The sequence below is a fragment of the Mycobacterium sp. IDUB_37 genome (assembly GCF_055419245.1).
In genome coordinates this window covers 854,964-912,634 of the sequence record NZ_JBVAXG010000002.1, presented here as the reverse complement: position 1 = coordinate 912,634, position 57,671 = coordinate 854,964, and the positions used below count along the sequence as shown (strand labels likewise).

The window sequence follows — 57,671 nt, the reverse complement described above, 5'->3', positions numbered from 1 at the left end:
AAAAAAACCAAGATCCGCCAACGGCACCCCGATCGGGCTGCCATGACCCTCGACATCAGCGGCGACGATCTCCCGGAACGACGCATGCACCGTCGTCTCGGTAATGCCATACATATTGATCAGACGCGGCGAACCCGGATGATGATCCAGCCACTCCCGAAGCCGCTGCGGCTCCAACGCTTCCCCACCGAACACCACCACCTCAAGCGCCAACTGCCGCTCACGGCGCAACGCATCAACCGATTGCAACGCATAAAACGCCGACGGCGTCCGGCTCAACACCGTGACCCGCTCCGCGGCCAACAGATCGTGGAAGTCCTCCGGAGAACGCGCCACCGACTCCGAGACCACCACCAACCGCCCGCCACTGCACAGCGCACCGAAGATCTCCCACACCGAAAAGTCGAACGCCAACGAATGGCAGTGCGACCACACGCCCGCCGCCGGCATCTCCGCATCCAGCGACGCCAGCAACCGCGTCACGTTGCGGTGCGCGACCGCCACACCCTTGGGCAAACCGGTGGTACCCGAGGTGTAGATCAGATAGGCGACCGCTTCGGCATCTGGGGCCCCCGGCTTCGGCAACGCCGTGCTCGGTTGGCCGGCAACCAAAGGATCGTCGACATCGATGACCACCAGCCCGTGTCCATCGAGGCGCCCCGCCAACTCCGCCGTACTCACCGCAACGATCGGCCTCGCGTCGGCCAGCATGAAACCGATTCGGTCCGCCGGTACCGCAGGATCGATCGGCAGATACGCCGCCCCCGTCTTCAGCACCGCCAGAATCGCCGCGACCGCCTCAGCCGAGCGCGAAAACAGCAGTGCCACAGACTGTCGCGGACCCGCACCACGTCCGGCCAGCACGTGGGCCAACCGGTTGGCCGCCTCATCCAGCTCCCGATAGGTCACCGAGCGGCCCTCGAACGTCACCGCCACCGACTCCGGCGAGCGTGCCACCTGCGCGGCGAACAACACCGGAATCGAAACCGGCACGCCCGACGCCCGAGCCAACACCGCCCGGTTACCGATCTCATTCAGCCGCGCGTGCTCACCTTCATCCAGCAGATCCACCGACGACAGCCGCCGCCCGGCATCGGTGGTCATCACCACCAACACCCGCTCCAACCGCCCGATCAAAGCCGCGACACTGTCGGCATCGAAGACGTCGGTGCGGTATTCCACGCTGCCGCCGATACCGGCGGGCTCACCGGCTTCGGTCCATTGCTGACCCAGGTGGAACACCAGGTCCATCCGGGCGGTCTGGGTGTTCGCCGGCAGCCCACTGACCTGCAGATCACCCAGGACCGATCCGCCAGTGGGGTCGTCGCTGTTGCCAGGAAAGTTCTGCCAGGCCAGCATCACCTGGATCAGCGGGTGATGGGTCAGGCTCCGGGTGGGATTGAGCCGTTCCACCAGCACCTCGAAGGGCACGTCCTGGTGTTCATAGGCGGCCAGGCTGCGCTGCTGCACCTGGGCCAGCAGCTCGGCGACGGTGGGATCACCGGCCAGATCGAACCGCAGCACCAAGGTGTTGACGAAGAAGCCGACCAGCTCGTCGAGCGCGGGGTCGCGCCGCCCGGCGATCGGGAATCCCACCGCAACGTCGTTGCTGGCGCTGACCTTGGCCAGCAGCACCGCCAGGGCGGCCTGCAACACCATGAAGGTGGTCGCGTTGTGCTCGTGAGCCAACGACCGAATCCGCTGCTGCAACTCGGTCGGCCATTCGATCGGCACGCTGCCGCCGCGGTAATCGGCGACCGGCGGATAGGGCCGATCGGTGGGCAGGTCGAGGCGCTCCGGCATCCCGGCGAGGGCATCCTGCCAGTAGCTCAGCTGCGCGGAAATCGGGCTGTCGGCGTCCTCCAGGTCGCCCAGCTGGGCGCGCTGCCACAGTGTGTAATCGACGTACTGCACCGCCAGCGGCGTCCACTCCGGGGCTCTGCCGTCGCGCCGCGCGCGATACGCCTCGCCCACGTCGCGGACCATCGGCGCCCGCGACCACCCATCGAAAGCGATGTGGTGCACCACGATTGCGACCACATGCTCGGGTCCCACCGCGAAGATCTGCGCGCGAATCGGGATCTCCGCCGACAGGTCGAACTCGTACCGCGCCAGCGTCATCAATGCGCCGGCGACATCCTGCTCCGGCAGCGACACCACGGGCGCTCCCCCGCGCCACCACATCCCGGCCCGGGCCGGCAACACCTGCTGGGACGCCACACCGTCGATGGCGGGAAATATGGTGCGCAGCGATTCGTGGCGGGCGATGACGTCGTCGAGGGCGGCACTCAACGCCTCGACGTCCAGTTCTCTGCCGATCCGGAATGCGGTGGGCATGTTGTAGGTCGCAGCCCCACCCTCGAACCGGTTGAGGAACCACAACCTGGATTGGGCGAACGACAATGGGATCACCGTGGGCCGCTCAACGGCGACCAACGGCTTACGCCCATCCGCATCCTTGCCGATGCGGGGCTCCAGCAGGGCGATCGTCGGCGCCTCGAACAAGGTGCGTACCGCAAGGTTGGCATCGAGGGCGGTGTTGATCGCCGCGACCACCCGCATCGCCGACAGCGAATCCCCGCCCAGGTCGAAGAACGAATCGTCGATTCCCACGCGATCGAGCTCAAGCACCTCGGCGTAGATGCCGCTCAGGATCTCCTCGGTGGGTGTGGCCGGGGCGCGGTAACGATCGCCGCCCCGATATTCCGGTGCCGGCAGCGCGCGGGTGTCGAGCTTGCCGTTGACCGTCATCGGCAATGCGTCGATCACCACCACCGCGGCGGGAACCATGTATGCCGGTAGCCGCTGTGCCAGCTCAGCACGGAGCTGGGCCGGGTCGGCGGTCCCGGTGACGTAACCAACCAGGCGCTTGTCTCCGGGACGGTCCTCCCGGGCGAGCACCACTGCCTGCTGCACGTCATCCAACCCAGCCAGCGCTGCGCGCACCTCGCCGAGTTCGATGCGATAGCCGCGGATCTTTACCTGCTCATCGGCGCGCCCGACATACAACAACTGCCCATCAGCATCCCAGCGCACCAGATCGCCGGTGCGATACATGCGCGCACCCGGCACCCCGAACGGACACGCCACAAACCGCGACGCACTCAACCCACCCCGACCCACATACCCGAGGGCCACCCCGGCACCGGCCACATACAACTCCCCGACCACACCAGCCGGCACCGCCCGCAACCACCCATCCAGCACAAAAAAACCAAGATCCGCCAACGGCACCCCGATCGGGCTGCCATGACCCTCGACATCAGCGGCGACGATCTCCCGGAACGACGCATGCACCGTCGTCTCGGTAATGCCATACATATTGATCAGACGCGGCGAACCCGGATGATGATCCAGCCACTCCCGAAGCCGCTGCGGCTCCAACGCTTCCCCACCGAACACCACCACCTCAAGCGCCAACTGCTGCTCACGGCGCAACGCATCAACCGATTGCAACGCATAAAACGCCGACGGCGTCCGGCTCAACACCGTGACCCGCTCCGCGGCCAACAGATCGTGGAAGTCCTCCGGAGAACGCGCCACCGACTCCGAGACCACCACCAACCGCCCGCCACTGCACAGCGCACCGAAGATCTCCCACACCGAAAAGTCGAACGCCAACGAATGGCAGTGCGACCACACGCCCGCCGCCGGTGCCTCGGCGACCTCCAGCAACCGGCTGACACTGCGATGCGCGACGGCCACGCCTTTGGGCACGCCGGTGGTACCCGAGGTGTAGATCAGATAGGCGATGTCGTCGGGGTCCGGCGCTGACGGCGCTGTGCTGACCCGGCTGTCCAGCACAACGGGATCGTCCACATCGAGGACCACCAGGCCATAACCGTCGAACCGGCCCGCCAAATCAGCGGTCGTAACCGCCGCGACCGGCGCGGCGTCGGCCAGCATGAACTCCATTCGTGTTGCCGGCGCCGCGGGATCGATCGGCAGATAGGCCGCCCCGGTCTTGAGCACCGCGAGCATCGCCGCGATGGCCTCCGCCGACCGATCGATCAGCAGCGCCACGCACGCGCCCCGGCGCACACCATGGCTGGCCAGCGAACGCGCCAACCGATCGGCAGCTTCATCAAGCTCCCGGTACGTCACCGAGCGGGCCCCGCAGGTCACCGCCACCGACATCGGCGTACGCGCCACCTGCTCGGCGAACAACGCCGGAAGCGGCGGTGTTGCTAGTGCCGGCGCAGCCGGCACCCGGGTCAACGCCGAACGATTGCCGATCTCATCCAGCCGCGCGTGCTCATCGTGATCAAGCAAATCCACTGACGACAACCGCCGGTCCGGCTCAGCAGTCATCACCTCGAGCACCCGTTCCAACCGGCCGATCAAAGACGCGACCGCAGCCGCGTCGAACACGTCGGTGTCGTACTCCACCCGAATCCCCAGTTCCTGGCCGGGCAGGGCTTGGAACGTCAACGGGTAGTGGTTGGACTCGCGGCTGCTGATCTCGCTGATGGACAATTCGTGGTCGCCCGACACGGTGGCGGTGTCGACCGGGTAGTTCTGGTACACGAACAAGGTGTCGAACAACTGGTCGTGGCCGGCGGCGCGGTGGATCTCGTTGAGCGCCAGATGCTGGTGTTCGAGAGTGTCGTTGTGGGCGCTTTGCAGTTGGTCGATCAGCTGCTTGGTGGTGGTCGCCGGTGAGATGTCGGCCCGCACCGGCACCGTGTTGATGAACAGCCCCACCATCGATTCGGCACCGGCCAGTTCGGCCGGCCTACCCGAGACCGTGGTGCCGAACACGACGTCCTGCTGGCCGGTGAGCCAGCACAGCAGCTGCGCGAAGGCACCCTGGAGCACGGTGCTGACGGTCGACTGGTGTGAGCGGGCCAGCTCGCCGAGCGCGCGGGTGGTCGCGCCGGGCACCGTGAACGATGCAACGCCGCGCGGTCCCGGCGCCGACCGATCCAGCGAGCCGACCAGGGTGGGGGTGTCGAAGCCGGCCAGCATCTGCCGCCAGGCCGTCCGCGCGACTTCGAGGTCCCGATCGGCCAGCCAAGTCACAAAGCTGCGGTACGCCCCGGCCGGCCCGAGCCGCTGCCCGTAGTAGCCGGCGAAGATCTCGTTCAGCAAGATCGGTAGCGACCAGCCGTCCACCACGATGTGGTGGCTGGTCAGCACGCACCGGTGCCGGTCTGGTGCCGTGCGGATGAGCGCGACGCCGAAGGCCGGCTTGTCGGCCAGGTCGCAGACCGCGTCTCGTTCGGCGGCGCACACCTGCCGGATCTGCGCATCGATATCCGCAGGGCCGTCGGCATCGCCGCCGTCGAGGGCGCCGTTTTGAAGGTCGATGTAGCGCCACCCCGCCACCGGATTGGCCGGGATGATCTGCACCGGCTCGTCGAACCGGTCCGAGAATCGGGCCACCAGATGCGGATGCCGAGCCACCAGCGCGTGCACCGCATCGCGCAGCCGCGGGGGATCCAGCGGGCCGGTAACGGTGATGCCGAGTTGCACCACATACATCTCGTCGTCGCTGCGGGTGGTGGTGCTGGAGTGAAAGAGCAGGCCCCGCTGCAGCGGGGTCAACGGCAAGATATCGGCGATCTCGTAGCGCTGGTCCAGCTCGTCGATCTGGTGCTGACTCAGCCGCGCCGGCACGATGTCCGACGGGGTCAGCCCGCCCCCGCCGTGACGCACGAGCGCGCAGATTCCTGCCAAGGACTCGAACCACAACCGGCTCAACCCGTCGACCGCCGCATGGTCCAGCGCTGACGGCGCCCACGCCCAGTTCGCGTGCAGCTGCGGGCCGGCGTCAGCGTCGACGGTGACGGCATTGAGCTCCACGGTGTGCGATAGCGGCATCGGCACCGCGGTGCTGGCGCCGGTCAGCGCCAGGCCGTCCTCGCTGATCCGCCACAGCTCAGCCGACAGCTCACCCGATCCGCCCACGCGTCCCAGATAGTTGAAACCGATCGCAGGGTCGGATTCGTCGAGCTCAACATCGCTGTTCAGGTACCGCAGCACCCCGTAGGTCAACGGATCCGGCAGAGCCCTGAGCTGCTCCTTGGCGTCCTTGATCAGCGCCTCGAGCCCCGCGTCACCGGCGATCACCTGCGCCCAGGACAACCCGCCCACCGTCAGAGACACCGGGTACTTGGTGGTGAACCAGCCCACGGTGCGCGTCAGGTCAACTTCTGTGTCGCCCAGATCCTCGACGCGGCCGTGACCCTCCACCCCGATGCCGATCGGTGCGCCGCGGTCGTTGCCCGAGCGCCCCAGAAACTCGGCCCACGCCAGCCCGAATGCGATCAACAAAATCTCGTGGATCCCGGCGTGAAACGCCGCAGGCATTTCGCCGAGCAGCATCCGGGTGGTCTCGACGTCCAGCGAAGCGGTCAGACGCCCGGCGCTCACATAGGTGTCCACCGCCGGTTGCACCGCCGGCAGTGCCGGCGGGGTCGCTGCCACCTGCCGCCACGTGTCGGCGAACCCGACGACTTCTGGGCGACTCGCATAGTCAGCGAGCAGCTCGGCCCAGCGGGCGAACGACGTGCCCGCCGCCGGTAATGCGATGGGCTGTCCGCTGCGATGTTGGGCCCAGGCGATGTTGAGGTCTTCCAACAGAATCCGCCACGACACGCCGTCGACAGCCAGGTGATGAACGATCATCACCAGTTGCCCCACCGGGGCTACCCATACGGCGCTGAGCATGACTCCGGCGGCCGGGTCCAACCTTGACCGCGCCGCTACCAGCGCCTCATTGCTCAACGCGTCTACCGACTGCAGGCCGTAGCGGGCATCCACCGCACCCGCCTCGGGCACCGCCAACGACCAGTCCCCGGCTCCGGGCACGCCGAGGCCGTCGACGCACAGCCGCAGCATCGCGTGCCGGTCCAGCAGCGCCTGCAGCACGGCCACCACGTCGGCCTCCGTCACGCCTGCCGGGGCCTGCGTCACCAACGTCTGGTTGAACTGCCCGACCGGGCCGCCGGCCCTCTCCACGTCGAGCAGCCAGCGCATGATCGGCGTGGCCGGCAGCGGCCCGGTGCCCTCGTCGACCGGGCCATCGTCGCCATCGGCAACCCCGGCAACCCGGGCCAGCCGGGCCACGGTCTGCTCCACGAAGATGTCGCGCGGCTTGAAGACGACGCCGGCTGCCCGGGCCCGGGCCACCACCTGCATCGACAGGATGCTGTCACCACCCAGCTCGAAGAACGAGTCGTCCACCCCGACCCGGTCCAGTCCGAGAACCTGGGCATAGACGCCGGCCAGGATCTCCTCGGTGGCGCTGCCTGCGGCGCGGTAACGGTCGGTGGAGGCGTACTCGGGCGCAGGCAGGGCGCGGGTGTCGAGCTTGCCGTTGACCGTGAGCGGCAACGCGTCGATCGACACCACCGCCGCCGGCACCATATAGCTCGGGAGCCGCTCGGCCAGCGCGGCCCGGGCTGCGGCGGGGTCGGCGGTGCCGGTGACGTAGCCGACGAGGCGATTGTCACCGGGGCGGTCCTCGCGGGCGATCACCACCGCCTGCTCCACGCCGGGGCTCGCCGCCAGCACCGCTTGGACTTCACCGAGTTCGATGCGATAGCCGCGGATCTTGACCTGCTCGTCGGCACGACCCAGGTAACGCAGCTGCCCGTCGGGGCCCCAACTCACCAGGTCGCCGGTGCGATACATGCGTTGTCCAGCCGCCCCAAAAGGGCACGCCACAAAACGCGACGCCGTCAGCCCCGACCGCCGCACGTACCCCGCCGCCACCCCGCGACCGGCCACGTACAGCTCGCCGACCACCCCGGCCGGCACCGGCCGCAACCACTGATCCAGCACGAAGAGCGCGGCGCCCGGCACCGGCAAACCGATCGGCGGCACACCTGACCCCGCGGTCAGGGGCGCGCTGATCGTTGCGTACACCGTCGTCTCGGTCGGGCCGTAGGCGTTGATCATCGTCCGACCGGGCGCCCAGCGATCCACCACTTCGACCGGGCAGGCCTCAGCGGCGATTACCAACGCCGCCGATTCCAGACCCTCGGGCGACAACGCTCCTACCGCCGACGGGGTTTGGCTCAATACGGTGACCTGTTCGGCAACCAATAAGGCGTGCAAGTCCTCGGGCGAGCGCGTCACCGACTCGGGCACCACGACCAGCCGCCCGCCGTGCAGCAACGCACCCCAGATCTCCCACACCGAGTAGTCGAAGGCGTAGGAGTGGCACTGCGCCCACACTTGTCCCGGCTCGAAGCTCAGGCCGACCTCGAGTGAGTCGAACAGCCGGGTGACGTTGTGGTGGGTGACCGCCACGCCTTTGGGGACACCGGTGGTACCCGAGGTGTAGATGATGTGCGCGACATCCTCGGGTGCCGGCGCCGGCAATTCTGTGGCGGGGCAGGCCGGGATTCGCGGGTCATTTATGTCGATGACCTGCAGGTCGTACTCGTCCAGCCGGTCGGCCAGCCCGGAGGTGGTGAGGGCGGCGATCGGCGCGGCGTCGGCGACCATGAACCCGATCCGAGCCGCCGGCAGCGCCGGGTCGATCGGCAGATACGCCGCGCCGGTCTTGAGCACACCCAGCAGCGCCACAATCGCCTCAGCCGAACGCGAGAACAGCAGCGCCACACGTTGTCCCGGTCCCGCACCGTGGCCGGCCAACAGGTGCGCCAACCGGTTGGCAGCCTCCTCGAGTTTCCGGTAACTCATTGAGCGGTCCCCGCAGGTCAGCGCCGCCGCGTCGGGGGTGCGGGCCACCTGCGCGGCGAACGACGCCGGGATCGACACGGGGGCGGGGGCGGGCTGATTAAGAACCGCCCGATTTCCCCACCCGTCCAACCGCGCCTGTTCGCCGGCGTCGAGCACATCGATCGACGACAGTCGCCGGGTGGGGTCGGCCGTCATCCCCATCAGCACCCGCTCGAACCGCCCGATCAGCGCCTCGATGGTGTCCGCGTCGAACACGTCGGTGCGGAACTCCACCGCACCGGCAAGGCCGGCGGGTTCGCCGGACTCGGTGAAGCGTTCAGCGAGAGAAAACGTCAGATCCATGCGGGCGGTGCGGGTGCTGACCGGCAGTTGAGTAGCCGCGAGATCACCCAAGACCGGCCCGGCCGCCGAGTTGTTGTCGCCGGCGAAGTTCTGCCAGGCCAACAACACCTGCACCAGCGGGTGATGGGTCAGGCTCCGGGTCGGGTTGATGCGCTCCACCAGCAGCTCAAAGGGCACGTCCTGGTGCTCGAACGCGGCCAGACTGCGCGCCCGCACCTGGGCCAGCAACTCGACCGCAGTGGGATCCCCGGCCAGGTCGACCCGCAATACCAAGGTGTTGACGAAGAACCCCACCAGCTCGTCGAGCGCGGGATCGCTGCGCCCGGCGATAGGGAACCCCACCGCCACGTCGCTGCTGGCGCTGATCTTGGCCAGCAGCACCGCCAGGGCGGCCTGGATAACCATGAAACTGGTCGCGTTGTGCTCGCGGGCCACCCGACGGACCTGCTGCTGCAGATCGGCGGGCCAGTCGATCGACACCTGGGCGCCGCGGTGATCGGCGACCTGCGGGTAGGGCCGGTCGGTGGGCAACTGCAGCCGCTCGGGCAGCCCGGCCAGGGCTTCTTGCCAGTGCGCCAGCTGGGCGGTGATCGGGCTGCCGGCGTCGGCCAGATCTCCCAGCACGCTGCGCTGCCAGAGCGTGTAATCGGCGTACTGCACCGCCAGCGGCGCCCAGCCAGGAGGTTGTTCGGCGCACCGGCTGGCATATGCCACACCTAGATCACGTACCAGCGGGTTGATCGACAGGCCGTCGGCAGCGATGTGGTGTACCACCACCACCAACACGTGCTCATCCTCGGCGAGGCGGAAAAGCGTTGCGCACAAGGGAATCTCGGTAGACAGATCGAACGCATGGCGCGCCGTGCCGTCCGCGGCCTCGTCCAGCTGGGCCGCCGACCAGCCGGTCGCGTCGACAATCTGCCAGCCGAAGTCGGCCCGTTCGGGCGGTATCACCAGCTGCTGAGGAATCCCCTCGGATGCCGCGTACAGGGTGCGCAGGCTCTCATGGCGACCCACCACATCCGCCAAGGCCGCGCTGAACGCCACCGCATCCAGGCGTCCGGTCAACCGGAACCCCGCCGCCATGTTGTAGACCGGCGAGGGTCCCTGCAACTGGTCCAGGAACCACAACCGCTGCTGGGCGAACGACAGTGGAACCACCGCCGGACGTTCACCGGCCCGCAACGGCTCCGACCGGCCCGCACTGATCCGCGGCGCCAGCTGCGCAACTGTGGGCGTTTCGAATACGGCGCGCACCGAAAGATCGGCATCCAGGCCGGAGTTGATCGCGGCGACCAGGCGCATCGCCAGCAGCGAATCTCCGCCCAGGTCGAAGAAAGAGTCGTCGACCCCGACCCGGTCTACACCGAGCACCCGGGCGTAGATGCCGGCCAGGATGTCCTCGACGACGCCGGTCGGAGCGCGGTAATGATCGGAGTCGGCGTATTCGGGTGCCGGAAGGGCGCGCCTGTCGAGTTTGTTGTTGGGTGTCAGCGGCAGCGCTTCGATCGCTACGACGACCGCCGGGACCATGTAGGCCGGGATGCGCTCGGCCAGCTGGGTGCGTATCTCGGCCAGATCTGCGGTGCCGGTGACGTAGCCGACCAGGCGCTTGTCGCCGGGACGGTCCTCGCGGACGATGACGACCGACTGGTCCACGCCATCGAGCCGGGCCAAGGCCGATCGGACCTCACCGAGCTCGATGCGATAACCGCGGATCTTGACCTGATCATCGACGCGGCCCTGATACCGCAGCTGCCCGTCGTCACCCCACCACACCAGATCTCCGGTGCGATACATGCGTTGGCCCGGCGTACCCGCGCCGACGAACGGGCACGCCACAAACCGCGACCCGGTCAACCCGGCCCGGCGCCAGTATCCGACGCCGACGCCGGCACCGGCCACATACAACTCGCCGACCACGCCCACCGGCACCGGACGCAACCACCCGTCCAGCACGAAAAACGCCGCTCCCGCCACCGGCAAGCCGATCGGCGGCGGCGCACCGAATCCCGGTGACCCCGCCGGCACCGCCGTTAAAGGCACGCTGATCGCGGCATTCACCGTGGTCTCGGTCGGGCCGTACTCGTTGATCATCACCCGACCCGGTGCCCACCGGTCCACCACATCGACTGGGCAGGCCTCGGCGCCCAGGACCAGCGTCACCGAATCAAGACCCTCCGGTGACAACGCACTCACCGCCGACGGCGTCTGACTGAGCACCCTGACCTGTTCAGCGATCAGCAAGGCTTTCAACTCGTCCGGCGACAGAGCCACCGACTCAGGCACCACCACCATCCGGCCGCCGTGGAACAGCGCACCCCAGATCTCACGGACGGAGGCGTCGAACGCGTGCGGGTGCCACTGCGTCGACACTTTTGGCGGCCCCGGCGGTTCGAGGGCGGCATCCAGTGATCCGAACAGCTGAGTGACGTTGTGGTGGGTGATGGCAACGCCTTTGGGGACGCCGGTGGTCCCCGAGGTGTAGATCATGTAAGCGATATCGCTGGGGGCCGGAGCGGTTGGAGCGGTCGCAAGCGCGGTGGCGGGTTGAGCGGCGAGGGCGGGGTCGTGCACATCGATGACGGGCAGGCCATGCCCGTCCAGCAGGTCGGCCAGATCGGCCGTCGTGACCGCTACGGTCGGCGCGGCATCGGCAAGCATGAATGCGATGCGTTCCTCCGGCAGCGCCGGATCGATCGGCAGATAGGCCGCTCCGGTTTTCAGCACCGCCACAATCGCCGTGATCGCCTCGGCCGAGCGCGCTGACGCCAGCGCCACGTATTGCCCCGGGCCCACACCGTGACCGGCCAGCAGGTGCGCCAACCGGTTGGCGGCCTCGTCGAGTTCCCGATACGTCATCGAGCGGCCCTCGAACGTCAGTGCCTGCGCCTCGGGAGTACGCGCCACCTGCTCGGCGAACAACGCCGGAATCGACACCTGCGGCGGCGCGGAGCGCGTGAGCACGGTGCGGTTACTGAACTCATCCAGGCGGGCGTGCTCAGCGGCATCAAGCAGATCCAGCGACGACAAAGACCGCTGCGGATCGGTGGTCATCGCGACCAACACCCGCTCCAGCCGCTCGATCAGGGCCAGGACGCCGACCCGGTCGAATATCGCGCTGTCGTATTCGACGCGCAGGCCCAGCTCGGGGCCCGGCTGGGCCACCACTGTCAGCGGGTAGTGGGTGAATTCGCGACCGGCGAACCCAGTGATGGCCAATTCGTTGCCACCCAACAACGCGGCGGCGTCGACCGGGTAGTTCTGGTACACGAACAGGGTGTCGAACAGCTGGTCGTGGCCGGTGACACGGTGAATCTCGCTGAGCGCCAGGTGCTGGTGCTCGAGGGTGTCGTTGTGAGCTGTTTGCAGCTGGTTGATCAGGTCCGCGGTGCTGGTGGTCGCGGTGATGTCGGCCCGTACCGGCACTGTGTTGATGAACAGGCCGACCATGGCTTCCATCCCGGCCACCTCGGCCGGTCGCCCCGAGACCGTGGTACCGAAAACGACGTCGTGTTGGCCGGTGAGCCAGCACAGCAACTGGGCGAAGGCGCTCTGCAGCACCGTGTTGACGGTGGCGTGGTGTGAGCGGGCCAGCGCACCGAGCGCTTGGGTGGTGGCAGCCGGAAAACGATGCGATTCGACGTCTCGGGTGCCCAGCCCAAATCCCTGCGGCGGACCGACCAGGGTGGGGTTGTCAAAACCGGCGAGCACTTTGCGCCACGCCGCGGCGCCGACGGCACGGTCTCGATCGGCCAGCCAGCTGACAAATCTGCGATACGAGACCGGCGCGGGCAGATGCTGCCCGTTGTAGACGGCGAAGATCTCGCCGAGCAGGATCGGCAACGACCAGCCATCCATGACGATGTGATGGTTGGTCAGCACCAACCGGTGCCGGTCTTCGCCGGTGCGGATCAACGCCACCCGACACGGCGGCTGGTCGGCCAGATCACAGACTGCGGCACGTTCGGCGGCGCACAGCTGCCGGACGTACTCCTCGATATCGGCGCCGTCGGCGTGGTCGGCGTAGCTCCACCCGGCCACCGGATCGGCGGGCAGGATCTGCACCGGGTCGTCGAATTCTGGATAGAAGCGCGCCGCCAGATGCGGATGGCGGTTCATCACCGTTTGCACCGCATCGCGCAGGCGATGCTGATCGAGCGCACCGCTCAACGAGATATCCAGCTGCACCGCGTACACGTCGTCGCTGGCCGCAGCGGTGCTCGCGTGAAACAGCAGGCCCTGCTGCAGCGGGGTCAGCGGCAGAATGTCCGCGATCTCATGGTGCTGATGAAGGTCGTCGATCTGCTGCTGGCTCAGCCGCGCCGGCGCAATGTCCGACGGTGTCAACCCGCCGCCACCGCGGCGCACATGGGCGCAGATGCCGGCCAAGGCCTCGAACCACAACCGGCTCAGCTGGCTGACCTCCTCGCCATCGGCCACCGACGAAGCCCACATCCACTCGGCATGCAGTTGGGGGCCGGCGTCGGTGTCCATGGTCCCGGCGTTGAGAGCCAGGGTGTGACTCAACGGCATCGGGACTGCCGTTGCGGCGTCCACAGCTTCCCGCGAGGGACGCCACAGCTCGTCCGGGAGCTCGGCCCCGGTCCCGCCGCCCGTCCGGCCGAAATAGTTGAATCCGATCACCGGGTCGGACCCGTCCACGTCGACCTCGGTGTTCAGATATCGCAACAGGCCGTAAGTCAGCGGATCGGGCAGGGCGCGAAGCTGCTCCTTGGCACTCTTAATCACCGTCCCCAACCCGGCCTCACCGGCGATCACCTGCGCCCAGGACAGTCCACCGACGTTAAGTGCCACCGGGTACTTGGCGGTGAACCACCCGACCGTGCGGGACAGGTCGACGTAGGAAGTCAGCTCTTCGTGGCGGCCGTGCCCCTCGACGTCGATGCCGATCGCGTCGGCTCCGGCCCCGGAAGATTCCGCGACGGCCATGGCGAACGCGATCAACAAAATGTCTCCGATGCCGGCGTGGAACGCCGCGGGGACCTCACCGAGCAATATCCGGGTGGTCTCGACATCTAGCGACGCCGACAGATGCCCAGCGTTGGCAAACGTGTCCAGGGCCGGTTGCAGCGCTGGCAGGGCGGGCGGGGTCGCCGCCACCTGCCGCCACCTGTCGGCCTGCGCCACGACGTCCGGGTGACGCGCGTGCTCGGCCAGCAGCGACGCCCACCGCGCAAACGACGTGCCCCCCGCCGGCAATGCGACAGGCTGCCCGCTGTGATGCTGCGCCCAGGCGATGTTGATGTCTTCCAACAGGATTCGCCACGACACTGCGTCGACGGCCAAATGGTGAACTATCAGCACCAACCGGCCCGACTTGGTGCCGGTACCTGCCACCCACAGTGCGCTGAGCATCACCCCGGCGGCCGGGTTCAACCGTGACCGCGCGTCCACCAGCGCTTCATCAGACAACGCGTCGGCGGTGTGCAGGCACTGACCGGCGTCGACGGCCCCTGCCTCGGGCACACTCAGCGACCAGCCGCCGATGCCGTCATCATCGACGCGCAGTCGCAGCATCGGGTGCCGATCCAGCAGCGCCTGCAACACAGCCACCACGTCGGCGTGCGTCACCGCTGCCGGCGTCTGCACCACCAGCGTCTGGTTGAACTGCTCGACGGAGCCGCCCGCCCGCTGAGTGCCCCGCAGCCAGGACATGATCGGAGTCGCGGGCATCGGCCCGATCCCCTCGTCGACCACCCCGGCCGTACCGTCGGCCACCCCGGCGACCTGGGCCAGCCGGGCCACGGTCTGCTCTACGAAAACGTCGCGCGGCCGACAGGTCAGACCGGCCGCGCGGGCCCGGGACACCACCTGCATCGACAGAATGCTGTCGCCACCCAGGTCGAAGAAGGAGTCGTCTATCCCGACGCGCTCCACTCCCAGCACCTCGGCGTAGATGCCGGCCAGGATCTCCTCGACGGCAGTGCCCGGGGCTCGGTAGCGATCGATGTCGGCATATTCCGGTGCCGGCAAGGCCCGGGTGTCCAACTTGCCGTTCATCGTCATCGGCATCGCGTCGAGGGCCACCACCGCGGCCGGCACCATGTTCGACGGCAGCCGCTCGGCCAGCTGGGCGCGGATTCCGGTCAGGTCCGAGTTGCCGGTGACATAGCCGACGAGCCGCTTGTCGCCGGGACGGTCCTCGCGCGCGATCACCACCGCCCGGTCCACCCCGGGGATGCCGTTCAACGCCGCCTGGACTTCACCCAGCTCGATCCGATAGCCGCGGATCTTGACCTGCTCGTCGGCGCGCCCCAGATATCGCAGCTGTCCGTCGGCACCCCAGCAGACCAGGTCCCCGGTGCGGTACATGCGGTGGCCCGCAGCCCCGAACGGGCACGCAACAAACCGCGACCCGGTCAAGCCGGCGCGGCCCAGGTAGCCGATGCCCACACCGTTGCCGGCCACATACAACTCGCCGATGACGCCCGCGGGTACCGGACGCAACCACTGATCCAGCACGAAAAGCGCCGCTCCCGGGACGGGGGCACCAATGGGCACGACGGTGTTCGCACCCGGTTGCCCCGCCTGCAGCGGCGCACTGCTCGCCGCGCACATCGCCGTTTCGGTCGGGCCGTAGGCATTGATCATCACCCGCCCCTGCGCCCACTGCTCCACCACCTCGGGCGGGCACGCCTCGCCGACCACCAGCATCGTCGTCGATTCCAACCCCTCGGGCGGCAAGGCCCGTACCGCGGAAGGTGTCTGGGTCAGCACACTGACCTGTTCGCGAACCAGCAGATCGCGGAAATCCTCCGGGGAGCCCGCGACCGATTCCGGCACCACCACCAGCCGCCCACCGCTCAGCAGCGCGCCGAAGATCTCCCACACGGAGACGTCGAACGCCAGCGAATGACACAGCGCCCAGACCCCCGCATCTGGGAGCGCGGGATCCAGCGTTGCCAACAGCTGCGTCACGTTGTGATGCGTGATGGCAACACCTTTGGGCACCCCGGTAGTGCCCGAGGTGTAAATCAGGTAGGCCGGGTGATCCGGTGTCGGTGCGGGCAGCGCGGTACTGGGTTGGGCATCGACAGCGCGGTCCTCGACATCGATCACCCGCAGGCCATGCCCGTCCAGCCGGGACCGCAGATCCGCCGTGGTGATCACCACGATCGGCGCGGCGTCGGTGAGCATGAAGTCGATTCGCGCCGCGGGCAGGGCGGGATCGATCGGCAGGTACGCGGCCCCCGTCTTGAGCACCGCCAACATCGATACGACCGCCTCAGCGGAACGTGACAGCACCAGCGCCACATTCTGTCCGGGGCCGACACCCTGGCCGGCCAGCAGATGCGCCCACCGATTCGCGGCCTCGTCCAGTTCGCGATAGGTGAGCGAGCGCGCCTCACAGGTCACCGCTACCGCTTCCGGGGCGTGAGACACCTGCGCGCTGAACAACACCGGAATCGACACCTCGGCCGGGGCGGGCCGGGTCAGAACCGCCCGGTTTCCCCACCCGTCCAGCTGAGCCTGCTCACCGGTATCGAGCACGTCGATCGACGACAACCGCCGGGTCAGGTCGGCAGTCATCGCCACCAGCACCCGCTCGAATCGCCCGATCAGCGCCTCGATGCTGGCCGCGTCGAACACGTCGGTGCGGAACTCCACCGCCCCGCCGATGCCGGCGGGCTCGCCAGTCTCGGTGAAGTTTTCGGCCAGGGAAAACGTCAAATCCATCCGGGCGGTGCGGGTATCCACCGGCAGCGGGGTGGCCTGCAGATCACCCAGGGCCAGGTTCGCGGGCTGGTTGTTCTGCCAGGCCAATGCCACCTGAAACAGCGGGTGGTGGGTCAGGCTCCGGGTCGGGTTGAGCCGCTCCACCAGGATCTCGAACGGCACATCCTGGTGTTCGTAGGCGGCCAGTCCGCGCCGGCGCACCTGGGCCAGCAACTCGGCGACAGTCGGGTCGCCGGCCAGGTCGGCGCGCAGCACCAGGGTGTTGACGAAAAAACCCACCAACTCATCGAGCGCGGGGTCGCCGCGCCCGGCGATCGGGAACCCAACCGCCACGTCAGAAGTCGCGCCGACCTTCGACAACAGCACCGCGAGGGCGGCCTGGATCACCATGAAACTGGTCGCGTTGTTTTCGCGAGCCACCCGACGAACCTGTTGTTGCAGTTCGGCGGGCCAGTCCAGCGTCACCGTGGCGCCGCGCTGATCAGCCACCGGCGGATAGGGCCGGTCCGTGGGCAGCTGCAGCCGCTCCGGCAGTCCCGCCAGCTCCCGCTCCCAGTAGGCCACCTGGGTGGCGATTCTGCTGTCTGGATCCTGCAGTTCACCAAGCTGTTCGCGCTGCCACAGCGTGTAATCGACGTACTGGACCGCTAGCGGCGCCCACTCGAGGGCGAGCCCCGCACGCCGGCTGCCGTACGCAACCCCCAGATCCCGAACCAGTGGAGTGATCGACCAGCCGTCGGCGGCGATGTGGTGCACCACCGCCACCAGCACATGCTCGTCTTCGCTGAGGCGGAAAAGTGTCGTTCGCAACGGGATCTCGGCATCCAGATTGAACGTGTAGCGCACCGCATCGCCCGCGGCCTGTTCCAGCTGGGTTGCCGACCAGCCGGTCGCGTCGATGACATCCCAACCGATGTCAGCCTGCTCGACGGGAATGACCAGCTGCTGCGGTGTCCCGTCGGACTCGACGAACAGTGTCCGCAGGCTTTCGTGCCGATCGACCACGTCTCCCAGCGCCGCATCCAACGCCTCCACGTCAAGATGGCCTCGCAGCCGCAGCGCGGTCGCCATGTTGTACACCGGGGAAGGACCCTGCAACTGGCCGATGAACCACAACCGGCTCTGGGCGAACGACAGCGGAATGACCGCGGGCCGCTCATACGGCACCAGGCGCGAGAGCCGACCAGGGCTCGCATCCCCGACGCGCGAGGCCAACTGGGCAACCGTGGAGGCCTCGAACAAGGCACGCACCGCAAGATCGGTGTCCAGGCTCTTGTTGACGGCGGCGATCAGGCGCATCGCCGACAGCGAGTCTCCACCGAGATCGAAAAAGGAGTCGTCCACCCCGACCCGATCGACCCCGAGGACCTGGGCATAGACGCCGGCCACGATCTCCTCGACGGCACTGGCTGGGGCGCGGTAGCGATCGACATTGCCGTATCCCGAGGCGTATTCGGGCGCCGGCAGGGCGCGGGTGTCGAGCTTGCCGTTGGCCGTCATAGGCAGCGATTCGATCGCCACCACCGCGGCCGGAACCATGTAGTCCGGCAGCCGCTCGGCGAGCTGGGCGCGCACCTCGGCCGAGTCCGTGGCGCCGGTGACGTAGCCGACCAGGCGCTTGTCGCCGGGGCGGTCCTCGCGGGCGATCACGACCGCCTGCTTGACGCCGTCCACCCCGGTCAATGCCGCTTGGACGTCGCCGAGCTCGATGCGATAGCCGCGGATCTTGACCTGCTCGTCGGCGCGGCCCCGATACTGCAGTTGACCGTCGGCGTCCCAGCACACCAGGTCTCCGGTGCGATACATGCGTGTTCCGGGCTCGCCGAACGGACAGGCGACAAACCGCGACGCCGTCAGGCCGGCTCGCCGCACATATCCGAGGCCCACGCCACGGCCGGCCACATACAACTCGCCGACCACGCCGGCCGGCACCAGGCGCATCCAGCCGTCTAGGACGAACAGCGCCGTCCCGGGTGCCGGCGAACCGATCGGCGGCGCCCCCGAACCGGGCCTTAGCGGCGCGCTGATTGCCGCGTACACCGTGGTCTCGGTCGGACCATAGCCATTGATCATCACCCGGCCGGGCGCCCACCGGTCCACCACCTCGACCGGGCAGGCCTCACCGGCCACCATCAGCGCCACCGATTCCAAACCCTGCGGCGACAGCGCACCCACTGCCGACGGGGTCTGGTTCAGGACGCTGACGTGTTCGGCGACCAGCAGATCGTGCAACTCCGACGGTGAGCCCGTGATCGACTCGGGCACCACCACCAGCCGTCCACCGTGCAGAAGTGGACCCCATATCTCCCACACCGAGAAGTCGAACGCGAGCGAGTGACACTGCGTCCACACCTGCCCGGGCGCCATCGTCAGGCCGACATCGAGCGAGTCGAACAGCCGGGTCACGTTGTGGTGAGTGACCGCCACCCCTTTGGGCGTCCCAGTGGTGCCCGAGGTGTAGATGATGTGGGCGATGTCGCCGGGGTCCGGCACCGGGAGCGCAGCGCTGGTTTGGCTGTGGATCGCCCGATCGGCAAGATCGATCACCGGCAGATCGCACCCGTCCAACCGCGCGCGCAGGCCCTCCGTCGTGATCGCGGCGATGGGCGTTGCGTCGGCGATCATGAACTCGATCCGGGCCAACGGCAGCTCCGGGTCGATCGGCAGGTATGCCGCTCCGGTCTTGAGCACCGCCAAGATCGCCGCAATCGCCTCGGCCGAACGGTTCGACAACAGCGCCACACATTGCCCTTGGCCCACACCGTGGCCGATCAGCAGGTGCGCCAACCGGTTGGACGCCTCATCGAGTTCGCGGTAGGTCCACGACCGCTGCCCGCACACCAGCGCCACCGTTTTTGGTGCTCGGGCCACCTGCTTGGCGAACGCCGCCGGAAGCGAGACGGTGGTGGAGGCCGAGGCTGGACCGCTCAACACCGCGCGGTTACCAATCTCACCGAGGTGGGCTTGCTCCTCGGCGTCGAGCAGATCCAGCGACGACAACGGCCGCTGCGGGTCGGTGGTCATCGCCACCAACACCCGCTGCAACCGCGCAATCAGGGCTGCGATGCCTTCCGCGTTGAACACGTCGGTGTCGTACTCGACGCGCAAGCCCAGCTCGGCCCCCGGCTGCGCTTGCACCGTCAGCGGGTAGTGGTTGTGTTCGCGGCTGGTGACCTCGCTGATAGACAATTCCTGGTCGCCCGACATCGAGGCCGTAGCGGCCTCGATCGGATAGTTCTCGTACACGAACAGGGTGTCGAAAAGTTTGTCCTGACCGGTGATCCGGTGGATCTCGGTGAGCGCGGTGTGCTGGTGGTCAAGGGTGTCATTGTGGGCGCTTTGCAGCTGGTCGATCAGATCGGCGGCGGTGGTTGCCGACGTGATCTTGGCCCGAACCGGCACCGTGTTGATGAGTAGCCCGACCATGGATTCGGTGCCGGCCAGCTCGGTCGGCCTGCCCGAGACGACGGCGCCGAAGACGACGTCATGCTGACCGGTCAGCCACATCAGCAGCTGCGCGTAGGCACCCTGCAGCACGGTGCTGACGGTGGTGCGATGTGAGCGCGCCAGCTCGCTGAGCGCGCGCGTGAGCTCCTGCGGCACGTGGAACGATTCGACGACGCGGTGCCCCAGGCTCAACCCTTGCGGCGGGCCAACCAAGGTTGGGGTGTCAAAACCCGCGAGCACCCCGCGCCACGCGGTCTGCGCCGCGACGGGATCGCGGCCGGCCAGCCAGTTGACAAAGGTGCGGAACGGCGCGGGCGCGGGCAGCCACTGTCCGTAGTAGCTGGCGAATATCTCGCCGAGCAGGATGGGCAGCGACCAGCCATCCATGACGATGTGGTGATTGGTCAACACAAAGCGGTGCCGGTCTGGGGCGATCTGGATCAACGCCACCCGAAAAGCCGGCTGATCAGCCAGATCACACACCGCAGCGCGTTCGGCGGCGCACAGCTGCTGGAGCTGCTCATCGACGGAAACGCCGTTAGCGACCAGCTCGACGTACCGCCACCCCGGCGCGGCATCCGCCGGAATGATCTGCACCGGCTGGTCGAACTGTTGAGAGAAACGCGCCGCCAGATGCGGATGACGGTTGATCACCGTGTGCACCGCATCGCGCAGGCGGTGGACGTCGAGCGGCCCAGCCAGGGTGATTCCCAGCTGCACCGAATAAACGTCGTCGGCGGCGTGCCCGGTGTTCGCGTGGAAGAGCAGACCCTGCTGGAGCGGGGTCAGCGGCAGTACGTCAGCGATCCGCATATTGCCGCTGAAGCTCGTCGATCTGTTGCTGGTTGAGAGCGGCGGCGACGTCCGACGGCGTCAACCCGCCGCCACCGTCCTGCACGTGCGCGCAGATGCCGGTCAGGGCCTCGAACCACAGTCGGCTCAGCCGCCCGACCTGCGCGTGGTCCAGCGCCGAGCGCGCCCACGTCCAGTTGGCGTGCAGCTTCGGGCCGTTATCGGAGTCTGAGCCGGCATCGAGGACGACGGCGTTGACCTCCACGGTGTGCGCCAGCGGCAGCGGCACCGCCGCTGCGGCGCTGCTGATCGACACGCCGTCCTGACTGATCCGCCACAGATCCGCCGACAGTTCGCCCGCGCCGCCGAGTCGTCCCAGATAGTTGAACCCGATTGCCGGGTCCGACCCGGCCAGGTCGACATCGGGGTTCAGGTACCGCAGCAGACCGTAGGTCAGCGGATCGGGCAGGGCGCGAAGCTGTTCCTTGGCGTTCTTGATCACCGCGTCCAGCACCGCCTCACCGGCGGTCACCTGCGTCCAGCCCAGCCCGCGAATGGGCCCGCCAACTGTCAATGCCACCGGGTATTTGGTGGTGAACCATCCGACCGTCCGGGACAGGTCCAGGTGGGCGGCCCCATCCAGATCTTCGCTGCGGCCGTGGCCCTCCACATCGATCCCGATCGGCGCGCCGCCGGTGCCCTGGAACTCGGCGACCGCTAAGGCCAACGCGATCAAGAAGATGTCCTGTACGCCGGCATTGAATGCGGTGGGCACCTCACCGAGCAGGACGCGCGTGGTCTCGGCATCCAGCGAAACCGACAACTGCCCCGCACTCGCATAGGTATCCACCTCCGGCAACACCGCAGGCAGCGCGGCCGGGACCGCCACTTTGCGCCACGCGTCGGCCTGGTCCACGACCTCGGGACGACGCGCGTGCTCAGTCAGCACCGACGCCCAGCGGGCAAACGACGTGCCCTGTGGCAGGAATTCCAAGGCGTGTTCGTTGTGGTGTTGGGCCCAGGCGATGTTGAGGTCTTCCAGCAGGATTCGCCACGACACCCCGTCGACGGCCAGGTGGTGAATGACCAATGCAAGTTGACCGGAAGGCGCCGCCCACAGTGCGCTCAGCATCACGCCGGCGGCCGGGTTCAACCGTGACCGCGCCGCCACTATCGCCTCATCGGACAACACGTCCACTGTTTGCACGCACTGACCGGCAGCCACCGAACCCGGTTCGGGCACGACCAGCGACCAATCGTCCGTGTCTCGAGCCCCCAGGCCCTCGACCCGCAACCGCAACATGGCATGCCGATCCAGCAAGGCCTGCAGCACCACCAACACATCTGCGTGCGTGACGCCCGCCGGGGCTTGTAGCACCACGCTCTGGTTGAACTGCTCTATCGGGCCCTGCACGCTGCGCAGCCAGCGCATGATCGGCGTGGCCAGAACCGGCCCGATGCCCTCGTCGACCACGCCGGAGACACCGTCGTCCGCCATCCCGACCACCCGGGCCAGTCGGGCCACCGTCTGCTCGACGAAGATGTCGCGGGGCTTGCAGATGACGCCGGCGGCACGCGCCTGCGTCACCACCTGCATCGACGAGATGCTGTCCCCACCCAGATCGAAGAACGAGTCGTCCACCCCAACCCGGTCCAGGCCCAGCACCTGCGCATAGATATCGGCCAGGATCTCCTCGATCGCGTCGCCGGGCGCGCGATGCTCGCCGGCAATGTATTCCGGTGCAGGCAGGGCCGCAGTGTCGAGTTTGCCGTTGACCGTCACCGGCAACGCGTCGATCACCATCACCGTGGCCGGAACCATGTAGGCCGGCAACCGCTCGGCCAACGCCGCGCGCGAGATGGCCGGGTCGGCGGTTCCGGTGACGTAGCCGACGAGGCGCTTGTCACCGGGTCGGTCTTCGCGGGCGATCACCGCCGCCTGCTCGACACCGTCCAGCCCGGCCAGGGCGGCTTGGACTTCACCGAGTTCGACGCGGTAGCCGCGGATCTTGACCTGCGCGTCCGCGCGGTCCAGGTATTGCAGCTGCCCGTCGGGTCGCCAGCACACCAGGTCACCGGTGCGGTACATGCGGTCGCCCGGCGCTCCGAATGGGCACGCCACAAATCGTGCGGCGGTCAATTCGGACCGGCCGACATATCCGACGCCCACGCCCTGGCCGGCGACGTACAACTCGCCAACCACTCCGGCAGGCACCGGCCGCAACGACTTGTCGAGCACGAACAGCGCCGCTCCGCTGACCGGCGCGCCGATCGGCGGTGCGCCCGACCCCGCTGGCCCCGCTGTTAATGGCGCACTGATGGTCACACACATCGTGGTCTCGGTCGGGCCGTAGGCGTTGACCATCACCCGCCCCGGTGCCCACTGCTCCACCACCTCGGCAGGGCAGGCCTCGCCGACTACCACCAGCGCCGCCGACTCCAGCCCCTCGGACGGCAAAAGCCGTACCGCGGAGGGAGTCTGGGTCAACACGTCGACCCGTTCGCGCACCAGCAGGGCGTGGAAATCCTCCGGTGAACCCGCTAACTCTTCGGGGACGACCACCACCCGGCCACCGCGCAACAGCGGACCGAAGATCTCCCACACCGAGACGTCAAAGGCCAGTGAATGGCAGAGCGGCCAGACTCCCGCCGCCGGCAGCCCGGCGTCCAACGACCCCAGCAGGGCAGTCACATTGTGGTGAGTGATCGCGACGCCCTTGGGCACGCCGGTGGTCCCCGACGTGTAGATGAGGTAGGCGATGTCATCCGGTTCGGGGGTCGGCAGTACGGCGCCCGCGACGGGTGCTTCGACATCACCGACAGCACCGACGTCGAGCACCGGCAGGCCGGACCCGTCGAGCCGCGACCGCAGCAGCGCGGTGGTGATCGCCATGACCGGCGCCGCGTCGGCAAGCATGAATTCCATCCGCGCCGCAGGCAGCGACGCGTCCAGCGGCAGATAGGCGGCGCCGGTCTTGAGTACCGCCAGGATCGCGACGATCGCCTCGGCCGAACGCTCCAAGAGCAATGCCACGCAATCGCCTGGCCCTGCGCCCTCGCCGACCAGCCGATGCGCCAATCGCGTTGCGGCATCGTCGAGTTCGCGGTAGGTCCACGATTGCTCGCCGGCGCTGACTGCTATCGCCTCAGGAGTTCGCAGCACGTGCTCGGCGAACAACGCCGGCACCGACCCCGCGCGGGGTGCGGGCCCGGTTAGCGCCGCCCGGTTACCGACTTCGTCGAGGCGCGTGCGCTCGGCGGCGTCGAGCACACCGATCGACGACAACCGTGCCGTCGGGTCAGCGGTGATGGCCGCCAGCACCCGCTGCAGCCGCTCGATCAAGGTCGCGATGGTGTCCTCGTCGAACACGTCGGTGCGGAACTCGACCGCCCCCTCAATTCCGGCGGGCTCACCGGCCTCGGTGAAGCGCTCGGCGAACGCAAATGTCATATCCATGCGGGCGGCGCGGGTGTCCACCGGCATCGGGGTGACGTCCAGGTCGCCCAGGGCCAGCTTCGCGGGCGGGTTGTTCTGCCAGGCCAACGCAACCTGGAAGAGCGGATGGTGGGTCAGGCTCCGGGTGGGGTTGAGCCGCTCCACCAGGACCTCGAAGGGCACGTCTTGGTGCTCGTGGGCGTCCAGACCGCGCTGGCGCACCTGGGCCAGCAACTCGGCGACCGTGGGATCGTCAGCCATCTCGACACGCAGCACCAGAGTGTTGACGAAGAATCCGACCAGCTGGTCGAGCGCGGGATCGCCGCGCCCGGCGATCGCGAATCCCACTGCCACGTCGGTACTGCCGCTGAGCTTCGAAAGCAGCACCGCCAAGGCGGCCTGCACGACCAGGAAGCTGGTCGCGTTGTGCGCACGGGCCACCCGCGAGATCTGTTGCTGCAGCTGCACGGGCCATTCCACCGCTGCAGTAGCGCCGCGCTGATCGGCGACGGCCGGATAGGGCCGGTCGGTGGGTAATTCGAGCCGCTCGGGCAGCCCGGCCAGTGCCTGCTCCCAATAGGCCAGCTGCCCGGCAATCGGGCCTTCTCCAACGGTCACGCCGTCAGTCAGGTCACCCAGCTGCCTGCGCTGCCAGAGCGTGTAATCGGCATACTGCACCGGCAGCGGCGCCCAGTCGGGGCGTTCGCCCGAACAACGGCTGGCGTACGCCACCCCCAGATCGGCCAGCAGCGGTGCGATCGACCAGCCGTCGGCGGCGACGTGGTGCAGCACCGCAACCAGCACGTGCTCGTCCTCATCGAGGCGGAAAAGTGTTGTCCGCAAAGGGATCTCGGTGACCAGGTCGAACGTGTAGCGGACCGCTTCACTCGCGGCCTCGTCCAGCTGTGCGGCCGACCAGCCGGTGGCATCAACGATTTCGCAATCGAAGCCGGCCTGCTCAGGCGCCAGCACCAGCTGCTGAGGGATACCCTCGGGTGCCACGAACAGCGTGCGCAGGCTCTCCTGGCGACCCACCACATCGGTCAGCGCCGCACCCAACGCTCCGACATCGAGGTGCCCGCCCAACCGCAACGCGGCCACCAGGTTGTACACCGGGGACGGCCCCTGCAGCTGGCTCAGGAACCACAACCGCTGCTGGGCAAACGACAACGGCACCACCTCGGGCCGCACACCCGCCACTAACGGCTCCGGCCGACCCGGATCCGTACGGATACGCGGCGCCAACTGAGCAACCGTGGGTGCCTCGAAGATGGCGCGCACCGTGACGCCGGCATTCAGTGCGGCGTTGATCGCTCCGATCAGACGCATCGCCGACAGGGAGTCCCCGCCCAGGTCGAAGAAGGAGTCGTCGATCCCGACCCGGTCGACCTCGAGCACCTGGGCGTAGATGCCGGTCAGAATCTCCTCGATCGCACTGCCCGGGCCGCGATGCTCGCCGGCGTTGTATTCCGGTGCCGGCAGGGCGCGACTGTCGAGTTTGCCGTTGACCGTCAACGGCAGCGCGTCGATCGCCACCAGCGCGGCCGGAACCATATAAGCGGGCAGCCGCTCGGTGAGCTGGGCACGGATCTGCGCCGGTTCCACGGTCCCGGTGAAATAGCCGACCAGGCGCAGATCGCCGGGGCGGTCTTCGCGCGCGATCACGGCCGCCTGCCCGATCCCGTCCAGTCCGGTCAACGCGGCCTCGACCTCGCCGAGCTCGACGCGGTAGCCGCGGATCTTGACCTGTTCATCGGCGCGGCCCAGATGTTGCAGCTGCCCATCGGTACCCCACCGCGCCAGATCACCCGTGCGGTACATGCGCTGTCCCGGCGCTCCGAACGGGCAGGCCAAAAACCGCGACCCCGTCAACCCGGCGCGGCCCAGATACCCAACCCCCAAACCGGCGCCGGCCACATATAACTCACCGACCGCACCCTCGGGCACCGGACGCAACCACCCGTCGAGCACAAACAGCGCGGCCCCCGGCACCGGGACACCAATCGGCACGACGTTGTTCTCACCCGGCAGCCCTGCCGTTAGCGGCGCACTGATCGCCACGCACATCGTGGTCTCGGTCGGGCCGTAGGCATTTACCATCACCCGGCCGGGCGCCCACTGCTGCACCACCTCCGCCGGGCAGGCCTCCCCGACCACCACCAGCGCCGCCGACTCCAACCCCTCGGACGGCAAAACCCGCACCGCAGAAGGTGTCTGAGTCAATACATCAACGCGCTCCCGCACCAGCAGAGCGTGGAAGTCCGCCGGCGAGGCCGCCACCTCCTCGGGCACCACCACCACCCGGCCACCACGCAACAACGGACCGAAGATCTCCCATACCGACACGTCGAAAGCCAACGAATGGCACAGCGGCCACACCCCCGTCGCCGGCAACTCCGCATCCAGCGACCTCAACAGCTGAGTCATGTTGTGATGGGTGACCGCCACGCCCTTCGGCACCCCGGTGGTCCCCGAGGTGTAGATCACGTAGGCGATCTCATCCGGCGTCGGCGTTGGCAAGCCGCCGGTGACATCAGGTTCGTCGACATCAGCGACGTCGATTACCGGCAGGTCGAACCCGTTCAACCGCGCGCGTAAATCACCCGTGGTGATTGCGGCAACCGGCGCCGCATCGGTAAGCATGAACTCCAACCGCGCCGCAGGCACCCCCGGATCCATCGGCAGATACCCGGCCCCGGCCTTGAGCACCCCCAACATCGACACGACCGCCTCCGCCGAACGCGAAAACAGCAGCGCCACCAGCGCACCAGAGCCCACACCCCGACCGGCCAACACATGCGCCACTCGGTTCGACGCCTCGTCAAGCTCCCGGTATGTCCACGAACGCTCCCGGTATGTCCACGAACGATCACCGCACCGCAACGCCACAGCATCCGGAGTCTCGGCTACCCGCGCGGCGAACAACGCCGGTACCGACTCCGTTGCCGGGGCGGGCTGAGTCAACATCGCGCGGTTGCCGAGCTCATCCAGCCGGACCTGCTCGTCCTCGTCGAGCACATCAATCGACGACAGCCGCCGGGACGGGTCGGCGGTCATCGCCACCAACACCCGCTCGAATCGCCCGATCAGCTTCGCGATGCCGGCCTCGTCGAAAACGTCGGTGTCGTATTCGACGCGCAGGCCCAACTCTGGCCCCGGCTGGGCTTGCACCGTCAGCGGATAGTGGTTGTATTCGCGGCCGTTGACCTCGCTGATGGACAGGTCGTGGTCGCCAGACACGGCGGTGTCGATCGGGAAGTTCTGATACACGAACAACGTGTCGAACAGTTTGTCCTGGCCGGTGATGCGATGCATGTCGCTGAGCGCCAGGTGCTGGTGTTCCAAGGTTTCGTTGTGCGCGCTTTGCAGCTGCTCGATCAGGTCTGCCGTAGTAGTCGCCGCAGTGATGTCCGCGCGAACCGGCACCGTGTTGATGAAAAGCCCCACCATCGAGTCCGCGCCGCCCAGCTCGGCCGGCCTACCCGACACCGCGGTGCCGAAGACGACGTCATGCTGGCCGGTCATCTGGCTCAGCAACTGCGCGTAGGCGCCCTGCAGCACGGTATTGACGGTGGTGTGACGCGCGCGCGCCAACTCGCTGACGGCTCGCGTGGTCTGCTCAGCCACCCGGAATGAGGCGACACCGCGGGCACCGAGCCCGAGCCCCTGCGGCGGACCGACCAGCGTGGGGCCGCCGAGACCGGCGAGCACCTCGCGCCACGCCGCCTCGGCGGCGGCCCGGTCTCGATCAGCCAGCCAGCTGACATACCTGCGATACGGCACCGCCGCGGGCAAGCGCTGCCCGTGATAGCCGGCGAAGATTTCACCCAGCAGGATCGGCAGCGACCACCCGTCCATGACGATGTGGTGATTGGTCAGCACCAGCCGGTGGCGGCCTTCGCCGGTGCGGATCAGCGCCACCCGAAAGGCCGGCTCGTCAGCCAGCTCGGGGGCCAGCTCGCAAACCGCGGCGCGTTCGCCGGCACACAGCCGCTCGATCCGCTCCTCGAAATCGGCATCGACGTCGGGGCCGCCGTTCAAATCGACATACCGCCACATCGGCGCGGGATCGGCCGGGATGAGCTGAACCGGGTCATCGAACTGTGGGCAGAATCGCGCCGCGAGATGCGGGTGACGGTTGATCACCGTGTGCACCGCATCGCGCAGCCGTTGCTGGTCAACGGCACCGCTCAACGCGATATCGAGCTGCACCGCATACACATCGTCGCTGGCCTGCGTGGTGCTCGCGTGAAAGAGCAGCCCCTGCTGCAGCGGGGTCAACGGCAATACGTCGGCGATCTGATACTGCCGGTGCAGCGCGTCGATCTGGTGCTGGCTCAACCGCGCCGGCGCGATGTCCGATGGGGTCAATCCGCCCCCACCGCGGCGCACGTGCGCACAGATGCCGGCCAGCGCCTCGAACCACAACCGGCTCAGCCTGCTGATCTGGTCGCCGTCGGCCGCCGACGGCGCCCACGTCCAGGTGGCATGCAGATACGGGCCGGCCTCGCTGTCCATCGCGCCCGCGTTGAGCTCCACGGTGTGCGTGAGCGGCATGGGCACCGCCGCCGCGGCGCTGGTCAGCGGCACGACGTCCGGGCCGATGCGCCAGACATCATCAGCAGATGCAGCCGGCGCCGGGGAGCCGAGCCGGCCCAGGTAGTTGAATCCGAGCGGCGGGTCGGACTGCTGCAAGTCGACATCGGGGTTCAGATACCGCAGCAGACCGTAGGTCAGCGGATCGGGTAGCGCGCGAAGCTGCTCCTTGGCGTCCTTGATCAGCGCGCCCAGCGCCGTCTCACCGGCGATCACCTGCGTCCAGGACACCCCACCAACAGCCAGGGAAACCGGGTATTTGGTGGTGAACCACCCCACCGTGCGGGACAGGTCGACGTTGGCCGCCAAGTCTTCGTTGCGGCCGTGGCCTTCGACGTCAATGCCGATCGGGGCGGTGCCCGCACCCAAATATTCAGCGACCGCCAGCCCGAAAGCGATCAGCAAGATGTCTTGTATGCCGGCGTGGAACGCCGCGGGCACCTCGCCGAGCAACATCCGGGTAGTGGCCACATCAAGTGACACCGACAACTGCCCGGCGCTGGCATAGGTATCTACGGCCGGCTGTACCGGAGGTAGCGCGGCTGGGGTTGCCGCCACCTTCCGCCACGTGTCGGCCTGGTCGACCACTTCGCGCGCCTGCGCATGCTCGGCCAGGAGCGTCGCCCACCGCGCAAAGGAGGTGCCCCCCGCGGGCAATGCCACCGGTTGGCCGCTGCGGTGCTGGGCCCACGCGATGTTCATGTCTTCCAACAAGATTCGCCACGACACCGCGTCGACAGCCAGATGATGAACGATCACCGCCAGCTGACCCGCCTCGGTGCCGGTACCTTCCACCCACAGCGCGCTGAGCATCACCCCGGCGGCCGGGTCCAACCGCGACCGCGCCTCCAGCAGCGCTTCATCGGATAACGCCCGGACCGATTGCAGGCACTTGCGTGCGTCGACCGCGTCGGGGGCACCGGCTTCGGGCACTCTCAATGACCAGCCCAGGGCACCCGCCACGTCCGAGTCGTCGACGCGCAGCCGCAGCATGGCATGGCGATCGAGCAGCGCCTGCAACAGCACCACCACATCGGCCTCGGTCACATCTGCCGGAGCCTGCACGAGCAGCGTCTGGTTGAACTCGTCGACCGGGCCGCCGGTCCTTTCCACGCTCTGCAGCCAGGAAATGATCGGTGTCGCGACCACCGGCCCGATGCCCTCGTCGACCACGCCGGCGGCGCCGTCGGCAACCGTCGTCACCCGGGCCAGCCGAGCAACGGTGTGCTCGACGAAGATGTCGCGCGGCCGACACGTCAGACCCGCGGCCCGCGCGCGCGCCACCACCTGCATCGACAAGATGCTGTCGCCACCCAGATCGAAGAACGAGTCGTCCACGCCGACCCGCTCCAGGCCCAGCACCTCGGCGTAGATGCCGACCAGGATCTCTTCGATTGCGCCGACCGGAGCGCGATGCTCGCCGGCGGTGTATTCCGGTGCCGGCAGGGCGCGGGCGTCGAGCTTGCCGTTGACCGTCATCGGCAACGCCTCGAGGACCACCACCGCAGCGGGAATCATGTAGGCCGGGAGCCGCTCACTTAGCTGTGCGCGTATCCCGGTCGGGTCTGCGGTTCCGGTGACGTAGCCGACGAGGCGCTTGTCGCCGGGGCGGTCCTCGCGGGCGATGACGACAGCCTGCTCGACCCCAGGGATCCCGCCCAGCGCCGCCCGGACTTCACCGAGCTCGATGCGGTAGCCGCGGACCTTGACCTGCTCATCGACGCGCCCCAAATGCTGCAGCTGCCCATCAGCACCCCAGCGCACCAAATCCCCGGTGCGATACATGCGTTGTCCCGAAGCTCCGGCGCCGCCGAAGGGGCACGCCACAAACCGCGACCCGGTCAACCCGCCGCGGCCCACGTACCCGACACCCAGCCCGGCACCGGCCACATACAGCTCGCCCACCACACCCGCGGGCACCGGACGCAACCACTGATCCAGCACAAACAGCGCCGCCCCCGGCACCGGCGCGCCGATCGGCACGACGTTGTTGTCACCCGGCAGCCCCGTGTGTAGCGGCGCGCTGATCGCCACACACATCGTGGTCTCGGTCGGGCCGTAGGCATTGATCATCACCCGGCCGGGCGCCCACTGCTCCACCACTTCAGCAGGGCAGGCTTCACCGACCACGACCAACGCCGCCGACTCCAACCCCGCACGTGGAAGCATCGCCACTGCCGACGGCGTCTGGGTCAACACGCTCACCCGTTCAGCAACCAGCACCTCGTGCAACTCATCCGGGGAACCCGCCGCCGACTCGGGCACCACCACCAGGCGCCCGCCACGCAGCAGCGCGCCGAAGATCTCCCACACCGATACGTCGAACGCCAACGAATGGCACAGCGGCCACACCCCTACCGCGGGCAACCCGGCATCCAGCGACCCCAGCAACTGAGTCACGTTGGCGTGGGTAACCGCCACCCCCTTCGGCACGCCGGTGGTGCCCGAGGTGTAGATCAGGTACGCGACGTCATCCGGGCTCGGTGCGGTTAAGGCAGTGCTGGGTTGGGCCTCGAAAGCCGGATTCTCGACATCGATCACCAGCACGTCGGAGCCATCAAACCGTCCGGCCAGATCGACGGTGGTGATCACCGCGCCCGGTGTCGCGTCGGCGAGCACGAACTGCATCCGCGCCACCGGCGCCGCCGGATCGATCGGTAGATACGCCGCTCCGGTCTTGAGCACTCCCAGGATCGCCACGACCGCCCGCGCAGACCGCGAAAGCAGCAGCGCCACAGACTGTCCAGGGCCCACGCCGTGGCCGGCCAACAGATGTGCCACCCGGTTGGACGCCTGATCGAGTTCGCGGTACGTCATGGCCCGGCCCTCGCCCGTCAGCGCCACCGCCTCCGGGGCCCGGGCCACCTGCGCGGCGAACAGCGCCGGAATCGAGACTGCGGCCGGGGCGGGCTGAGTTAGAACCGCCCGGTTACCGATCTCATCCAGGCGGGCGCGCTCCGGGGCGTCGAGCACATCCATCGACGAAACCCGCCGGGTCGGGTCGGCGGTCATCGCCAAGACCACCCGTCGCAACCGCTCGATCAGCGTCTCGATGCTGTCCGCGTCGAACACATCGGTGCGGAATTCCACCGTTCCGCCGATCCCGGCGAGGTCACCGGTCTTGGTGAAGCGTTCGGCCAACGAGAACGTCAGATCCATTCGGGCGGTGCGGGTATCCACCGGCAGCGACGTAACCTGCAAGTCCTCCAACAACAAATCCGCCGCGGGATCACTGTCCGCGGCGAACTGCCAGCCCATGACCACTTGAATCAGCGGATGATGAGCCAGGCTCCGGGTCGGGTTGAGCCGCTCCACCAGCACTTCGAAGGGCACGTCCTGGTGCTCGTATGCGGCCAGGCTGCGGTGGCGCACCTGGCCCAACAGCTCGGCGACGGTCGGATCCCCAGCCACCTCGACACGCAGCACCAAGGTGTTGATGAAGAAGCCGACCAGATCATCCAGTGCGGGGTCGCGCCGCCCGGCGATCGGGAACCCGACGGCGACCTCGGGGCTGGCGCTGAGCTTCGACAGCAGCACCGCCAACGCGGCCTGAACCAGCATGAAGCTGGTCACGTTGTGCTCTCGGGCCACTTGCACAACCCGCTGCTGCAAGTCCGCCGGCCAGTCCACGACCACGCTGGCGCCGCGCTGATCAGCAATTGCCGGATAGGGCCGATCGGTGGGCAGCTGCAATCGCTCGGGCAGCCCGGCCAGCGCCTCCTCCCAGTAGGCCAGCTGGGCGGTGATCGGGCTGTCGCCGTCGGCCAGATCGCCCAACAGAGCGCGCTGCCACAGCGTGTAATCGACGTACTGCACCGGCAACGGTGCCCAGTCAGGCGCCAGCCCCGCACACCGGCTGCGGTACGCCACTGCAAGATCGGTCACCAGCGGGGTGATCGACAAGCCGTCCGCGGCGATGTGATGCAGCACCGCCACCAGCACATGCTCGTCGTCGGCGAGACGGAAAAGTGTTGCCCGCAAGGGGATCTCGAAGCCCAGGTCGAACGTGTGACGCGCCGCGATGGAGATGGCCTCGTCCAGCCGCGCCGCCGACCAGCCGCTGGCATCAACAACTTCCCAACCGAAGTCGGCCCGTTCGGGCGGCATGACGACCTGCTGGGGGATTCCGTCGGTCGCCACCAGCAGCGTGCGCAGACTTTCGTGGCGGCCGACCACGTCGGCCAGCGCGGCACCCAGCGTCGCGGCATCCAGGCGCCCGGCCAACCGCAACGCGGTGGCCATGTTGTACACGGTGGACGGCCCCTGCAATTGCTCGACAAACCACAGCCGCTGCTGGGCAAACGACAACGGAACCACCGCGGGCCGCTCCACCGCCACCAACGGCTCGAGCCGACGCGAGCCCACACCGATGCGCAACGCCAACTGGGCAACCGTGGGGGCGTCGAACACCGTCGGTACCGAAACGTCGGCGGCCAGTGAGATGTTGATCGCTGCGGACAGCCGCATCGCCAATAGGGAATCGCCGCCCAGATCGAAGAACGAGTCGTCCACCCCGACCCGGTCGAGCCTGAGTACCTGGGCGTAGATGCCGGCCAGGATCTCCTCGACCGCAGTGCCCGGGGCCCGGTAACGATCGACGTCCTGGGACTCCGGTGCCGGCAGGGCGCGTTTGTCGAGTTTGCCGTTGGAGGTCAGCGGCAACGCCTCCACGACCACCACCGCCGCCGGAACCATGTAGGTGGGCAGCCGATCGGCCAGCGCGGCGCGAACCTCTTCCGGGTCCGCGGTACCGGTCACATACCCCACCAACCGCATCTCGCCGGGATGGTCCTCACGGGCGATCGCGACCGCCTGCTCGACGCCATCCAGCCCGCTCAGCGCCGCCTGCACCTCGCCCAGTTCGATGCGGTAGCCGCGGATCTTGACCTGCTCGTCGGCGCGGCCCAAATGCTGCAACTGCCCATCGGCACCCCAGCGCACCAGATCGCCGGTGCGGTACATGCGCGCACCCGCGCCCGCGAACGGGCAAGCCACAAATCTGGACGCCGTCAACGGACTCCGCCCGACGTACCCGAAGCCCACGCCGGAGCCGGCCACGTACAACTCCCCGACCACCCCGGTCGGCACCGGACGCAACCACTGATCCAGCACAAACAACGCCGCGCCCGACACCGGGACACCGATCGGCACCACGTTGCCCAGTGGCCCCGCCTGCCCCCCTTGCAGAGGCGCGCTGATCGCCACACACATCGTGGTCTCGGTCGGGCCGTAAGCGTTGATCATCAGCCGCCCGGGCGCCCACTGCTCCACCACCTCAGCGGGGCAGGCCTCACCGACCACCACCAGCGCCGCCGACTCCAAACCCTCAGGCGGCAGAACCCCGACCGCGGACGGCGTCTGGGTCAACACGCTGACCTGTTCGCGAACCAGCAGAGCGTGGAAGTCCTCCGGAGCCGCCACCACCTCCTCCGGCACCACCACCAGCCGCCCACCGCGCAACAACGCGCCGAAGATCTCCCACACCGAAACGTCGAAAGCCAACGAATGGCACAGCGGCCACACCCCGGCCGCCGGCAACCCGGCATCCAACGACGTCAGCAGTTGGGTGACGTTGTGGTGAGTGATCGCCACCCCTTTCGGCACGCCGGTGGTCCCCGAGGTGTAGATCAGGTAGGCAATGTCTTCGGGGCTCGGTGCCGGCAGAGCAGTGCTGGGTTGGGCCGCAACCGCGGGATCATCGACATCGATCACCAGCAAATCGCAGCCGTCCAACTGCGCGGCAAGCCCGGTGCAGGTGAGTGCGGCGATCGGCGCGGCATCGGCGAGCATGAACTCCAGCCGCTCGGCAGGTAACGCCGGATCCATCGGCAGATACGCCGCCCCGGTCTTGAGCACCGCCAAAATCGAAACGATCGCCTCAGCCGAACGCGACAGCAGCAGCGCTACGCACCGACCCGGACCCACGCCCCGGCCGGCCAACAGATTCGCCAACCGACTGGAGGCCTCATCCAGCTCGCGGTACGTCATCTCGCGGCCCGCGCAGGTCAGCGCCACCGACCCCGGTATGCGGGCCACCTGTTCGGCGAACACCACCGGAATCGACACCGGCGCGAGTCGCGGGAGCGTCAATACCGGGCGATTGCCCAGCTCATCCAACCGGGCATGCTCGCCCTCATCCACCAAATCCAAGCATGACAACGACAACTTCACGTCGGTCGCCATCGCCAGCAACGCCCGATTTAACCGCTCCGTCAGCTCCCAGACGTCACAGTTCGGAAAAAACTGTCCGGCACCCGCGGCGCTGAGAAAAAGCTCGTCATCGCCCCTGAAGAAGATCAGTCCGAACTCAACGGGGCCGGCGTGGGTCAACGAGCCAGTTGCCGCAGCATCACCGAAATGCCCGGTATGTGTCGCCGGAATGAAATTGACGACTACTCGATTCGACGCCTGTCCGGAGCCGCGGAGACTCGCCTTGTAGTCAATGCCGCCTACCGGGAACCGCTGATGCTGCAGCGCCTCGCGCATGCGCCGGTCGACGAGTCGGCAAAAATCAGCGACCGTCGACCCCGGCGAAGCGTGCAACACCAGGGGCACGAACCCGGAGATCATTCCGGGCACCATCAGCGCCTCCGGACGTACCCGCCTGCTCACCGGAAAATCCAGCACCACCTCCGGACTCTCGGTGTCGAACGCGCGCACCAGGAGCGCGCACGCCGCCGTGATCACCGACGATCGACGCACCCCCAATGTCTGTGACAACACCCGGATGCCGGCGACGGCGGAAGGGTCCAACTGAACCGGCGCGGAATACTCGTCATCGCGCCCGCCCTCGGCCACGATGGCCGAGCGATAACGCGGCGGTTCGCTCTGCGGCGGAAGGTTCTTCGTCCAGTAGGCCTGATCATCGAGATAGTCTGTGGACGCTTCGTATTCCGATTCAGAATTGATCAGGTCATTCAGCGACCCGAAAAAAGCAGGCGGAATCGAGTCGCCCGAGACCATCGCCGAATAGACGTTCGCAATTCGATGGCAAACAAGCGTCAGGCCGATTCCGTCGACCACGATATGGTGGCAGCAAGCGAATAAATAGAATTGGTCTACGCGCGTCTGCAGCAAAGCAAATTTGAACAGTGGGCCATCGAGGGGCATCAGCTTGCGTTGGATCGATGATGCCAGCCGATTGACGTCCTGTTCAGGATCCTGTGAGCCGACGAGGTCGTAACGAGCGAGCTCGACGTCCGGGTAGTCGAACGGCGTCTGAATAACCTGGTCGTCCACCTGGAAAAAAGCGGCTCGCAGTGGCTCGGCCTCGCTCACCGCGTGAACGATCGCCTGCTCCAGCAGACCGGGGTCTATCGCGCCCTCGATGCGCAGCAGCTCACCCAGCTGCCACCTCGCACCGAAGCTGCCAGTTTCCTGCGCAAGCCAGATGTCGAGTTGCCCCCGCGTCAGCGGGTAGACGCCATCATCCCGATCCATTTACAGTTGCCCCCCGAAAAACTACCCTAGGTCAGTCCTGTTGGCTGTGTTGCCTTTTGACGAAATCGGAGCCGCTGTTTTCGGGTTTGATGCTGATCTGGTATGCCGACCATCGACTCGAGAAGCGCAGCATTATCAGCAACGTGTACAGAAAGCCGACAGCATCAGATCCGGGTTCAAAACACCTGATATGAGCTGCCCGACTTCTTCAGGCGCGCCTCCGCGCTGATCAGGTATACCCATCCTCAATACCTTCAAACATCGGTCACGCGACCGCCCGGAGATAACTACCCTCCAGATGGTGGAGTACCCGGCGCGCGCTGCTTCCAGCCCTGCTATCCGTGTCGACGGCCTGACCAAACGCTTCGGCCGGGTGATGGCCGTCGAAGACCTGAGCTTGACCGTCGCGCCCGGCGAGGTGTTCGGGTTCCTGGGCCCCAATGGTGCCGGCAAATCGACGACTATCCGCCTACTGATGGGATTGATTCGCCCGACCGCAGGCAGTGCGGAGATATTCGGTTGCGCCGCGGCCGACGTCCGACGGTCCCATCGTCACGTCGCTTATGTGCCCGCGGATGTCGCACTATGGCCTGGATTGACAGGAGCCGAAATCCTTGAGCTGCTCGGCCAGGTGGGCTCCGGTGTCGACGTGGCCTACCGCGACGAGTTGGTCGGCCGGTTCGAACTCGAGCTCGACAAGCCGGCCAAGACCTACTCGACCGGCAATCGGCAGAAGGTGGCCCTGGTCGCAGCATTCGCGACCAGAGCCCCGCTCCTGGTACTCGACGAGCCGACCAGTGGCCTGGATCCGTTAATGCAAAGAGAATTCCGTGGCTGTGTCGCGGAGGCACGCGAGCGCGGCCAGACGGTGTTTCTCAGCTCGCATCAGTTGACCGAGGTAGAAGCCGTATGCGACCGGGTTGGGATTCTGCGCGCCGGGCACCTTGTCGAAATCGACAACATCGCCGAGATACGTCAGCTGCGCCGGACCGCGGTCGAGGTTTCTTATCACGGCGGTCCACCGCCGCTGCGGGATATTGCGGGCGTGGCCGGTGTCGAGCAGTTGAGCGGTGAACGGTTGCGGTTCAGCCTGACTGGATCGCCGGTGGCAGCGCTGCGAGCACTCGCCACAGCCGACGTGACCGCGCTCACGATGCACGAGCCGACTCTTGAGGAGATTTTTCTCGACTATTACGGAGATACCGCACCATGACAGCCGGGACGCTGCCGCAACTCCCGCCGGGCCGGGCGGTGAGTGGACTGGCCGTGCGTCAGCTTCGCCTTGGTGCCGTACTGGTCGCCGTGGTCAGCGGGGCCATGTCGGCCTTGGCGGCCAGCCAATACAGGCCGATCAGCGACCTGCTGGATCAATCGGGTTTGCGCGCGCTCACTGAAAATCCCGCCATCCGGATCCTGTCTGGTCCACCGGTTGCTCTCGACGATCCCGGCGGTTTCACCGTATGGCGCACCGGCCCCGGCCTTTCGGTGCTCGCGAGCCTGTGGATCCTGCTTGCCGCCACAAAATTCACCCGCGGCGAGGAGGACAGTCGGCGTTGGGACCTGCTACTCGGCGGACGGCTGCGAATCGCCGATGTGGTGGTCCGCTGCTGGACAGCTCTCGTCGGATCCGCGACGCTGATCGGCGTGGCGGTCGCGGCGGCCCTGCTGGCGGCTGGTACCGAACCGACCGGCGCAGGCATTCACGCAGCTGGAATCGCCTTGGTTGCACTGACTTTCGCGACGGCAGCATTACTGGCCGCTCAAGTGATGCCGACGCGATTCGGTGCCACCGGAGTTGCGGCCGCAGCGTTGGTTGTCAGCATGCTGCTGCGCATGATCGCCGAAGGCTCGCATCAACTGGCCTGGTTGGCGTGGGCGACGCCGTTCGGTCTGACAGACCGCGCGGCGCCGTACGCGGACAATCGCATCCTTCCGCTGATCGTGTTGGGCGCGTTTCCGATCGTGCTGGCCGGTGCGGCCTTCCTGGCGGCACGCCACCGCGATCTCGGCGACGGGATCGTGGCGGCGTCGGGTAGCCGTCGTCCACGAACTAAATTGTTGCGGTCAATCGGCGGGTTCGCCCTGCGCCGGAGCGGGCGGACCACACTTTGGTGGGCGACCGGCGTCGCCGCATACTTTCTTCTCGTCGGCACGACGCTCGCTTGGCTTCTCGAATTGTTCCAACAGAATCGGCGATTCGCTGAACTGGCCGCGAAGGCGGGGTTGGGTGGCCACAGCTTGGCAAACGTCTTCGCTGCGGCTCTGTTCAGCATGCTGGCGGTCGCCACCGGGCTCTACTCCGCAATGCGTCTCGCCGCGATGTTCGCGGACGAAAAGGCTGGTCGCTCCACTTTGCTTTTCGCCCAACCGATCTCGCGCGTGCGTCTGATGGTCACTGAGATCATCGTCACCGCTGCCGGGGTCGTCGCCCTGCATTGCTCGGCCGCAGTAGCCCTCTGGGGCGGCGCCCAAATCACCCATGCCCCATTGCAGTTGAGCGATTCACTGGCAGGTGCGCTGAATTCCGTTCCGGTGGCGCTGCTCGCGGCCGGCGCAGCCGCGGTGGGCCTCGGGTGGCTGCCGTGGGCGGCCGGCGCGATCGGCGCACTGCCGCTGATATGTGCATTTATGGTGAATATGGTCGTACAGGCCGCCAAGCCCCCTGGCTGGGTGGTCAACCTGTCGCCGTTGGCACACCTCGCCGCCGTACCCGACACACCGCCGAATTGGGCGGCCACCGCAATTTTTCTGCTCGTCGCTGCACTCCTGGCCGGGCTCGGTGTGTATGGGTACCACCAGCGCGATCTGGCAGGGTGAAATACATTGCCACCTAACCTTGTATCTGTGTGCCACGCGATGGAGGCGGAGTGAGCGGACCCCAGAACCTCGACTTCTTCACCGACAAGTCACTCGTCGATGACCCCAACGACTACTACGATGCGATCCGTCGTTGCCCAGTGTGGCGTGATCCGGCACACGGCGTGATCATGGTGTCGGGGTACGACGAGGCCGTCGCCGTGCAACGCGACGCCGAGCAGAACTTATCGGTGTGCAACATCGTCAGCGGGCCTTGGTCGGGCATTCCGAGCGAACCCGGCAGCGACGACATCTCGGATCTGATCGAGCAGCACCGCCACAAGGTCACGTTCGGCGACTACTTCATCACGTTTGATCCTCCGAAGCACACTGCGCACCGCTCGCTGTTGAGCCGGCTGTTCACGCCAAAGCAGCTGAAGCGCAGCGAGGACTTCTTGTCGCGTCTTGCCGACAGCCAGCTCAACCGCTTTGTTGCAAAAGGCAAGTGCGAGATCGTCATTGACTACAATTTCCCGTTCACGCTGGACGCGATTATCGACCTGTTGGGCGTACCCGAGGCCGACCGCGAGCGGTTTCGCCGCGGCGCGAAAGCCAGCAGACTCAAAGGCGAACGCAGCGGCTTCGTCGGTGTGAAAGAGGAATGGTTCGTCGACTACATCGAAGACAGAAGGCGCGAGCCGCGCGAGGACGTGCTCACCGAGCTTGCGCTGGCGAAGTTTCCCGACGGAACGACACCCGATGCGATAGATGTCGCCCGCGTTGCCACATTCATGTTCGCGGCAGGCCACGGCACGACAATCGACTTGCTGAGTCTGGCCATGCTGATGCTGGCGAAGCGACCGGACTTGCAACAGCAACTGCGCGAGGACAATTCAAAGATCCCCGGCTTCATCGAGGAGATGTTGCGCTTCGAAAGCCCGATCAAATCGAACTTCCGGATAGCGCGGCGTACCACCAAAATCGGCGACGTCGATGTGCAAGCCGGTACCAGTCTGCTCGTCATGAACGGAGCGGCGAACCGTGATCCGCGACGGTTCGAAGATCCCGACGAGTTTCGCCTCGACCGCCCAAACATTTTGCACCACATCGCATTCGGCCGAGGTATTCATACCTGCCCGGGCGCTCCGATCGCACGCGCCGAAGTCAGGGTGAGCCTGGAACGAATCCTTGGCCGAATGGCGGACATTCGGCTTTCGGAGGCCAAGCACGGTCCGGCTGGCGATCGTCGGTTCAAGTGGGACGGCACCTTCCTGTTCAGGCGCCTTCAGGAGTTGCACCTCGAGTTCACTCCGGTTCAGTGAGCCGCGAAATGTTTGCTCCAACGGCTTTCTGGCTAGAAGTACTCGGGGTGCCGTAGGACAGCCCGCCATTTTGGCCTGCAACGATGCAGAGCCGGTAATGAACCGACACGACACAACACGCGAAACGAGCCCGATGTCAGTCAAATCGACCACGCCAGGCCGCACGCGCAGATTCCTGCCGAGCAGGCTGCCGTCGCGCCGGTTTACCGCGGCGGTCATCGCGATCGGCGGCATGCAGCTGATGGCCACGATGGACGGCATGATCGCGGTCGTCGCGCTTCCGAAGATCCAGAACGACCTGGGCCTGTCTGACGCCGGGCGGAGCTGGGTGATCACCGCGTATGTGCTGACCTTTGGCGGACTCATACTGCTGGGCGGCCGCCTCGGTGACGCCATCGGGCTCAAACGCACCTTCATGCTCGGCGCAGCCCTGTTCACTGTCGTCTCCGCGATATGCGGCATCGCCTGGACCGGCGGCGTCCTCGTGTTGGCCCGGCTACTGCAGGGCGTCGCCGGCGCGATCATCGCACCGACCGGTATGTCGCTGGTGGCGACCACATTCGCGAAAGGCCCGCAACGCAACGCGGCGATGGGCGTGTTGGGCGCGATCGCCGGTCTCAGCTCGGTACTGGGCCTGGTGGTGGGCGGAGCGCTCACCGACGTGTCGTGGCGGCTGGTGTTTCTGGTGAACGTGCCGATCGGGCTGCTGGTGCTCTTTCTGGCCCACATCGCGCTTGAGGAAACGCAGAAGGAGCGGATGAAGCTCGACGCCGCCGGGGCCGGGTTGGCCACTCTGGGCTGCACCGCGGTGGTCTTCGGTTTCTCGTTGGGGCCGGACAAGGGCTGGCAGTCGCCCATCACGATCGGTTCGGCTGTGGTGGCCGTCGTCGCTTTCGTGGCGTTCGTCGTGGTGGAGCGCGCTGCGGAGAATCCCGTCGTGCCATTCAGCTTGTTTTTCGACCGCAGCCGACTGGCCACATTCGCGGTCATCTTTCTCACCGGCGGGGTGATGTTCTCCCTGACCCTGGTGATCACGTTGTATGTCCAGCACATCATGGGCTACAGCGCGCTGCGCGCGGGCATCGGCTTCATCCCGTTCGCTCTCGCCGTGGCGGTCGGGGCGGGCGTGTCGTCACGACTGGCGACGTTGTTCGCGCCGCGGGTGGTGGTCATCATCGGCGCACTACTGATCCTGGGTGGAGTGTTGGGGGCCTCGGCGCTGAGCCGCGACAGCGCGTACTTCCCGGATCTGGTGGCGCCGCTCGTCGTCATCGGCGTAGGCGTCGGCGTGATCAACGTCCCGCTCGTGTTATCGCTGATCGCCAGCGTCGACTACGACCGGATCGGGCCTACCTCGGCCATCGCCGTGATGCTGCGGACTCTCGGCGGGCCGGTGGTGCTGGCCGTCATCCAGACCGTCATTACGTCGCGCACGCTAGAGATGGGCGGCACCAGCGGACCGGTGAAGTTCATGAACGCCACTCAGTTGCATGCGCTGGACGACGGTTACACCTACGGCCTGCGCTGGCTGGCCGTCGTAGTAGTGCTGGTCGGCGCGGTGGCGCTGCTTATCGGTTACAGCGCGCAGCAGGTGGGCCAGGCCCAGGAATTCAAGAAAGCAATGGACGCGGGGGAAGTGCCGGCCTGAGACCAACCGGCAAAACGGCGCCCGGGCTAGTCTGAGCGGCCCGCCGCCAGCCTGTCGCGCAGACTTTTCGGCCGGATATCCGGCCAGTTCTGTTCGATGTATTCCAGACATGCAGCGCGGTCCGCCTCGCCGTACACGACCCGCCAGCCGGCAGGTACATCGGCGAAAGTCGGCCACAGACTGTGCTGCTCCTCGTCGTTGACCAAGACGAGGAAGCTCCCATTGTCGTCATCGAATGGATTGATGCTCATCGGTCCCCCCTCTATGTATCGGTTCCCCACTATGTAACCGACACGAATTATTCCAAACCCTAACGGAGACCAACGGATCCGTCCGGGCTTCGGCAAACTTCCGATGTGACTCCCAGGAATATGCGTCGAGATCTGTTCGCGCCCACCGGATGCTCCTCAATCTCAGGTGACGTCGCAGCTTGCCTGCGACGCCCACCGCATCCGGTGTAGCGTCGTATGCGGCCGTGTGTAATCGCATGTTCGAACGGCGCAGAAGAAGGTTGTGAAAACTGGGTGGGGACCTTGGGGGTGTGGTGGTGGAGCGTGGTGTGAGCGACGTTGCCGACGCCCGGTCCGACGAGACCATCGCGGCTCGCCCAGCCGTTGAACGGCAGTCTCGACGCCGACTCCCTTTCCGGCGACCTGCACCTGCTCGAGCACCCCGAACGCGCGGCGGATCTCGAAGGATTTTCACAGTTCTGAAGAAGGCGTGGATTCCGCTGGTCCTATTGGTAGTGATGGCTGCTGGGGGCTTCACCGTCTCGCGGCTGCACGGCGTCTTCGGGTCCGAGAAACACATCTCCTATGCCGACACCAGAAAAGAAGACACCAGACCTTTCAATCCGAAGCACCTGCATTACGAGGTCTTCGGACCACCCGGAACCGTGGCAGACATCAGCTATTTCGACGTCAATGGTGAGCCGCAATTCATTCACGGAGCAAGCCTGCCGTGGTCGCAGGAGTTCGCGATCACCGCGGCGGCGGGCCTGGGAAACATCGCGGCGCAAGGCGATAGCGACAGTATCGGCTGCCGCATCGTGGTGGACGGTGTGGTCAAATCCGAGAAGATCACGAACGAGGAGCACGCCTTTGCGTTCTGCGTGCTGAAGGCCGCATGAGCAACTTGGCTAGCGAACACGCGACGCAACCATTCGTAGCGCGAAACATTCGTCGGTTTTCGGTTCTCATCATCTTGGCGTGGTTGGCGATCGTCGTCATCGTCAATACCGCTGTCCCGCCCCTCGAGCTGGTCGAGAAGGAGCATCTGGTTTCCCAGAGTGCGCTGGATGCGCCGTCGTTCCAGGCGATGACGCGCGTCACTCGCGACTTCCAGGAATCTGCTTCCGGTAGTTCGGCGATGATTGTCTTGGAGGGTCAGCAACCCCTGGGCGACGATGCTCATCAGTACTACGACCGCCTGATTCGTCAGTTGGGTGACGATTCGAAGCATGTGCTGCACGTCCAGAATTTCTGGGGCGATCCGCTCACCGCGGGCGCCGCACAAAGCGCCGACGGCAAGGCCGTATATGTGCAACTGAATTTGGCTGGTAACCCGGGCGAGACCTCGGGAAATGATTCGGTGGCGTCAGTTCGGCACATCGTGGAACGGACCCCGCCACCTGCTGGGGTCAAGGTCCATGTCACCGGCCCCGCGCCGATCCTCGCCGATATGGGCAAGAGTGGCGACAGCGGGATCGTCTTGATGACGGTATTGAGCCTCGTGGTGATCTGCGCTCTGTTGCTTTTTGTCTACCGATCAGTTGTCACGGTATTTCTCTTGCTGATCATGGTCGGGATCGAATTGCAGGTGGCCCGAGGAATCGTTGCGTTCCTCGGCGAGCATCAGATTGTCGGCCTTTCCACCTTCGCCGTTAATTTGCTGGCGTCCATCGGCATCGCCGCCGGAATGGACTACGGGATATTCTTCACCGGCAGGTACCAGGAGGCGCGACAGGCCGGCGAGGACCGGGAGACGGCCTTCTTCACGACGTACCGCGGGGTCGCTCCTGTTGTCCTGGCTTCCGGTCTGACAATTGCCGGAGCGGTTTTCTGCCTGAGCTTTACCCGGCTACCCGTCTTCCGGACGCTGGCCGGCCCGTGCGCCGTAGGCGTATTGGTCGCGGTCGCGGTCGCACTCACGCTGGTTCCGGCAGTCCTTGCCGTCGGAAGCCGTTTCGGCCTGTTCGACCCGAAACGGACGATCAAAGTCCGCGGCTGGCGACGGATAGGAACGGCGATCGTTCGTTGGCCCGCGCCCATTCTGATCTCGGCGCTGGCAGTCACGCTGATCGGGCTGCTGACGCTGCCGGGATATAGCCCCAGCTACAACGACAGGCAGTATCTGCCCACGAATATCCCCGCCAATGAGGGGTATGAGGCCGCGGCGCGACATTTTCCCCAGTCGCGTATGTCGACGCCCGAGATCCTGCTGGTCGAGTCGGATCACGATTTGCGCAATTCCGCGGATTTTCTGGTGCTGAACAAGCTGGCCAAGGCCGTCCTGGCCGTTCCGGGAGTTTCGTTGGTACAAGCCGTGACCCGGCCCCAGGGGACACCCATCGATCACGCCACGATCCCGTACATGCTCAGCATGCAGATGGCCGGCCTGCAACAAACCCTGCAGTTCCAGAAAGAGCGCATGAAAGACATGCGCAGGGCCGCCGACGAGCTGGCGGCAACGATCGAAATCATGCAGCACGTATATGCCCTGCTACAGCAGCTCACCGACACGACTCACCACATGGTCGGCGAAACGCATGACATACAGGTGATCACGGACGAGTTGCGCGATCACATTGCGGACTTCGAAGACTTCTTCAGACCGATCCGGGCTTACTTCTACTGGGAGAAGCATTGCTTCGACATTCCCGTCTGCTGGTCACTGCGATCGGTATTCGATGCACTCGACGGTGCGGACCAGCTCAGCGATAAGTTGCGCGATCTGGTGAAGGATCTCGATCAGCTGGACGTGCTGCTGCCTCAGATGCTCATCCAGTTCCCGCCGATGATCCAAACCATGCAGACCATGCACACCATCGTGCTGACCATGTACAGCACCATGGCTGGGACCATCGGCTCGATGGACCAGAACGGCGGCAACGCCACAGCGATGGGAAGAGCGTTCGACACCGCCAAGAACGACGATTCTTTCTACTTCCCTCCGGAAGTTTTCAACAACCCGGACTTCAAGCAAGTAATGAACGTGTTCCTGTCACCTGACGGCAAATCCGTCCGCATGCTCATTTCGCAAAAAGACGATCCCGCGTCGCCTGAGGGGATCGCACGGATCGACCCGATCAGAACCGCCGCCGAAGAGGCGCTGAAGGGAACTCCGCTAGAAGATTCGCGAATCTACCTCACCGGGACCGCCGCGATTGTGAAAGATCTCGTGGACGGCTCCAAATACGATCTGATGATCGCGGGAGTCGCCGCGCTCTGCCTCATTTTCATGATCATGTTGATCATCACGCGAAGTTTTATCGCCGCCCTGGTGATCGTAGGTACGGTATTGATTTCGCTAGGCGCATCATTCGGGTTATCTGTGCTGGTCTGGCAGGATCTGCTCGGCATACAGATACATTGGATGGTGCTGGTGATGTCGGTGATCATCCTTTTGGCGGTCGGGTCTGATTATAATTTGCTGCTGGTCTCCCGGATGAAAGAGGAAATAGGCGCTGGCATAAACACCGGCATCATTCGCGCGATGGGAGGCACCGGCAAGGTGGTGACCATCGCCGGCCTGGTGTTCGCCTTCACCATGATGTCGATGGTGGTCAGCGACTTGCGCAGCATCGGTCAATTGGGCACCACCATCGGACTGGGCTTGCTGTTCGACACGTTGGTGGTACGCGCGTTCTTGACGCCGTCCATCGCCGCACTGTTGGGACGCTGGTTCTGGTGGCCGCAGCAGGTGCGCCCCCGCCCCGCCAGTTCATTACTTCGGCCGTCAGGACCTCGTCCGTTGGTACGCGCCCTGTTGCTGAAGTAGCTGCGGTCGGTGGCGGATTATCGGGCCGGCGACGGCCGCATGAGCAGCGAGCGCCCCGCGGCTCCATTCGTCGCACGGGCGATTCGCACACTTTCGCCGTTCATCATTCTGGTGTGGCTGGCGGTGGCCGTGGTTGTGACCCTGGCAATTCCATCGCTGGAGCAGGTCGGCCAACAGCATTCCGTGCAATTGAGTCCCGAGGACGCGCCGGCGCTGCAGGCGATAGTGCGCATGGGCAAGGTCTTCAAAGAATCCGACTCAGACAGTGTCGCGATGATCGTGCTGGAGTCCCAGCAGCGACTCGGAGACGACGCCCAGACCTACTACGCCAAATTGGTTCGTCAGTTGAGAGACGACCCGAAGCATGTCCAGTATGTGCACGATTTATGGGGCGATCGACTCACCGCGGACGGCGCGCAGAGCTCCGACGGCAAGGCCACCTTCGTACAACTGAGCCTGGCCGGCAACCAGGGCACGACCTTGGGTCAAGAATCCGTGGCGGCCGTCCGCAATATCGTGAAGCGGAACCCGCCGCCGCCCGGAGTCGGGGTCTACGTCACCGGCCCGGCCGCACTCGTTGCGGATATGGTGCGCACTGGCGAGAGATCCATTCTGAAGATGACCGCGATAACCGTCGTGATCATCTTCGCGATCCTGCTCCTTGTCTACCGGTCCATCATCACCGCGGTGCTGCTTTTGGCCATCGTCGGGATCGAATTGGGGGCGGCCCGAGGAATCGTCGCCTTTCTCGGCGACCACAGCATTCTTGCACTTTCAACATTTGCCATAAATCTGCTGGTGGCCCTTGGGATCGCGGTCGGTACCGACTACGGGATATTCTTCTTCGGCCGCTATCAAGAGGCGCGTCAGGCCGGCGAAGACCCGGAAACGGCCTACTACACCACTTACCGCGGAGTTGCTCCTGTTGTACTGGCTTCCGGTTTGACGATCGCCGGGGCCGTCTTGTGCCTGAGTTTTACCCGGATTCCGATCTTCCAGACCATCGGAGTCCCGTGCGCAGTGGGCATGCTCGTCGCAGTCGCCGTCGCGCTCACGTTGGTGCCGGCAGTGCTGGCCGTCGGAAGTCGCTTCGGGCTATTCGATCCAAAACGCATAATCGGGTTCCGCCGATGGCGCCGCGCCGGCACAGCGATTGTCCGCTGGCCAGCACCGATTCTCATCACGGCATTGGCCGTCGCGCTAGTCGGACTGGTGACACTCCCCGGCTATAAAACCAGCTACAACGACCGTCTCTATATACCCAAGGACCTGCCGGCAAACTTGGGCTACGCGGCCGCCGACCGTCATTTCTCTCAGGCGCGATTGATGCCTGAAGTTCTGACGGTCGAAGCCAACCACGACATGCGCAATCCGGCGGATTTTCTGGTGCTGCACAAACTGGCCAAGGGACTATTCCGTGTTCCGGGAATCTCTCGGGTGCAGGGGATCACCCGGCCCCAGGGAACACCGATCGAACACACGTCGATACCGTTCCTGATCAGCATGCAGGGCGCGACCATGCAACAAAATATGCAGTTCTTGAAAAGCACTACCGACGATCTGCTCAAGCAAGCCGATCTGATGACCGAGCAAATCGCGTTGATAAAAAGGGTTTACCAAATACAGCAACAGATCACTGCAATCACCCACCACTCGATCGACGAGACCAAAGACATGGCGGTGCTTGTCGACGGGTTGCGTGACCACATTGCCGATTTCGAAGACTTCTTCAGACCAATAAGGGCCTACTTCTACTGGGAAAGGCACTGTTACGACATTCCGATATGCTGGTCGTTGCGGCAGATATTCGAGAGTCTCGACGGGGTCGATAAGGAGAGCGAAAAGCTCCACGATGTACTGCAGGATCTGAACAAAGTGGACGCGCTGCTGCCGCAGCTGCTCGAGCAATTCCCGCCGATTATCGCGACGTTGGAGTCCATGCGGACGATGACGTTGACGATGCACAGCACGATGTCCGGACTTTTCAGTGAGATGGACGAAACAGGCCAGAACGCCACAGCGATGGGGCAGGCGTTCGACGCCGCCAGGGACGACGATTCTTTCTATCTGCCTCCGGAGGTTTTCCAGAGCCCAGACTTCCAGCGCGCAATGAATTCTTTCCTGTCCCCGGACGGGAAAGCGGCCCGGTTCATCATTTCGCAGAAGGGCGATCCTGCCACGTCCGAAGGCATAGCGCGTATCGATAAGTTGAAGAGGGCGGCCGAGGAGGCGCTCAAGACGACACCGCTGGAGGACGCCAAGATTTATATCGCCGGCACCGCGTCGACGTTCAAGGATTTCCGGGACGGCTCAAAATACGATTTACGTATTGCGGTGGTCGGTGCACTCTGCCTCATCTTCATGATCATGCTGATCATCACGCGGAGTTTCGTGGCGGCACTGGTCATCGTGGGTACGGTGGCACTTTCGTTGGGCGCTTCATTTGGGCTCTCGGTGCTGATCTGGCAATACATTCTGGGCATCAAACTGCATTGGATGGTGCTGCCACTCTCGGTGATCATCCTGTTGGCTGTCGGGTCCGATTACAATTTGCTACTGGTATCCCGGATAAAAGAGGAGATAGCTGCCGGTATAAACACCGGCATCATCCGCGCGATGGGCGGCACCGGGAAGGTCGTCACCAACGCGGGTCTGGTGTTCGCTTTCACAATGGCCACGATGGTGGCCAGCGATCTGCGGATCATCGGTCAGGTCGGCACCACCATCGGCCTGGGTCTGTTGTTCGATACCTTGATCGTGCGCTCGTTCATGACGCCGTCCATCGCCGCACTGCTCGGACGCTGGTTCTGGTGGCCGCAAACAGTGCGCCCCCGTCCAGCCAGTCAGATGCTCAGGTCTTCGGCACCACGCCCGGTGGTGCGGTCTTTGCTGCTTGGGGAGCAGGACCACGACGACGACGCGGTCACGACCGAGCTGCCGAGGCAGTCCGTCTAGGTCGGCCCTGGGCGGCGAAGTCGACTCTCGGTCCGGAAACCGGTGCTAAGTTCGACACATCATGCCCCACGGCGTTCGCAGGCAGTCGTCGTTGCGATCAGTTGTCGCCATCGCAGCGATACTTTGGCTGCTTGCCGGGGTCGCCGAGTTGGAGTACGACCCGCCACCGGCTCGCGATTCTGCCCCGGTAGTTCTGACCTCCTTCGCGGGTGCGGTCATCGCCAATGGCGATCGATTGCATTTGAAGCAGCTGCCGTCCCCCGATTGCCCGAAGACCTTCGATGCCGGGATTCTGCCCGAGCTGGTGCCGGGTCTGATCCCGATTGGAATGCTTGCGACACTTCTCACGCTCGCCGGTTGGGTTGTCGAGCGCTTGCTGCAGTCCGGACGAAGCCCGCCACTGGGGCGGGGCACCGTTCAACGTGGTCAAGATCTGTTGACCAGATTCTGCATTGCGCGTTGCTGACCGGTCGACGTCGTATCGCCGGGCCGCGCACCCTCATCCTGTAGTCGCTGTCGAGTGGGCGGCCGCATCGCGGGTCTGGTGATCTGACTCATACCCCTTGCGGCGCAGGGCATTCTGCTGATTCGACCCGTCTCGAACCACCCCATGCGCCGGACGGGTTTGTTTGTCCACCCCAGCAGACCACGCTTGAAGGCAACGACAATGGATTTTGGATTGCTACCGCCTGAGATCAACTCCAACAGAATGTTTCGCGGTCCGGGCTCAGAGTCGCTACGGGCCGCGGCCGAGGCCTGGCAAGACGTAGCAACGACTCTCCACGCCGCCGAAGTCTCGCTCATCTCGGTGATCTCCGGTCTCGGCAGAGACATCTGGCAGGGGCCCTCGGCGACATCGATGGCCGAGGCGGTCAGGCCGTACCTCAAATGGATCGGTACCACCGCCAGACTCGCGCATCACACTGCCGCTCAAGCGAGTTCGGCATTCGCTGCGTATGAAGCGGCCCTGATGGCGACGGTCATGCCGACTCAGGTCACCCAGAACCGCGACCGGCTGCGATCACTTGCCGCGGCAAACCAGCTCGCTCAATTCAGCCCTGCGATCGCGACGGTTGAGTCCCTGTACGGCGAAATGTGGGTTCAGGATGCGCAAGCGATGTACCGCTACGCGCGCCATGCGGCGCGGGCGACGCGATTGGCTCCCTTCCCGGCGCCGGCGCAGATCGAGGCAGACGCGCAGCTGTACTGCGCGGTGCCCCACGCGTTGGACCGGCTCGCAGCGCAGCTCCCACTGAACCCGGCGCCGGATCCCCCGGACCTGCCATCGCCGATGTCAGTGGTCTCGACGCTGATCTCGAAGCTCGCGAAACGTGACCACGATGCCGGTCGGTCGCGGGCCCGCTCCGCGCAAGGCGCCGCAATGGTCGGCGAGCTTTCAGTCCCGCAGGCCTGGGTCGCGAAGGCACCCAACCTGCTCGACGCAACCAGCAACGGCGTCAGCTGAGGCCGGTCAGCCCCGCTGCGCCAAAGCCCGCAGGAAAAATGTCAGGTTTGCCGGGCGCTCGGCAAGTCGGCGCATGAAGTATCCGTACCACTGGGTCCCGAACGGCACGTAGACCCGCACCCGGTTGCCGGCGTCGGCCAGTCGTCGCTGCTCGTCGTCACGGATTCCGTACAGCATCTGGTATTCGAAATCGTCTACTCCACAACCTGATTCGTGCGCCATTCGGCCGGCGGATTCGATGATCACCGGATCGTGCGACGCCACCATCGGGTACCCGCGGCCCGCCATCAGCACCCGCAGGCAGCGCAGGTACGAGTCGGTGATCTCGTCACCGTCCCGGTACGCCACCGACGCGGGTTCGTCGTAGGCGCCCTTGCACAATCTGACTCGCGCCCCGACCATGGCCAACTCTTCGCAGTCGGCAACGGTGCGATGCAGGTATGCCTGCGAAACCGTTCCCACCCAAGGGAAATCAACCCGCAGGTCACCGGAGATCGACAGCGTGGAATCCGTGGTGGTGTGGTCCTCGGCATCGACCGTGACCCAGGCACCCACCCTCGCGGCCCGCTCGCAGATGGTCCGCGCGTTGTCGAGTGCGATCTTCTTGCCGTCCCGTTCCAGCGCTTGCCCCAACGCCGACAGCTTGACCGACACCTCCAGGGGGCGCACACCGTCGGTGACAGGGTCGCCCCGGCGGCCGAGTGCGTCGAGCAGGTCTAGATACGCGGTTACCGTCGCAGCGGCATCGTCGGCGTCGGTGACGTTCTCGCCGAGGTAGTCGATGCTGATCGCTCGACCGGAATCTCGCAGCGCGGCAACGACATCGAGCACGTCTGGCAGAACATCGCCCGGTACGAACCTGCGCACCACCCGACGAGTCACCGCCGAGCGCTCGACAACGCGCCGCAGACCGTCGGCGCGACTGGCCGCGAGCATCGCCGGGCGCACGGTGTGCGCGAACACGCCGGCCATCACTCGGCCGCCATGTGCGGGTAGCCGTATTCGGTGGCCGCGACGAACGTCTCTTTGATAGTGCGTGCCGACGTCCAGCGCAACAGGTTCATTGGCGACCCGGCCTTGTCGTTGGTACCGGATCCACGGGAACCGCCGAATGGTTGGCGCCCGACCACCGCTCCCGTCGGCTTGTCGTTGACGTAGAAGTTGCCGGCGGCGAACCGCAACCTGCGCTGAGCGGCGAGCACGGCCTCGCGGTCATCGGCAATCACCGCACCGGTCAACGCATATCGTGATCCGGCGTCGATGACATCAAGGATCTGCTCGTATTGCTCGTCGGGATAGACGTGCACCGACAACAGCGGCCCGAAGTACTCGGTCGAGAACGCCTCGTCGGTCGGGTCGTCGGACAGCAGCACCGTGGGTCGCACGAAATAGCCTTCACTGTCGTCGTATTCACCACCCACGGCGATGGTGACCCCTGCGGCGCCTTTGGCCCGCTCGATGGCGTCGACGTTCTTGGTGAACGCTCGACGGTCGATCAGCGCGCCGCCGAAGTTCGATAAATCGTTGATGTCACCATAAGTCAGCCCAGCGGCCGTGCCGAGAAAGTCGTCACCCATTCGTTGCCAGACCGAGTGCGCGATGAACGCCCGCGACGCCGCCGAGCACTTCTGCCCCTGGTAGTCGAACGCTCCCCGAATCAGTGCCGTGCACAACACATCTGGACGCGCCGAAGGGTGAGCGAGAATGAAGTCCTTGCCACCGGTCTCGCCGACGAGTCGAGGATAGCTCTGGTACTGAGCAATATTGGCGCCCACCTGCTGCCACAGGTGCTGGAAGGTGGCCGTCGATCCGGTGAAGTGGATGCCGGCCAGTCGCGGATCCGCCAGCGCCACATCCGATACCGCCAGCCCATCACCGGCGACCAGGTTGATAACCCCGGGTGGCAGTCCCGCGGCTTCCAGCAGCTGCATCGTCAGATAAGCCGACAACGTCTGGGTGATCGACGGCTTCCAGACCACCGTGTTGCCCATCAGCGCCGGCGCCGTCGGCAGATTGGCGGCAATGGACGTGAAGTTGAACGGCGTGATCGCGTAGACAAATCCGTCCAACGGCCGGTAGTCACTGCGATTCCACTCCCCCGGGCCGCTGATCGGTTGCTGGGCCATGATCTGGCGGGCGAACGCGACATTGAATCGCCAGAAGTCGATCTGTTCACACGGAGCGTCGATCTCGGCCTGGTAGATCGACTTGGATTGACCCAGCATCGTGGCGGCGGCGATCTTCTCCCGCCAGGGGCCGGCCAGCAGATCGGCCGCCCGCAGAAAGACCGCGGCACGTTCGTCGAACGGCGTGGCCGCCCACCCTGCCTTGGCGGCCATCGCCGCCTCGACAGCGGCGGACGCCTCGGAGTGACCCGCGTTGGTCAGCGTGCCAAGGATCGCGGCGTGCCGGTGTGGTTGGACGACGTCGATCGCTTCGCCGTCACCCATGAAATGTCGGCCGGCGATGACGTGTGGGAGATCGATCGGGTGCTCGGCCAGAGCCTTCAACTCTGCCCGCAGGCGGGTGCGTTCCGGTGACTTCGGCGCATAGTCGTGGACCGGCTCGTTGGCCGGCGGCGGTGGCTGGGTAATCGCGTCCATCTCGCCAGGATCCCCGTCGGACCAGTTCAAACGATTGGCCGATCAGACAACATGACCGCCCAAATATAGTAAAATCGGCTAATATGCACAGCGGTGGTATCGGACTCGGGCAACTACTGCTCGCGCTCGACGCGACCGTGGTCAGCCTGGTCGACGCCCCACGCGGCCTGGATATCGCCGTCACTTCCGCGTCACTGATCGACTCCGACGACGTCCGGCTGGGCCTGGCAATCGCGGCAGGCTCCGCGGATGTCTTCTTCCTGCTCGGTGTCAGCGACGCCGAGGCATTGGACTGGATTCGGGCACTGGTCACCGCTCCGGTGGCGGTCTTCGTCAAGGAGCCGTCCGAGACGGTCGTGGCCGAGGCGGTGCAGGCCGGGTCAGCGGTGGTGGCCGTCGAGCCGCAGGCCCGCTGGGAACGGGTCTATCAGCTGGTCAACCACGTCTTGGAGCACCACAGCGACCGGGCAGATTCCGAGGAGAACTCGGGCACCGATCTGTTCGGCCTGGCGCAATCGCTCGCGGACCGGATCCACGGCATGGTCAGCATCGAGGACGCCCAGTCGCATGTGCTGGCCTATTCGGCGTCCAACGACGAGGCCGACGAGCTGCGGCGGCTGTCCATCCTCGGCCGCGCCGGGCCTCCCGAGCACTTGAAATGGATCGGGCAGTGGGGCATTTTCGACGCGCTGCGGGCGGGTCACGATGTGGTCCGCATCGACGAACGCCCCGAACTGGGCCTGCGCCCTCGACTGGCGATCGGTATCCATCGACCAGCGGCCGGCCCGCGGCGGCCGCAGGTGTTCGCGGGCACGATCTGGGTCCAACAGGGATCACACCCACTGGCCGAGGATGCCGAACAGATGTTGCGGGGCGCGGCGGTGCTCGCCGCCCGGATCATGGCCCGACTGGCGGCCCGACCGTCCACCCACGCCCGACGGGTGCAGCAACTACTCGGACTCGGCCGGCCGGACGGCTCGGGCGACGGCGAGACCGTCAACGTCTCCGCCATTGCCGGCGAACTCGGTCTGCCAACCGACGGAATCGGCGCGGTGATCGGCTGGGACAGCGTCGAGCGCAGCGACAGACCGGCACGACTGGCTGACGTTCTCGCGTTGAGCGCCAGCGCTTTCCGGCGCGACGCGCAGGTTGCGGCACATGGCACGCGGATCTATGTGCTGCTGCCGCACACCACCACGACGGGGTCCGTCAGCTCCTGGGTGCGCGGCACCATCGGCGCCTTGCGCACCGAACTGGGCGTCGAACTACGGGCCGCCATCGCGGCCCCGGTCGTCGGGTTGACGACGGTCGCCGCGGCTCGCGCGGAGGTAGACCGCGTGCTGGACAGCGCTGAGCGCCATCCGATTTCGTTCGGGCAGGTCACCTCGCTGGCCGAGGCGCGAACCACGGTGCTGCTCGACGAGATCGTCACCATGATCGGCGAGGAACCGCGCCTCGTCGACCCCCGGCTAGACGACTTGCGCACGAAGGATCCGGCGCTGACCGACACCCTGCGGGTCTATCTGGACTGTTTCGGTGACGTCGCTGCCGCCGCCCAGTCGTTGCAGGTGCATCCCAACACCGTCCGCTACCGGGTCCGGCGCATCGAGCAACTGCTGTCCACCTCGTTGGCCGATCCCGATGTGCGACTGCTGTTTTCGCTCGGGCTGCGGGTGAGCGAACCCGCCGGTCAACCGCGGGGCGCAAGTTTGTAGCGACACGATTCGGTGCGAAGGGTAGAGTGGGGCGCCCTACCAGCAAATACCCGCTGGCCGCGATATGCGTGGAGGTCCCGTGACGGAAGAACCGCCGAATTACCCACCGCCGAATTATCCGCCACCGGACTATCCACCACCGAGCTATCCCCAGGCAAGCTATCCGCCGCCAAGCTATCCCTCAGCGAGCTATCCCCCACCGACACCCGGTGGCTACGACTATCCGCCGCCGAGCTATCCACCGCCGAGCTATCCGCCACCAGCGCCCGGCGGGTACGGCGGCTACGGCGGTTACGGGTTCCCGCCGGCCTACCCGCCGCCCGCTGGTTCCACCACGAACACGATGGCCATCGCGTCGTTCATCGCCTGCATTGCCGGGTTCTTCACCTGCGGAATCGGCACGATTCTGAGCGTGGTCTTCGGCGTCCTCGCACTCAACCAGATCAGACGGACCGGCGAAGGCGGGCGTGGCCTGGCTATCGCCGGGCTTGTGATCAGCGGGATCTCAATCGCGTTCCTCGTTCTCGCACTGATCCTCGGATCGATTTCACGGCACAACCGCCACCACTACGACACCTACGACTCGCAGCGCGCGGTCGTCCAGCTCGCTGACCTCATCCCGGGTGGATCGATTTAAGCAAGAAGGTCCGCACCCGACCCGGCACGGTCGCGTGGCACATGGACAGCAGCGGATCGGACATGGCTTCTTCGAGGACCACGTCCAGCGGACCCGAATCGCCGGCGAGCCGGACCCGAATCTCGTGCTCACCGCGCTGAACATCGAGCGGCGACAGGGCGGCGATGCGGTCTTCCCCCGTTTCCACCCGGGCGAAGTACTGGGCAGCCTGAACCGCATGCGCCAGACAAGTGCGTCCCCGGAGAAATCTGTTGTCCAGTCGTCCGTCTAAGTACAGGCGGACGAGTCCGGCCGAGTCCGCCGAGTCGACCCGTCCGTAACAGAGACCTTCCGGCAGGATCAGCATAGTTGCCGCGAACCGGTCACCGCCCAGATGCGAACATTCCCAAGTCAATTCGGGATACTCGGCGGCGATGGCGGTGGTCGCACCGCGGCCCCGAACGGCACAGCACTGGTCGTGTTTGCCATGTGCGCAGACCGCGATCAGCGGATCGGTGGACAGACGGCCGTCGGAACCGTCGAGCGCGATGTCGAGGTACTGTTCGGGACCGCTGACTTCGCCCTGATAGAGGGCCTCCTCGCCCTCGTTCGAGCGCGCGAGAAACCAACGCCATCGGGGTTGCGCCGAACGGCGGCCCGGCCGGCGTATCGCGGTGACCCGCATTCCGGCCACCTCGACGCGACGCGCGATCGCGCGTCCCAGTGCCGGCGCGATGATCTTCTCCGAATTGAGGAACGCGGAATGCCCCCAGGGCCCCGGGATTTCGAACATCGCCCACGCGTGACCCACCGACGCCGTGGCGTACATCGCATCATTGCGAGCCAGCGATTGGTCACTGCATGGAGGACGCTTCGCAGCGGTCATCCCCGCTCATCCCTGGCCAGGCACGGGCGACACGACAGCCTCGCGCAGCAGCCGCCGGATCAGGACTGTCGCGTCCGCGCGGTCAAGGCCCGGCGTGGATCTCGCATCGACGGTCATCCCATCGTGCAGTGTCCGGATCGCGGGTGCGCACGAGTCCGGGAAGGTCATGGTTTTGTCCGGTAGACGTAGAACCACACGGCCGCTGCGGTTTTCGATCCTCCCGATGAGTCCGCGGCGCCACTGCACCGATGTGTGGCCGGCAGATTCGGCGGCGAGCAGCGATGCCAACGGGCGAACCGGTGTGGGCCGGGTGCGCGCCGCGTGGCGCTGTGTCAGCCGCGTGGCTGCTTCCTCGCCTATCTCGGTCGCGTTGTGCCGCATCGCATCCACTACTTCGGCCATGATCTTGGTCGCCGTCGCGGCCATCTCGTTGCGGTCCGCGGGTTCGACGCCCAGCGGCAGGGACTTGCGAAACTCTCCCGACGCCGCCATTGTGTCGACGACGGCCTGCACGACGTCAAGACGCGTCACCGGTGCAACTCCGACGGTCAGATGAATCGATGTTGAATCCGCCGACCGGGCCGAATGAATCCAGCCACGCGGCAGATACAGCGCATCGCCGGCGGACAGCACCGTATCGATCACCGCCGCGCCGGTCACGCGTTCGGCGATCGCCGCGCGGTGTTCGGTCCACGGCTGTGACGGCAACGGGTCCTGATGCACCGGATCATGCACGACCCAACGTTTCTGCCCGGCGATCTGCAGCACGAAGACGTCGTGGACGTCGTAGTGAGGATCGAACCCGCGACTGTTCGGCGGCGTGATGTAGGCGTTGGCCTGGACCGGATGTCCGAGGTCATCGACCATGCCCCGGACGAAGTCGATGATCGGCGGCCAGAGGCGATGCAAGCCTTGCAGCACTATCGTTGCGCCGGAAGCGAACTGGGCCAGCACCTTGGCTGAATCCACTTGGTCGGGCATCTCGGCGCCGAATCCGCCGGTCCCGAGGTAGCAGTCTTTCGCCAGCAGGTCGCCGTGTTTCGCCATCCGGATGAACGGCGCGCGGACCCCGCGTTCGGCGATCAGTTCGTCCACCGTTGCCGGTGACAGTAGATCGCTGAAGTCGCGGGGCAGCGCGTCGGCGCGGCTGAGTAACGGCTGGAGCCCCCAGTGCTCGGTCGCGAACGAACCGAGACTGGGGGCGATGCAGCGGCTCAGCATCGCGGATCGATCACGCCGTTCCGTCCGCGCCGCCGT

Annotated in this window: 18 protein-coding genes (1 of these 18 only partly in view); 11 read left to right on the top strand and 7 right to left on the bottom strand. The window is 66.1% G+C overall.

The genetic code is table 11. From position 1 onward, the window contains the following. Both ACZY1I_RS10745 and ACZY1I_RS10740 read right to left on the bottom strand, forming a co-directional pair. Window positions 1–20,958: part of a non-ribosomal peptide synthase/polyketide synthase coding region (locus tag ACZY1I_RS10745; RefSeq protein WP_463754315.1), annotated on the bottom strand (this coding region is incomplete at its 3' end). Its footprint begins 2,778 nt before the window's first position; the window shows 20,958 of its 23,736 annotated nt. Next, window positions 20,945–36,409, bottom strand: a complete 15,465-nt coding sequence (locus ACZY1I_RS10740; RefSeq protein WP_463754314.1) for a non-ribosomal peptide synthetase — start codon at window positions 36,407–36,409, stop codon at window positions 20,945–20,947. The genes ACZY1I_RS10745 and ACZY1I_RS10740, both read right to left, overlap by 14 nt. A 376-nt stretch (window positions 36,410–36,785) precedes the next feature. Between ACZY1I_RS10740 and ACZY1I_RS10735 the strand changes: the two genes are divergently transcribed. The 4 genes from ACZY1I_RS10735 to ACZY1I_RS10720 all read left to right on the top strand — a co-directional run bounded on the left by ACZY1I_RS10735 (window position 36,786) and on the right by ACZY1I_RS10720 (window position 42,175). Continuing rightward, on the top strand, window positions 36,786–37,622 hold the full coding sequence (locus ACZY1I_RS10735) for an ABC transporter ATP-binding protein (protein ID WP_463754382.1): 837 nt from the start codon (window positions 36,786–36,788) through the stop codon (window positions 37,620–37,622). After that, the gene (locus ACZY1I_RS10730; RefSeq protein WP_463754313.1) at window positions 37,619–39,226 is read left to right on the top strand and encodes a hypothetical protein; all 1,608 of its coding nucleotides are present in this window, start codon (window positions 37,619–37,621) and stop codon (window positions 39,224–39,226) included. The genes ACZY1I_RS10735 and ACZY1I_RS10730 overlap by 4 nt, the downstream gene beginning before the upstream one ends. A gap of 50 nt (window positions 39,227–39,276) precedes the next feature. Next, entirely contained in the window at window positions 39,277–40,527 is a 1,251-nt protein-coding gene (locus ACZY1I_RS10725; RefSeq protein WP_463754312.1) for a cytochrome P450, read from the top strand. A 67-nt stretch (window positions 40,528–40,594) separates the two neighbouring features. Beyond that, the gene (locus ACZY1I_RS10720; RefSeq protein WP_463754381.1) at window positions 40,595–42,175 is read left to right on the top strand and encodes an MFS transporter; all 1,581 of its coding nucleotides are present in this window, start codon (window positions 40,595–40,597) and stop codon (window positions 42,173–42,175) included. 26 nt (window positions 42,176–42,201) lie between these two features. On the opposite strand, the gene ACZY1I_RS10715 is transcribed toward ACZY1I_RS10720, so the two are convergent. Continuing rightward, window positions 42,202–42,426 carry an MbtH family protein gene (locus ACZY1I_RS10715; RefSeq protein ID WP_463754310.1) on the bottom strand — a complete coding sequence of 75 codons (225 nt, stop codon included), beginning with the start codon at window positions 42,424–42,426 and terminating at the stop codon, window positions 42,202–42,204. A 497-nt stretch (window positions 42,427–42,923) separates the two neighbouring features. Here ACZY1I_RS10715 and ACZY1I_RS10710 point away from each other — a divergent pair, with 497 nt between their 5' ends. From ACZY1I_RS10710 to ACZY1I_RS10690, 5 genes are all read left to right on the top strand, one after another. Beyond that, entirely contained in the window at window positions 42,924–43,304 is a 381-nt protein-coding gene (locus ACZY1I_RS10710) for an MmpS family transport accessory protein (protein ID WP_463754309.1), read from the top strand. Further along, the gene (locus ACZY1I_RS10705) at window positions 43,301–46,174 is read left to right on the top strand and encodes an MMPL/RND family transporter (protein ID WP_463754308.1); all 2,874 of its coding nucleotides are present in this window, start codon (window positions 43,301–43,303) and stop codon (window positions 46,172–46,174) included. Before ACZY1I_RS10710 ends, ACZY1I_RS10705 begins: the two co-directional genes overlap by 4 nt. Before the next feature lie 39 nt (window positions 46,175–46,213). Then, on the top strand, window positions 46,214–49,129 hold the full coding sequence (locus ACZY1I_RS10700) for an MMPL/RND family transporter (protein WP_463754380.1): 2,916 nt from the start codon (window positions 46,214–46,216) through the stop codon (window positions 49,127–49,129). A gap of 61 nt (window positions 49,130–49,190) precedes the next feature. Further along, entirely contained in the window at window positions 49,191–49,595 is a 405-nt protein-coding gene (gene lpqS, locus ACZY1I_RS10695; RefSeq protein WP_463754307.1) for a putative copper homeostasis (lipo)protein LpqS, read from the top strand. A 201-nt stretch (window positions 49,596–49,796) separates the two neighbouring features. After that, complete coding sequence (locus ACZY1I_RS10690; protein ID WP_463754306.1) at window positions 49,797–50,594, top strand: PPE family protein; 798 nt, start codon at window positions 49,797–49,799, stop codon at window positions 50,592–50,594. Window positions 50,595–50,600: 6 nt separating this feature from the next. Here ACZY1I_RS10690 and ACZY1I_RS10685 read toward each other — a convergent pair whose 3' ends face one another. Together ACZY1I_RS10685 and pruA are read right to left on the bottom strand one after the other, a co-directional pair. Further along, window positions 50,601–51,566, bottom strand: coding sequence for a proline dehydrogenase family protein (locus tag ACZY1I_RS10685; RefSeq protein ID WP_463754305.1), 966 nt, complete (start codon window positions 51,564–51,566; stop codon window positions 50,601–50,603). Continuing rightward, window positions 51,566–53,197: an L-glutamate gamma-semialdehyde dehydrogenase gene (gene pruA, locus ACZY1I_RS10680; protein WP_463754304.1), complete on the bottom strand. Its 1,632-nt coding sequence runs from the start codon at window positions 53,195–53,197 to the stop codon at window positions 51,566–51,568. Before pruA ends, ACZY1I_RS10685 begins: the two co-directional genes overlap by 1 nt. An 83-nt stretch (window positions 53,198–53,280) precedes the next feature. Between pruA and ACZY1I_RS10675 the strand changes: the two genes are divergently transcribed. Next, window positions 53,281–54,912, top strand: a complete 1,632-nt coding sequence (locus ACZY1I_RS10675) for a PucR family transcriptional regulator (RefSeq protein ID WP_463754303.1) — start codon at window positions 53,281–53,283, stop codon at window positions 54,910–54,912. 79 nt (window positions 54,913–54,991) lie between these two features. Further along, entirely contained in the window at window positions 54,992–55,549 is a 558-nt protein-coding gene (locus ACZY1I_RS10670; protein ID WP_463754302.1) for a DUF4190 domain-containing protein, read from the top strand. Here the strand turns inward: ACZY1I_RS10670 and ACZY1I_RS10665 are convergent. Further along, window positions 55,527–56,414 (bottom strand): sucrase ferredoxin, encoded by an 888-nt coding sequence (locus ACZY1I_RS10665; RefSeq protein WP_463754301.1) that lies wholly within the window; start codon window positions 56,412–56,414, stop codon window positions 55,527–55,529. The two genes, ACZY1I_RS10670 and ACZY1I_RS10665, sit on opposite strands and share 23 nt — an antisense overlap. A 6-nt stretch (window positions 56,415–56,420) precedes the next feature. Continuing rightward, the gene (locus ACZY1I_RS10660) at window positions 56,421–57,635 is read right to left on the bottom strand and encodes a cupin domain-containing protein (protein WP_463754379.1); all 1,215 of its coding nucleotides are present in this window, start codon (window positions 57,633–57,635) and stop codon (window positions 56,421–56,423) included. Window positions 57,636–57,671: the final 36 nt, after the last annotated feature.

What these genes read in the sequence shown, in the direction of transcription:
- ACZY1I_RS10740 (WP_463754314.1), bottom strand. Translation starts at nt 36,409, where the DNA reads ATGGATCGGGATGATGGCGTCTACCCGCTGACGCGGGGGCAACTCGAC.
- ACZY1I_RS10735 (WP_463754382.1), top strand. Translation starts at nt 36,786, where the DNA reads ATGGCCGTCGAAGACCTGAGCTTGACCGTCGCGCCCGGCGAGGTGTTC.
- ACZY1I_RS10730 (WP_463754313.1), top strand. Translation starts at nt 37,619, where the DNA reads ATGACAGCCGGGACGCTGCCGCAACTCCCGCCGGGCCGGGCGGTGAGT.
- ACZY1I_RS10715 (WP_463754310.1), bottom strand. Translation starts at nt 42,426, where the DNA reads ATGAGCATCAATCCATTCGATGACGACAATGGGAGCTTCCTCGTCTTG.
- ACZY1I_RS10710 (WP_463754309.1), top strand. Translation starts at nt 42,924, where the DNA reads ATGGCTGCTGGGGGCTTCACCGTCTCGCGGCTGCACGGCGTCTTCGGG.
- ACZY1I_RS10705 (WP_463754308.1), top strand. Translation starts at nt 43,301, where the DNA reads ATGAGCAACTTGGCTAGCGAACACGCGACGCAACCATTCGTAGCGCGA.
- ACZY1I_RS10700 (WP_463754380.1), top strand. Translation starts at nt 46,214, where the DNA reads ATGAGCAGCGAGCGCCCCGCGGCTCCATTCGTCGCACGGGCGATTCGC.
- lpqS (WP_463754307.1), top strand. Translation starts at nt 49,191, where the DNA reads ATGCCCCACGGCGTTCGCAGGCAGTCGTCGTTGCGATCAGTTGTCGCC.
- ACZY1I_RS10690 (WP_463754306.1), top strand. Translation starts at nt 49,797, where the DNA reads ATGGATTTTGGATTGCTACCGCCTGAGATCAACTCCAACAGAATGTTT.
- ACZY1I_RS10685 (WP_463754305.1), bottom strand. Translation starts at nt 51,566, where the DNA reads ATGGCCGGCGTGTTCGCGCACACCGTGCGCCCGGCGATGCTCGCGGCC.
- pruA (WP_463754304.1), bottom strand. Translation starts at nt 53,197, where the DNA reads ATGGACGCGATTACCCAGCCACCGCCGCCGGCCAACGAGCCGGTCCAC.
- ACZY1I_RS10675 (WP_463754303.1), top strand. Translation starts at nt 53,281, where the DNA reads ATGCACAGCGGTGGTATCGGACTCGGGCAACTACTGCTCGCGCTCGAC.
- ACZY1I_RS10665 (WP_463754301.1), bottom strand. Translation starts at nt 56,414, where the DNA reads ATGACCGCTGCGAAGCGTCCTCCATGCAGTGACCAATCGCTGGCTCGC.
- ACZY1I_RS10660 (WP_463754379.1), bottom strand. Translation starts at nt 57,635, where the DNA reads ATGCTGAGCCGCTGCATCGCCCCCAGTCTCGGTTCGTTCGCGACCGAG.